This is a genomic window from Paraburkholderia tropica, assembly GCF_014171495.1.
Lineage (GTDB): Bacteria > Pseudomonadota > Gammaproteobacteria > Burkholderiales > Burkholderiaceae > Paraburkholderia > Paraburkholderia tropica.
Map to the genome: position 1 here is coordinate 920,828 of NZ_CP049137.1, position 57,671 is coordinate 978,498.

General features: G+C 64.6%; 43 protein-coding genes and 1 pseudogene (1 of these 44 cut by a window edge). 15 read left to right on the plus strand and 29 right to left on the minus strand.

The genetic code is table 11. The features are described 5' to 3' along the window. Window positions 1-21: 21 nt before the first annotated feature. Window positions 22-1,194: pseudogene (locus G5S35_RS40365) on the minus strand (diguanylate cyclase domain-containing protein); the annotation flags it as partial. Between the two features lie 639 nt (window positions 1,195-1,833). Here G5S35_RS40365 and G5S35_RS34555 point away from each other — a divergent pair. The 4 genes from G5S35_RS34555 (at window position 1,834) to G5S35_RS34570 (ending at window position 6,904) form a co-directional block, all read left to right on the plus strand. Then, window positions 1,834-3,714: a sensor domain-containing diguanylate cyclase gene (locus tag G5S35_RS34555; RefSeq protein WP_065063955.1), complete on the plus strand. Its 1,881-nt coding sequence runs from the start codon at window positions 1,834-1,836 to the stop codon at window positions 3,712-3,714. 332 nt (window positions 3,715-4,046) lie between these two features. Next, the gene (locus tag G5S35_RS34560; protein ID WP_237181805.1) at window positions 4,047-4,745 is read left to right on the plus strand and encodes a biliverdin-producing heme oxygenase; all 699 of its coding nucleotides are present in this window, start codon (window positions 4,047-4,049) and stop codon (window positions 4,743-4,745) included. An 83-nt stretch (window positions 4,746-4,828) separates the two neighbouring features. Next, window positions 4,829-6,478 carry a sensor histidine kinase gene (locus G5S35_RS34565; RefSeq protein WP_176081398.1) on the plus strand — a complete coding sequence of 550 codons (1,650 nt, stop codon included), beginning with the start codon at window positions 4,829-4,831 and terminating at the stop codon, window positions 6,476-6,478. 57 nt (window positions 6,479-6,535) lie between these two features. Then, entirely contained in the window at window positions 6,536-6,904 is a 369-nt protein-coding gene (locus G5S35_RS34570; protein WP_065063959.1) for a nucleotide pyrophosphohydrolase, read from the plus strand. A 51-nt stretch (window positions 6,905-6,955) separates the two neighbouring features. Here the strand turns inward: G5S35_RS34570 and G5S35_RS34575 are convergent, their stop codons facing one another. The 20 genes from G5S35_RS34575 to G5S35_RS40125 all read right to left on the minus strand — a co-directional run bounded on the left by G5S35_RS34575 (window position 6,956) and on the right by G5S35_RS40125 (window position 32,869). Next, entirely contained in the window at window positions 6,956-7,393 is a 438-nt protein-coding gene (locus G5S35_RS34575) for a response regulator (RefSeq protein WP_065063961.1), read from the minus strand. 74 nt (window positions 7,394-7,467) lie between these two features. Continuing rightward, window positions 7,468-9,924: an ATP-binding protein gene (locus tag G5S35_RS34580; RefSeq protein ID WP_183040100.1), complete on the minus strand. Its 2,457-nt coding sequence runs from the start codon at window positions 9,922-9,924 to the stop codon at window positions 7,468-7,470. Beyond that, a complete protein-coding gene (gene glgX, locus G5S35_RS34585) occupies window positions 9,921-12,101 on the minus strand; it encodes a glycogen debranching protein GlgX (protein WP_074983194.1) in 2,181 nt (726 codons plus the stop codon). The genes G5S35_RS34580 and glgX overlap by 4 nt, the downstream gene beginning before the upstream one ends. A gap of 299 nt (window positions 12,102-12,400) precedes the next feature. Continuing rightward, window positions 12,401-12,721, minus strand: coding sequence for a heme-degrading protein HmuQ (gene hmuQ, locus G5S35_RS34590; RefSeq protein ID WP_124262355.1), 321 nt, complete (start codon window positions 12,719-12,721; stop codon window positions 12,401-12,403). A gap of 342 nt (window positions 12,722-13,063) precedes the next feature. After that, window positions 13,064-13,351 carry a c-type cytochrome gene (locus tag G5S35_RS40210; RefSeq protein WP_183040101.1) on the minus strand — a complete coding sequence of 96 codons (288 nt, stop codon included), beginning with the start codon at window positions 13,349-13,351 and terminating at the stop codon, window positions 13,064-13,066. 18 nt (window positions 13,352-13,369) lie between these two features. Continuing rightward, window positions 13,370-13,627, minus strand: coding sequence for a PAAR domain-containing protein (locus G5S35_RS34600; RefSeq protein WP_110327075.1), 258 nt, complete (start codon window positions 13,625-13,627; stop codon window positions 13,370-13,372). Window positions 13,628-13,688: 61 nt separating this feature from the next. Further along, on the minus strand, window positions 13,689-14,669 hold the full coding sequence (locus G5S35_RS34605) for a DUF6708 domain-containing protein (RefSeq protein WP_176081402.1): 981 nt from the start codon (window positions 14,667-14,669) through the stop codon (window positions 13,689-13,691). A gap of 264 nt (window positions 14,670-14,933) precedes the next feature. Further along, a protein-coding gene (locus tag G5S35_RS34610) for an IS3 family transposase (protein ID WP_183040102.1) occupies window positions 14,934-16,090 on the minus strand; the annotation gives its coding sequence in 2 pieces (ribosomal slippage) (window positions 14,934-15,823 and window positions 15,823-16,090; 1,158 coding nt in all). 15 nt (window positions 16,091-16,105) lie between these two features. Continuing rightward, entirely contained in the window at window positions 16,106-17,140 is a 1,035-nt protein-coding gene (locus G5S35_RS34615; protein WP_183040103.1) for a DUF6708 domain-containing protein, read from the minus strand. After that, window positions 17,140-17,550 carry a hypothetical protein gene (locus G5S35_RS34620; protein WP_183040104.1) on the minus strand — a complete coding sequence of 137 codons (411 nt, stop codon included), beginning with the start codon at window positions 17,548-17,550 and terminating at the stop codon, window positions 17,140-17,142. Before G5S35_RS34620 ends, G5S35_RS34615 begins: the two co-directional genes overlap by 1 nt. Further along, the gene (locus tag G5S35_RS34625) at window positions 17,496-18,677 is read right to left on the minus strand and encodes a hypothetical protein (RefSeq protein ID WP_183040105.1); all 1,182 of its coding nucleotides are present in this window, start codon (window positions 18,675-18,677) and stop codon (window positions 17,496-17,498) included. Before G5S35_RS34625 ends, G5S35_RS34620 begins: the two co-directional genes overlap by 55 nt. Before the next feature lie 23 nt (window positions 18,678-18,700). Beyond that, a complete protein-coding gene (locus G5S35_RS34630) occupies window positions 18,701-19,696 on the minus strand; it encodes a DUF6708 domain-containing protein (protein WP_183040106.1) in 996 nt (331 codons plus the stop codon). Between the two features lie 229 nt (window positions 19,697-19,925). After that, a complete protein-coding gene (locus tag G5S35_RS34635; protein ID WP_183040107.1) occupies window positions 19,926-20,921 on the minus strand; it encodes a DUF6708 domain-containing protein in 996 nt (331 codons plus the stop codon). Next, window positions 20,921-23,485 (minus strand): T6SS effector BTH_I2691 family protein, encoded by a 2,565-nt coding sequence (locus G5S35_RS34640; protein ID WP_183040108.1) that lies wholly within the window; start codon window positions 23,483-23,485, stop codon window positions 20,921-20,923. Before G5S35_RS34640 ends, G5S35_RS34635 begins: the two co-directional genes overlap by 1 nt. Window positions 23,486-23,502: 17 nt before the next feature. Continuing rightward, window positions 23,503-24,384 (minus strand): DUF4123 domain-containing protein, encoded by an 882-nt coding sequence (locus G5S35_RS34645; protein WP_176081405.1) that lies wholly within the window; start codon window positions 24,382-24,384, stop codon window positions 23,503-23,505. A 4-nt stretch (window positions 24,385-24,388) separates the two neighbouring features. Beyond that, window positions 24,389-26,497 carry a type VI secretion system Vgr family protein gene (locus G5S35_RS34650; RefSeq protein ID WP_183040109.1) on the minus strand — a complete coding sequence of 703 codons (2,109 nt, stop codon included), beginning with the start codon at window positions 26,495-26,497 and terminating at the stop codon, window positions 24,389-24,391. 767 nt (window positions 26,498-27,264) lie between these two features. Next, on the minus strand, window positions 27,265-28,581 hold the full coding sequence (locus tag G5S35_RS34655) for a c-type cytochrome (protein ID WP_183040110.1): 1,317 nt from the start codon (window positions 28,579-28,581) through the stop codon (window positions 27,265-27,267). A gap of 13 nt (window positions 28,582-28,594) precedes the next feature. Then, window positions 28,595-30,373, minus strand: a complete 1,779-nt coding sequence (locus tag G5S35_RS34660) for a GMC family oxidoreductase (RefSeq protein WP_065063967.1) — start codon at window positions 30,371-30,373, stop codon at window positions 28,595-28,597. Window positions 30,374-30,379: 6 nt separating this feature from the next. Further along, window positions 30,380-31,111, minus strand: a complete 732-nt coding sequence (locus G5S35_RS34665) for a gluconate 2-dehydrogenase subunit 3 family protein (RefSeq protein WP_173816788.1) — start codon at window positions 31,109-31,111, stop codon at window positions 30,380-30,382. 222 nt (window positions 31,112-31,333) lie between these two features. Continuing rightward, window positions 31,334-32,869 (minus strand): methyl-accepting chemotaxis protein, encoded by a 1,536-nt coding sequence (locus tag G5S35_RS40125; protein WP_065063971.1) that lies wholly within the window; start codon window positions 32,867-32,869, stop codon window positions 31,334-31,336. A 383-nt stretch (window positions 32,870-33,252) separates the two neighbouring features. On the opposite strand from G5S35_RS40125, the gene G5S35_RS34675 reads away from it, so the two are divergent. From G5S35_RS34675 to G5S35_RS34695, 5 genes are all read left to right on the plus strand, one after another. After that, window positions 33,253-33,864 carry an ester cyclase gene (locus G5S35_RS34675; protein ID WP_183040111.1) on the plus strand — a complete coding sequence of 204 codons (612 nt, stop codon included), beginning with the start codon at window positions 33,253-33,255 and terminating at the stop codon, window positions 33,862-33,864. A gap of 509 nt (window positions 33,865-34,373) precedes the next feature. Further along, window positions 34,374-34,910 carry a Csu type fimbrial protein gene (locus tag G5S35_RS34680; RefSeq protein WP_080180255.1) on the plus strand — a complete coding sequence of 179 codons (537 nt, stop codon included), beginning with the start codon at window positions 34,374-34,376 and terminating at the stop codon, window positions 34,908-34,910. Continuing rightward, window positions 34,907-35,698: a fimbrial biogenesis chaperone gene (locus G5S35_RS34685; RefSeq protein WP_080180256.1), complete on the plus strand. Its 792-nt coding sequence runs from the start codon at window positions 34,907-34,909 to the stop codon at window positions 35,696-35,698. The genes G5S35_RS34680 and G5S35_RS34685 overlap by 4 nt, the downstream gene beginning before the upstream one ends. 130 nt (window positions 35,699-35,828) lie before the next feature. Beyond that, window positions 35,829-38,198 (plus strand): fimbria/pilus outer membrane usher protein, encoded by a 2,370-nt coding sequence (locus G5S35_RS34690; RefSeq protein WP_237181807.1) that lies wholly within the window; start codon window positions 35,829-35,831, stop codon window positions 38,196-38,198. After that, window positions 38,195-39,154 (plus strand): Csu type fimbrial protein, encoded by a 960-nt coding sequence (locus G5S35_RS34695; protein ID WP_237181810.1) that lies wholly within the window; start codon window positions 38,195-38,197, stop codon window positions 39,152-39,154. The genes G5S35_RS34690 and G5S35_RS34695 overlap by 4 nt, the downstream gene beginning before the upstream one ends. A 57-nt stretch (window positions 39,155-39,211) precedes the next feature. Here G5S35_RS34695 and G5S35_RS34700 read toward each other — a convergent pair whose 3' ends face one another. After that, window positions 39,212-39,517, minus strand: coding sequence for a hypothetical protein (locus tag G5S35_RS34700; protein WP_183040112.1), 306 nt, complete (start codon window positions 39,515-39,517; stop codon window positions 39,212-39,214). A 197-nt stretch (window positions 39,518-39,714) separates the two neighbouring features. Next, complete coding sequence (locus tag G5S35_RS34705) at window positions 39,715-40,125, minus strand: DUF6632 domain-containing protein (RefSeq protein ID WP_065063981.1); 411 nt, start codon at window positions 40,123-40,125, stop codon at window positions 39,715-39,717. 597 nt (window positions 40,126-40,722) lie between these two features. Here G5S35_RS34705 and G5S35_RS34710 point away from each other — a divergent pair. After that, window positions 40,723-42,732: a TonB-dependent receptor gene (locus G5S35_RS34710; RefSeq protein WP_408583120.1), complete on the plus strand. Its 2,010-nt coding sequence runs from the start codon at window positions 40,723-40,725 to the stop codon at window positions 42,730-42,732. A gap of 40 nt (window positions 42,733-42,772) precedes the next feature. On the opposite strand, the gene G5S35_RS34715 is transcribed toward G5S35_RS34710, so the two are convergent. From G5S35_RS34715 to G5S35_RS34735, 5 genes are all read right to left on the minus strand, one after another. Continuing rightward, window positions 42,773-44,134, minus strand: a complete 1,362-nt coding sequence (locus G5S35_RS34715) for a sensor histidine kinase (RefSeq protein WP_183040113.1) — start codon at window positions 44,132-44,134, stop codon at window positions 42,773-42,775. Then, a complete protein-coding gene (locus G5S35_RS34720; protein ID WP_065063985.1) occupies window positions 44,131-44,793 on the minus strand; it encodes a response regulator in 663 nt (220 codons plus the stop codon). The genes G5S35_RS34715 and G5S35_RS34720 overlap by 4 nt, the downstream gene beginning before the upstream one ends. Before the next feature lie 106 nt (window positions 44,794-44,899). Then, the gene (locus tag G5S35_RS34725; RefSeq protein WP_183040114.1) at window positions 44,900-48,001 is read right to left on the minus strand and encodes an efflux RND transporter permease subunit; all 3,102 of its coding nucleotides are present in this window, start codon (window positions 47,999-48,001) and stop codon (window positions 44,900-44,902) included. Then, complete coding sequence (locus tag G5S35_RS34730) at window positions 47,998-49,140, minus strand: efflux RND transporter periplasmic adaptor subunit (protein WP_183040115.1); 1,143 nt, start codon at window positions 49,138-49,140, stop codon at window positions 47,998-48,000. Before G5S35_RS34730 ends, G5S35_RS34725 begins: the two co-directional genes overlap by 4 nt. A 5-nt stretch (window positions 49,141-49,145) precedes the next feature. Further along, window positions 49,146-50,612, minus strand: a complete 1,467-nt coding sequence (locus tag G5S35_RS34735; RefSeq protein WP_237181811.1) for a TolC family protein — start codon at window positions 50,610-50,612, stop codon at window positions 49,146-49,148. A 318-nt stretch (window positions 50,613-50,930) separates the two neighbouring features. On the opposite strand from G5S35_RS34735, the gene eat reads away from it, so the two are divergent. The 4 genes from eat (at window position 50,931) to G5S35_RS34755 (ending at window position 56,029) form a co-directional block, all read left to right on the plus strand. Then, complete coding sequence (gene eat / locus G5S35_RS34740) at window positions 50,931-52,352, plus strand: ethanolamine permease (RefSeq protein WP_065063991.1); 1,422 nt, start codon at window positions 50,931-50,933, stop codon at window positions 52,350-52,352. A 19-nt stretch (window positions 52,353-52,371) separates the two neighbouring features. Further along, entirely contained in the window at window positions 52,372-53,781 is a 1,410-nt protein-coding gene (locus G5S35_RS34745) for an ethanolamine ammonia-lyase subunit EutB (RefSeq protein WP_065063993.1), read from the plus strand. After that, window positions 53,778-54,590 (plus strand): ethanolamine ammonia-lyase subunit EutC, encoded by an 813-nt coding sequence (eutC, locus tag G5S35_RS34750; protein WP_065063995.1) that lies wholly within the window; start codon window positions 53,778-53,780, stop codon window positions 54,588-54,590. Before G5S35_RS34745 ends, eutC begins: the two co-directional genes overlap by 4 nt. A 296-nt stretch (window positions 54,591-54,886) precedes the next feature. After that, a complete protein-coding gene (locus G5S35_RS34755; protein WP_183040116.1) occupies window positions 54,887-56,029 on the plus strand; it encodes a helix-turn-helix domain-containing protein in 1,143 nt (380 codons plus the stop codon). Between the two features lie 55 nt (window positions 56,030-56,084). Here the strand turns inward: G5S35_RS34755 and G5S35_RS34760 are convergent, their stop codons facing one another. Further along, on the minus strand, window positions 56,085-57,008 hold the full coding sequence (locus tag G5S35_RS34760; protein ID WP_183040117.1) for a LysR substrate-binding domain-containing protein: 924 nt from the start codon (window positions 57,006-57,008) through the stop codon (window positions 56,085-56,087). A 104-nt stretch (window positions 57,009-57,112) separates the two neighbouring features. Between G5S35_RS34760 and G5S35_RS34765 the strand changes: the two genes are divergently transcribed. Continuing rightward, window positions 57,113-57,671: the start of an MFS transporter gene (locus G5S35_RS34765; RefSeq protein ID WP_183040118.1), read on the plus strand. Its footprint extends 686 nt past the window's final position; the window shows 559 of its 1,245 coding nt (coding positions 1-559); its start codon is at window positions 57,113-57,115; the stop codon falls past the right edge of the window.

The window sequence follows — 57,671 nt, forward strand, 5'->3', positions numbered from 1 at the left end:
GATGTCGGCGGCGCGCAGCAGGTCGTCGGCATCTTCGCCGTCGCGCGGGCAGCACGCGATGCCGATGCTCGCGTCCACGTTCAGACGCACGCCGTCCACGTCGATGGGCGCGCGCACGGCGGCCAGCAGACGTTGCGCGAGTTCGCGCGCGACATCGGCCTGTTCGTCGTGCGGGGCGAGCGCGAGCACGGCGAATTCGTCGCCGCCAAGACGCGCGACGGTATCGCGCTCGCGCACGTTGCGGCGCAGCCGCGCGGCGATTTCGCAGAGCACGGCGTCGCCGGCCGCGTGGCCATACAGGTCGTTCACGGGCTTGAAGCGGTCGAGGTCGATCACGATCACGAGATAGCCGCTGCCGCGACGGCGCGCCTGTTCGAACGCGGCGCCCATCTCCGCCGCGAGCAGGCGACGGTTGGGCAAGCCGGTGAGCGGATCGTGGCGCGCGAGCGCCTGGGCGTGCGCCTCGGCGGCGCGCGTGGCTTCGTGTGCGTCTTTCAGTTCGCGCGACCTCGCGCAGAGCGCGTCGAAAGCCTTGGCCATCGCGCCGATTTCGTCGGTGCGTTCGAGGTCGGGCAGCGTGTGAATCTCTTCGCCGCGAGCGAGCCGCACGAGCGAATCGGTGATCGTGAGCAAGGGCTGCAGCATCGTGCGCTCGACATGGCGGAACAGCGCGACGCCGAGCAGCAGCGTGAGACAGGCGATCGCGAGCGCGGCTTCGAGCGTGCGCTTGACGAGCTGGCGCGCGTGGCGAGCCGCATCGTGAACGCCGAGCGCACGTTCGTCGCCGGTCGTTTGCAGGCTGTCGTCGCGCAGGTTGCGCAAGTCCGTTTCGCGCAGGCCCTGGCGGTCGATCAGCACGAGGCGCGCGGGCACGGCCTGCACGTTGTCGAGCGCGTGCGCGGGGCGTTCGTTGCGTTCGCCGAGTTCATCGCCGTTGCGATCCGCGTAACGATCCTGGAACGCGTGTGCGGCCGGTTCCGGTTCTGTGGGTTCGGCATGTTCGAGCGCATGGTTCACGGCGAGCAACTGACTCGTGAGCAACAGCGTTTGCGCGGTGAACAGCACGATGAAAATGCCGATGTGCAGCTTCGTGCGCGTGCGGATCGAGCGGCGCAATGCAGCGCTCGCGCTACGCAGCGGCCAGGCATCGCGCGCCTGAGGCGCTCGGGACGCGGGCTTCATGGTGTGATCCATAGGCGTTCGTCTCGATGATCCTCAAGCGCGGCAGGTGCGCTGGCGCGCAAGCAGTCGACGCGTGGCGAAATTGGTGGCGGCGCCGGTGCCATGACCGCGCCATGCAGCGGCACGGCGTGCGCGCGGCGAGGCGCTCGCACGGGCCGCCGATGTGCGGCTGCCCGCGAGGCGCGCGGCGCTGGCCCACGAAGGTGGCGAAGTCAATTTTGCAGCCTGAGTCAGTGATCTCATGATGATTGCGCGAACATGAAGCTTGGCCATTTTTACGGCGGCGCCGCACGTTGCTGAAGTCGTCTTACGATATTTTTTTCGGGGGTGCGATCATCGTGAATCAGGTAATTAATCAGGTATCCGTATCAATGGAAATAAATTGCCGAGCGCCGCGAAGCGCAGCCATGTCGCGCGCCGCGCTTGATGCGGATATACCCGCATGCGCGCGGCATGGCGGCATGGCGTCGTGCTATCCGGGCGCACGGGCGTGCGCTTTTTATTCAGTATTTACCGGGGAAAATAGCGGAAAGCGAGACGTCGCACGCCGCCGCGCGCCGGGGTCAGGTTTGGCGCGCGCTTGCCGTTAACGTGTATCGAGAACCGACCGAGGCGTCGCGCGTGCCGCGCTCGCCACTGCGAGACACCGACATGATTACTGCTCCGCTTCCGCTCGACGAGGACGTCCGCCTGCGCGCGCTGCAACGGCTCGATATCCTCGACTCCGAACCGGAGGAGGCGTTCGACCGCATCGCGCGCCTCGCCGCGCGGGCGTTTCGCGTGCCGATCGTGCTGGTCTCGCTCGTCGACGAAGACCGTCAGTGGTTCAAGTCGCATTACGGCATCGCCGCCTGCGAAACGCCGCGCAGCATGTCGTTCTGCGCGCACGCGGTGTTGAGCAAGCGCCCGCTCGTGGTCGAGGACGCGCTCGACGACGAACGCTTTCTCGACAATCCGCTCGTGCTGGGCGCGCCGCATATCCGTTTCTATGCGGGCGCGCCGCTGCGTCTCGCCGACGGTCAGGTGGTCGGCACGCTCTGTCTGATCGATACCGCGCCGCGCGCGTTCGAGATCGCGGACGTGGAAACGCTCGCCGACTACGCGCAACTCGTCGAGCGCGAACTCGAAGTGCGTCGCAAGCTGATCCGCTCGCGCACGGCGCACGAACGCGACCGCCGCTCGCTCGCGATCAGCGAGGCGCGCTTCACGACCGTGTTCCGGGAAACGCCGATCGGCAACGCGCTGGTCGCGCTCGACGGCCGCTTTCTCGACGTCAACCAGACCTTTTCGGAGATCACGGGCTACGACGAGGCATCGCTGCGCAAGCTCACCTTCGCCGACGTCACGCATCCCGCCGACGTGGCCGCCGACGTGGCGCTCGCGTCCGAATTGCTCGCGGGCAAGCAGTCGACCTATACGACCGAAAAGCGTTACGTGCGTCCCGACGGCACGGCGATCTGGGTGAATCTCGCCGTCACGCTGCTGCGCGACGCGGCGGGCGTGCCCGCGCATTTCATCGCCGCCGTGCAGGACATCGACAGCCGCAAGCGCAGCGAGGAAGCGCTGCGCAACTATCACGCGGAACTCGAGGAACGCGTGCGCGAACGCACCGCCGAACTGCGCCGCAGCCGCGACGCGCTGCAGACCATCACCGACAATCTGCCCGTGCTGATCGCCGTGGTGGACCGCGAACTGCGTTATCGCTTCTACAACGAGACGTTCAAGCGCGTGCTCGGGCCGCGCGCGCCGGGCGAGGTGGGGGCGAACGTGGCGCAAACGCTGCGGCCCGACGTGCTCGCGCAGTTGCAGCCATACTTCTCGCGTGCGCTCGCGGGCGAACGCGTGACCTGCAGCGAGGTGCGGTATCGCGAGGACGAGGAACGCGTCTGGTGCACGACCTATATTCCGGCGAAGCGCGACGGCGTGGTGACGGGTTTTTACGTGATGTCGCACGACGTGACGGAGCAGCGCCGCACCGAGCAGCATCTGCGCGAGCGCGCGCTGGTCGATGCGCTCACGGGGCTCGCGAACCGTCGCGCGCTCGATGAGGAACTGGCGGCCACGCACGCGGGAACGTGCTGCTTCGCGGTGTTTTTCGTCGATCTCGACGGCCTGAAGGGCATCAACGATCGTCACGGCCACGATGCCGGCGACGCGCTGTTGCGCGAGGCCGCGCAGCGGCTGGGCGCGACTGTGCGCGCGGGCGATTTCGTGAGCCGTCTCGGCGGCGACGAATTCGTGGTGGTGAGCCGCGGCGTGGCCGACGCGCGCGACGCCGGGCGCATCGCGCAGGCGATCTGCGGCGCGCTCGCCCGGCCGTTCGTGACGGGCGGCATGCGGGTGGAGGCCAGCGCGAGCGTGGGTGTGGCGATCCACGATGCGAGCGTGGCGGCCGCCGATCTGCTCGCGATCGCCGATACGGCGATGTACGAGGCCAAGCGCGCCGGGCGCAATACCTGGCGGCTCGGCTGCGCGCCGGTGGCGGAAGCGGGCGGCGAAGCCGGACGCTCGCCGGTGGTGTCGCTTTCGTAGTTTCCGCTTTCGTCGTTTCGAGTCGCGTCGCGCGACGCTCTTCGCGCATGTTCCCCTGTCGCCTGTCTTTCACACGCCTTCACGCTGCGCCCGCCCGGGCACAAAACCTGCGCATCTCCCCACCGACGATCTGCTGACGCGCTTGCGTGCGTCCACGCACGATCGTGCCGGCAGCGCGATAATTGGGGCGCGCCAGACACGCAAGGCCGCGTCGCGCCGGTATGATGCAGACCCCAATGCAGACCGATGCCGCCGGCGATCATCGCCCGAATGTCATCATGCTTGGCCGTTGTTGTGCTTGTTTTGCTTGTCTCGCTTATCAGGACCCGACCGTGACCGCTATCCGATCCGCCGCCGAATCCTCGTTCGTCGATGTCCTCGGCGCTCTGCGCCTCGCAACCGCCGCGCGCCACGAGGCCGTCGAGCGGGCGATGCCGCTCGCCGTGGGCGCGCCCTCGCTCGCCCATTACCGTCTGCACCTCGAAGTGCTGCGCCACTGGCTCGCGCCGCTCGAAGCGTGGCTGCAGCGTTTCGCCGACGGCCCGCAGGACGCCGCGAGCCTGCCGCAAATCGCGCGTCTGACGCTGATCGAGCGCGACCTCGCACACCCGGCGCTGCGTCCGCAGGACACGACCGACGAACTCGCCGAAGCCCGCCTTCACGCGCAATCCGGCGTGCGCGCCGTGCCGCCCGTCGTATCGGCGGTATCCGCCGCGCTCGCCGCCGACGCCGCGTGGCGCTGGGGCGCGTGTTACGTGATCGAAGGCTCGCAACTGGGCGGCGCGGTGCTGCTGCGCAAGCACGCGCCGGCCTTCGCGCCGCATCCGCTCGACTATCTGAGCGGCGACGGCAACGCGCCCGGTCCGCGCTGGCACGCCTTCGTGGCGGCCATGCGGCGCGAAGTGCATACGCCCGTCGCGGTCGACCGCGCCTGCGCGGGTGCGCGGGCCGCTTTCGACCGGCTCATCGCGCTGCTGCCGCCATCGTCGCTGGACACCGTCGCGCCCGCCGCGCGCGTGGTCGCGGCCTGAGCGCTGCCGGGCGTCGACGCATCATGCGCGAGTCCGCTGCGGGGCCGATGGCCGGGTCGATGGCTGATTCAGTGGCCGATTCAATGACAGCGTCCGCCGCGCCGGAGACCGGCGCGCTGCTCGACGTCGCCGACATCTTCGAGGCGCTGCCCGACGCCTGGCTGATCCTCGACGCCGAGGCCACCGTCGTCGCGGCCAACCGCGCCTATCTGGCGCTCGTCGCGTGCGAGCGCGAAGCTATCGTCGGCCGCTCGATCTACACGATCAACCAGGCGGGGTCCACGGCACAGCGCGAGGCGCGCCGCCAGTGGCTCGAGAGCCTGCTCGCCGACGGCGCGCCAGGCGAAAGCCGTCTTGCCCCGCCGATCCGCTACGACCTCGCGCTCGGCGGCAACGGCGCGCTCGTGCCGCGCTACTGGCAGGTGCGCGCGACGCTCATGCGCACCGCGCGCGGCGAGGCGCTCTACGGGCTTTGCGTGCACGACATCACCGAACGCATGGAAGAGGAGGCGCGCGAGCAGCGCGAGCGCGCCAAGCTGCGCTCGCAGGCGCGCCTGCGACAGGTGCTGGTGGACGAAGCCAACGAGCAGTTGCGCATGCAGCAGGAACAGCTTCAGCACGCGCTGGCATTCGCGAGCGTGGGCGCGTGGGAACTGCAGACGCGCACGGGCGTATTCACCTGCAACGAGCAGTTCAAGACGCTGCTGGGTCTGCCGGGTGTGGCAACCATCACCGAACGGCGGCTGTTCGAGGAATTGATCGACGAGGAACATCGCGAGCGCGTGCGCAGCGCGTTCGACGCCGCGCGCCATACCGATACGCCCGTGGAAGTCGATTTCCGCGTGACCTGGCCGAACCGGCAGCGACGCTGGATTCTGTTGCGCGCCACGCGTCCGCGCGGCAGCGAAACCATCGAGTACAGCGAGCAGGAGAACGCGCCGCCCGCGGCGGTGTCGATCATCGGGCTCGCGCTCGATATTTCGATGCGCAAGGAGTCCGAGCTTGAACATCAGGCCGCCGCCGTGACCGAGCGCGCCGCGCGCGAGCGCAGCGAAGAGGCCACGCGCGCGATGGATCATTTCGTGGCGGCCGTGAGCCACGAACTGCGCTCGCCGCTGGGCGCGATCCAGTCGTGGGCGACGCTGCTGCAACGCTCGGCCGACGTCACGCACATGGCGCGCGCGGGTACGGTCATCGAACGCAATGCGCGTCAGCTCGCGCTGATGGTCGACGATCTGCTCGACAGCGGCGCGATCGCCACCGGCAAGCTGTCGATCGAACTCGCGCCCGTCGATCTGGGTGCGCTCGCGGGCAATATCGCCGAGGACATGCGCATGCGCATCGAGGAAAAAGGCGTGCGCCTCGTCGCCGACGATCTCGATTCCTGCGTCGTGATGGCCGATGAAAAACGCGTGCGCCAGGTCATCTGGAATCTCGTGTCGAATGCGCTGAAGTTCACCGAGGCGGGCGAGATTACGGTGAGCGTGCGCGTGCACGGCGAGCACGCCGAGCTTTGCGTGCGCGACACGGGGCGCGGCATCGGCGCCGACGTGCTCGAACGCATTTTCGAACGCTTCTATCAGGCGGCCGGCAGCGGACGCGTGTCCGGACTCGGGCTCGGACTATGGCTCGCACGCAGCATCGTGCGCCTGCATGGCGGCTCGATTCGCGCGCATAGCGACGGTGTGGGCAAGGGCGCGACGTTCGTGGTGACGATGCCGCGGTATCGGTGAATGAGGTGAATGCAGCGGTAAAATCGCCGCACCGCATTGCTCCCTGACGCCACCGACATGAACGATTCCACTTCCACGCCGCTCGACGCGCTCATCAAGCAGGTGCTCGCGTTTCGCGAGGCGCGCGACTGGCAGCAGTTTCATACGCTGCGCAATCTGATCGTGTCGACCAGCATCGAAGCGGGCGAGTTGCTCGAAACCATCCAATGGAAAGACGATGCGCAGATCGCCGCCATGCTAGCCGATCCCGCCGCGCGCGCCCATCTCGAACAGGAATGCGCGGACGTCTTCATCTACTTGCTGCTGACCGCGCACACGGCGGGGTTCGATCTCGTGAAGGCGGCCGCCGACAAGGTGCGCGTGAACGAAACGCGCTATCCGGTCGAGAAAGCGAAGGGCAACGCGAAGAAGCATTCCGATCTGTGAGGACCGGCGCGCACGTCAATGCGCAATTCAACGCGACGATCAACGCGACGATCAGCGCGAATAAGGCGGCGGCTCGTTGAGCACGGCCCAGAAGACGCCGAGGTCGTTGATCGCATCCATGAAGTCGTCGAACTCCACGGGCTTCACCACGTAGGCGTTGACGCCCAGATCGTAGCTGCGCAGCAGATCTTTTTCTTCGCGCGACGAGGTCAGCATGACCACCGGAATGCGCCGCAGATGCGCGTTCTCGCGCACGACCTTCAGCACTTCATGGCCGTCGAGCTTCGGCAATTTCTTGTCGAGCAGAATGACGGCGGGGTTTTCGTCGAGGCGATCGGCCCACTGACCTTCGCGGCGCAGGTAGTCGAGCGCTTCCGCGCCATCGCGCAGCGCAACCACCGGGTTCGCAAGGCGCGCTTTTTCAAGCGCGATCAGGGTGAGCTCGATATCGTTCGGATTGTCTTCCACGAGCAGAATGGGTCTTAGCACGACGGTATCCTCTTTCTCCGGCGCCTCTAGGCGCGTTGGGTAGGGCAGGGTTGCAGGTTGATCGATGAGCGCGGCTAGTCCGGCTTGCGCACGTTGCGAAACGGTTGCGCGCCCGGCGTGACCGACGCGAGCCGCGCGACGGCCGCCGCCGCCGATTCTCCATTTTTCGCGGCGCTTTTCACACCCTCTTGCGCACCGCTTCGTGCGGATTGCGCGGAGTGCGTCGCCTGTGCGGATGGCGCGAGCGCCACGCGCGGGATCGCGAACGACACCGTGGTGCCCACGTTCAGTTCGCTCGTCGCCCACGCGCGGCCGCCGTGGCGTTCGACGATCCGTTTGACACTAGCAAGTCCGATGCCCGTGCCCTCGAATTCCTCGACGCGATGCAGGCGCTGGAACACGCCGAACAGCTTGTCGACGTAGCGCGCGTCGAAGCCCACGCCGTTGTCGCGCACGAACACGATGTCGTGATCGGCGAGATCGCCTTCGCCCGGCGCGCAGCCGATTTCGATCAGCGCGGGCGCGTCGTCTTCCGTGCGCGTGCTCGTGAACTTCACGGCGTTGTCGATCAGATTGCGCAGCACGACGTGCAGCAGCACGGGATCGGCCGTGAGCGTGCAGAGCGTGGCGACGCGCCAGTCGATTGCGCGCGCGGGATGTTCGCGCTGCTGATCGGCGATCAGTTCCTTGACGAGCCGGTTCAGATCGACGGCTTGCTTGTGCAGCGCGGCGCGCCCCATGTGCGAGAACGCGAGCAGATCGTCGACGAGCTTGCCGCCGAAACGCGCCGACGCCGCGATGCGCTCGACGAAATGGCGTCCGCGCGTGGAGAGCGCGTCGGCTTCGGTTTGCGCGAGCAGATCGGCGAATCCGGCGATATGGCGCAGCGGCGCGCGCAGATCGTGCGAGACCGTGTACGAGAAGCCTTCGAGTTCCTCGTTCGCGCGGCCCAGTTCGAGCGCGAGCTGCGCGAGTTCTTCGGCGCGGCGCAGCACGATGTCGAGCAGCGCGGCGCGGAATTCACGGGCGATTTCGATTTCGGCGGCGCGCCATGGCAGCGAGCGTTCGCGCACGATCTCGGTCCAGACGTCGAAGCTCGCGCGCGGCGAGAGCGCCTGCGCGGGCGTCGTTGCCGTGCCGGACGGCGCGAGCTTCGTGCGCGGATCGCCGGCCCACTTGAGCGCGCGCACGACCTCGGGACGGAACCAGATCACGTAATTGCGAAAGAGCCGCGAGATCGACACGGCGAGCATGCCCGCCGCGTCGTGATGAAACGCGGTGCCTGTCTCCTGCGCGAGTTGTTCGCTCGCGTAAACGTCGCCATGCTGATTGTCGAGCCAGTTGAGGATCTGCTCGATCTGTGTTTTGTCGGGCGTGACGCCCACCGTGACGATGCGTCCGTCGAACACGATGGCCGCGCCGCTCGCGCCCGTGAGCGCGAGCAGTTCGTGCGGCTCGGCCGCGAGCGCGCTCACGAAGTGCTCGCTGTTGGCCATGCTCGCGAGCAGGCGCGAGAGACGGCGGCGCAGCGCGAGACCGTACTCGGCCTGAGCGCCGTCCTCGCGCGCCTCGATCTGCAGCGAGAGCATCTGCGCGATGTGCTCGCAGGCGGCGCGCACTTCGAAGGCGGGCAGGCGCGCGCTGGCGTGATGGCAGGAAATCAGGCCCCAGAGTTTGCCGCGCACCACGATCGACATCGACATCGACGAACCGGTGCCCATGTTCTTCATGTACTGCACGTGCACGGGCGAAACGCTGCGCAGCGACGACCACGTGAGATCGGTCGGTCGGCCCGTGGCCGGATGCAGCGGCGGCACGAGCGGCACGCTCGCGTAGTCGGCGTCGGCGATCAGACGGATGCGGTTCTGCACATAGAGCGCGCGCGCCTGGGCCGGAATGTCGGCGGCCGGAAAGCGCTGATCGAGATACGAGGCGTAGCCGGGGTCCAGCGCTTCGGCGATCACGTGGCCGTTGCCCGCTTCGTCGAAACCGTATACCAGCGTGCGTCCGTAGCCGGTGATGCGCTTGACTTCGCCGGCGGCGAGGCGCGCGAGTTCCTCGACGCCCGGGCTCGCTTGCAGCGCGTGCAGGAAGGTGCGCACGAGCGGGTAGAGCGAGGAGAACACGTCGCCGGTGCCGAGCGCCGGTTCGAGTTCGACGATGGCGACGCCGTCGTAGCGATGCGCGACCACGGCGAGCGGCGCGCGTTCGCCGCCGCGTGGATCGTCGATGGTGCCGACGAGTTGCGGCGCGCCGTCCGAGCCCGGCGCGGCCAGCGCTTCGCGCGCGGCCTGCGCCGCTGGTTCGCCGACGAGCCGCGCGAGCGGCGCGCCGACCAGCGCGTCGGCCGTGGTGCCCGCGAGCGCGCCGCAATTGGCGCTGAGCTGCGCGATGCGGCCCGCGTCGTCGAGACTCGCCAGATAGCCGTGGGGCTGGATGCTGCCGGGCAGGTGGATCGGCTCGCGCGCGCAATCGGTGGGCGGATTGTCTGGCGGTTTGTTCGACGGATTGGTGGACGGATTCACGCTCATGCGGTCAGGTCCTCTTCGAGCCGCTCGAACACGCGTTTGGTCGCGCCGCGTGCATGCAGCGCGAACAGCAGCAGCGAGCGGCCCGTGACCTGATAGACGTCGCCGGCCTCGAATTCGGGCAATTCGTCGCGCACGGGCATGTTGGTGTCGATGAGGCAGCTCCACTGGTCGTTGCCGGGCACCGAGGGCAGCGTGAAATCGACCACGTCGTGATAGGCGTTGAGCACGATGAGGAGCGTGGCGTCGGAGGCGAGCCGCATGATGCCGCTGGTCTGCGAACGGCCGTCGATCAGCATGCCGAAGCAGCGCATCTGCGCATCGCCCCATTGCTCGTCCGTGAGCGGCACGCCCGCGGGCGAGAGCCATTCGACGTCGGTGACGCCGAGCGCCTCGTTGTGCTCGCCGCTGAGAAAGCGGTTGCGGCGCAGGACCGGCAGCGCGCGGCGCAGCGTGGTGAGCTTGCGCACGAAGTCGGTGAGCGCGCGGCCTTCGTCGCCGATGCCGTCCCAGTCGACCCAACTGATCGCGTTGTCCTGGCAGTAGGCGTTGTTGTTGCCCTGCTGCGTGCGCCCGAATTCGTCGCCGGCCAGCAGCATCGGCGTGCCTTGCGAGAGCAGCAGCGTGGCGAGGAAATTGCGTTTCTGGCGCTCGCGCAGCGCGCGGATCTCGGCGTCGTCGGTCGGGCCTTCGGCACCGCAATTCCACGAGAGATTGTCGCCGTGGCCGTCGCGGTTTTCTTCGCCGTTGGCCTCGTTGTGGCGATCGTTGTACGAGACGAGATCGTGCAGCGTGAAGCCGTCGTGCGCGGTCACGAAGTTGACGCTCGACCACGGACGGCGGCCGCGCCGGTTGAACTTGTCGGCGGAGGCGGCGAGGCGCGTGGCGAGGTCGGCGGCCTTGCCTTCGTCGCCTTTCCACCAGGCGCGCACGGTGTCGCGAAAGCGGTCGTTCCACTCGGCCCAGCCGGGCGGGAAGCCGCCCACCTGATAGCCGCCGGGACCGCAGTCCCACGGCTCTGCGATCAATTTGACGCTGGCGAGAATCGGGTCCTGGCGGCAACTGTCGAGAAAGCCGCCGCCTTCGTCGAAGCCTTCGGGTTCGCGTCCGAGGATGGTCGCGAGGTCGAAGCGGAAGCCGTCGACGCCCATTTCGAGCACCCAGTAACGCAGGCTGTCCGTGACCATCTGCAGGACGCGCGGATGCGAGAGATTGAGCGTGTTGCCAGTGCCCGTGTCGTTGATGTGATAGCGCGGATTGTCGGGCAGCAGACGATAGTACGAGGCGTTGTCGATGCCGCGAAACGACAGCGTGGGCCCGAGCTCGCTGCCTTCGGCAGTGTGGTTGTAGACCACGTCGAGCAGCACTTCGAGCCCCGACTGGTGAAGACGGTCCACCATGTTCTTGAACTCGTCGATCGAGCCTTGCGCGCCGACCGAATAGCGCGGATCGGGCGCGAAGAAGCCGATCGTGTTGTAGCCCCAGTAGTTCGTGAGGCCGCGTTCGAGCAGATGCGAGTCGTTCACGAAGGTCTGGATCGGCATCAGTTCGACCGACGTCACGCCGAGTTCGCGGATGTATTCGAGCACCTTCGGATGCGCGAGGCCCGCGAAGGTGCCGCGCTCGTCCTCGGGCACGTCGGGATGGCGCATCGTGTAGCCGCGCACGTGCGTTTCGTAGACGATCGCGCGTTCGCGCGGCACGCGCTCGCGCAGCGGGTGATGCCAGCTGAAGGTCTGATCGACGACGCGGCAGCGCGGCACGTAGCGGGCGCTGTCACGCGTGTCGAAGGACAGGTCGGCGTCGGGATGGTTGAGCGTGTAGCCGAACACGGATGGATCCCATTTGAGCGCGCCCACGTGCGCCTTCGCGTAGGGATCGAGCAGCAGCTTGTTCGGATTGAAGCGATGGCCGGCCTGCGGTTCGTAGGGACCGTGCACGCGGTAGCCGTAGATCGCGCCCGGTTGCAGGTCCGGGACGAAGACGTGCCAGACCTCGTCGGTGTATTCAGGCAGCACGATGCGCTCGATTTCGCGCAGGCCCGTCGCGTCGAAGAGGCAGAGTTCGACCTTGGTCGCGTGCGCCGAAAAGAGCGCGAAGTTGACGCCGCGTCCGGTCCAGGTCGCGCCGAGCGGAAACGGCTGGCCCTCGGCGATGGCAGTGGCGGTCTTCTTCTTCATGGGCTCTCGTGGAGGGGCGGCGCTGACGCTTGCCTGGTGGGCGGTGGGCGGAGGGCGGTCGATCGTTCAACCGAAGAGAAGAGGAAGCAAGGTCCGGGCCAAGGGGGATGAGGCTGGGGATGCGCGTGGGCGCGGGGATCTTGACTGGTCGGCGGGGTGGTGGTGCCCCGCTTTGTGTAAGTTTGGCCGGGTGGGTGTGAAGTTTTTAGCCGGTTTTTTTGGGGCGCGTGCGGCGTGTGTGCGGGCGCACGTGGTCCGGCGTGGTTGCGCGTGGTTGCGCATGGTTGTGTCGCGCGCGCTTATTTCACCGTCTGGACGACTTCGAAACCCTCGAATTCCGGGTGGCTCAGGTAGAGCGGCCGACTCTCGCTCGCGTTGCCCGCATTCCGGTGCGCTGCGCGGAAGGCGTCCGAACGTGTCCAGTCTTCAAACGCGCCATGGTTCGCCCAGATCGTGTGGCTCGCGTACAGCGTGTGGTCTTCGCGCGTTGGACCCTTCAGCAGGTGGAATTCTATGAAGCCCGGGACCGTCTTCAGGTGCGTGTCGCGGTTCTTCCAGACTTCTTCAAAGGCCGGTTCCGATCCCAGCGCGACTTTGAAGCGGTTCATGGCGATGTACATGGGTTTCCTCGGCTGTGGTTGGCGGTTGCTTTCTCGCTTTGATTATAGGGATCTTGGCTTGGGGTGGCGTTGAACTGGTTTTCTTGTCGGTCTGCAAGCGTCGCCCCTGTGCGGGGCGGCACCTACTTTTCTTTGCAGCGGCAAAGAAAAGTAGGCAAAAGAAAGCCGCTCACACCGCCAGTGTGACGCCGTCCGCAAACTGCCGTTTATGGGGAATGGTGTAGGAGCGTCCGGCTTCTCGCACCCTTGCACTGAGTGACAAAGCCGTCATCCATCCTGCGGCGCTGCGCGCGCCGTGAGGGACACCGGCAAACCCTCGGTTTGCCGGTGTTTACCGCTGTTTTACAGCTTCGCTTCCAGGCCCATTTGGGCGCGTACGCGCTTCACATCATCCGCGCTCACCGCGCTTGCATGGTTGCCCCACGCCGATCGGACGAAGGTCGCGAGTTGCGCGACTTCGTCGTCGTCGTAGCGCCAGGCGAACGGCGGCATTGCCAGCGGCGGGAACACGGGCCGCGCCTTCACCGTTCTGGCGGTGGCAGGCTCTATGGGATGTCGTTGCTCAAGCAGTCGACTAAGTGTGCTGACAGCACCGTGGTTCGCGCGACGCCATCGGTTGGCGGCGGCCACAGCCGCACTGCTGCTTGCCTATTCGACCATCCAGTTTTCGTCTCCTTCTTCGAGCACACCGCCGTGATCGGTGTGGTCGCCCCGACGCGCGACCGGGTGACCTTCGACCTCGCAGTTGGTCGCGCCCGTGATGATTGTCGCGCCGCAGCTGATGCGATCGGTGACGCGCGCGACGGCGCGGCCGTTGATGTTGGCCTCGGCAGCGCCGGTGGTGACAGTGCCCGGACCATGCAGCGGGCAAGAATGACGGTGGCCGACTAGAACGACGGGTTTCATCAGAACTCCTTCTGCAAAATAAAATCAGAGGCGAGGCATTGCGTTTCACTGACCAAAATCTTCACTTTCCCGCATTCTCAATCGAAGGTGGGAACTTCGGCTCGTAACAGAGCAGCAGGGAAATCCAGTGGCCGGTGGCGTGAATGAGTGTGACCGGTAAAAGCATCAGCTTGACCAGCACGAACATGGGCCACATGCCGCTTTCGCGCAGGCTGCGCAAGGGCAGGGTGTTCCAGGCGGCTTCGAATGAAAGCCACGGCCAGGGCGTTTTGCTGAGCAACTTCTTGGGTGGCGGTGCGGCTTCAGGACCAATCTCCATGTAGCGGCGGATGTATTCCCAGAAGGCGAGCAGTTCAGCACCGTTACGGGCGGTGCGTCCGACAAAGGTGCCGTCGAAATTGTCGGTGAGTTTGCCATCGGCATCATAGACCGCGCCCGTATCCCAGCTAAGAATCAGAAAGCCTCCGCCGGGTAACACCTCATGACGCATCGAAGGGTCCACTGCCGCCTGAGTCTTGTCCCAATCTAAAGCGACGATGCCGCCGATATTCTTCGGGCGCAGGAGATAGACCTTACGTGTGATCCGATTGAAGCGAACGATCAAACGGCGCGCGGTGAAAGCCTCAAGGCGCAGATAGCGAAAGAGATACTTAACGTAGACGAAAAAAGATCCCAGAGCAACGACTAAAGCCGTTAAACAAAAGAAATAAAAACCGAAATCGAAATCGCGCTCCCCATGTAAAAAGGCTCGAAAAGGTAAGAGTACTGCATAAAGACATACCCCAAGCCACGCCATTCCACCAATTCCGAGAAAAAGTGTGATCAATCCGCGCTTTTCGTCGGATGGCGTACGCACATCAATATATGTATCGTTGTATGCATATAGTGAATCATTTTCTGTGACAGTGCCAGAAAATCTTTCCTTGACGGTTGCCAGAGGAACGCTTTTTCGAGCCTTTTCATCAACCTCCGTGCTACGAGCAAGTTCACTGTCGTCGGCACTATCGCGCCCCTCGTAGACCAGCCATTCCCATAGGTACATTAGAGGGTGCTCTCCACTGCGCGCAGGAAAATCTCCACTTCTATCGCTTCCGAATCGGCGACGCCGTTACTTCGACTCTTGCGGAACGTGCAGTGATCCAGATAGGTTTCGAGGTCGTTAGGCAGCATGTATTCGATAGCTAGATAGGATAAAGATCACTTCGCTGATGCGGAATTACTAATGCAGCATGAATGCAGATATCTAAAGTTGGTTTTGCGTCGTAGTGGTCACTTTGGCCTTCCCCCGCTTTTCCGGACAGGTAAACTAGCCCGTCATGCGTTGCTCGAACTGAACCGGGCTAAGGAAGTTCAGTGTTGAATGTCGGCGATGCGGATTGTAGAAACGCTCGATGTAATCGAACACGTCGGCTCGCGCCGCGTCCCTCGTGCGATAGACGCTTCGGTTCACACGCTCTGTCTTCAGGGTGCTGAAGAAGCTTTCCATCGCGGCATTGTCCCAACAATCACCGCGACGACTCATGCTGCAGGTAATGCCTTGCTGCCTGAGTAGCGACTGGAAGTCCTCGCTGGTGTATTGGCTGCCCTGGTCGCTGTGATGTATCAATTCGGCTGGTCGCCCTCGACGCCAGAGCGCCATCAGCAACGCATCGGCCACCATCTTTGCGTGCATCGTATTGCTCATTGACCAGCCGACGATGCGGCGCGAGTACAGGTCCATCACGGCGGCAACGAACAACCAGCCTTCCGCAGTCCAGATATAGGTAAAGTCGGCGACCCATTTCTGGTTCGGCGAGTCGGCTTCAAACTGGCGTTGCAGGTAATTCGGCGCGATGCCGTGAGCCGCCGCAGCCCCTGAATTGCCCGGCATGCGCCGTCGCCGCTGTCGAGCCTGCAATCCAGCCTGCTGCATCAGTCGGGCAACACGATTCACTCCACAGCGTTCGCCCGCTGCACGCAGATCGTGCCAGATGCGTGGGCTACCGTAGGTCTTGTCGCTTAACTCGAAACTTTCCCGGACCAGCCGCGCGAGTCGAACATTCTCCTGCGAACGCTTGCCCGGTGCTCGACCGAGCCATTCGTAGAAACCGCTATGCGAGACCCCGAGCAACCGGCACATGGCCCGAGTCGGCCAGACGCCGCGCTGCCGTACTATCCAGGCGTACTTCACTGCGGGTCCTTCGCGAAGTAGCCGAGCGCTTTTTTTAGAATGTCGCGTTCCATCGTGACCCGCCTCAACTCGCGCTGCAGGCGCTGTACTTCGGAAAGTGCTTCGGCTCGCAGTGGCTTGCTGGCGTCCATCTCCAGCGCCCCATCTCGCGCCAACCTGACCCAACGGCGCAGCAGATTCTCGCCAATGCCAAGGTCGCGCGCTATCTGGGTTACGACAGCACCCGGCTCGTTGCATAGCCGGACCGCCTCGCGTTTGAATTCGTCGGTGAAGTGCCTTCTTGTTCTGCTCATTCCATCCTCTCAGGATTACGTCAGCTTAGCTGATGTGTCCGGGAGAACAGGGGAAGGCCACTTGTCCGCATTTTCAATCGAAGGTGGGAACTTCGGCTCGTAACAGAGCAGCAGGGAAATCCAGTGACCTGTGGCGTGAATGAGCGTGACCGGCAGGAGCATTACCTTCACCATCACGAACATGGGCCACATGCCGCTTTCGCGCAGCCCGCGCAAGGGCAGGATGTTCCAGGCGGCTTCGAACGAGAGCCACGGCCAGGGCGTTTTGCTGAGCAACTTCTTGGGTGGCGGTGCGGCTTCAGGACCAATCTCCATGTAGCGGCGGATGTATTCCCAGAAGGCGAGTAGTTCAGCACCGTTACGGGCGGTGCGTCCGACGAAGGTTCCGTCGAAATCGTCGGTGAGTTTGCCATCGGCATCATAGACCGCGCCCGTATCCCAGCTAAGAATCAGAAAGCCTCCGCCGGGTAACACCTCATGACGCATCGAAGGGTCCACTGCCGCCTGAGTCTTGTCCCAATCTAAAGCGACGATGCCGCCGATATTCTTCGGGCGCAGGAGATAGACCTTACGTGTGATCCGATTGAAGCGAACGATCAAACGGCGCGCGGTGAAGGCTTCGAGGCGGAGATACCGGAAGAGGTATTTGAAGTAGACGTAGAGGCTACAGAGTGGTACTAACACCGAAATGCCGAGCAATATGCAATCAAGCCCTGTCTCTACTTCCCCATTCACGGCGCGGCCAGTCACAACGGCGTGGCCGAAAAAGTATAGACAAAACGCCAACATGACTATGAACAAAACTAGGCCGAAACCTAAAGGGAGAGTGATAAGTCCTCGCTTCTCGTCATGTGGCGTGCGCACGTCTATGTAAGTGTCGTTATACGCATAGAGAGAGTTGTTGTCTGTGATCGTGCTTGACAGACTCCCCTTCACGGTCGCCATGGGAATGCCTTTTACGGCCCTTTCGACTTCCTCCGTGCTCTGTTCAGGTTTTTTGTCGTCGACACCAATACGACCTTCGAAAGCCAGCCATTCCCATAGGTACATTAGAGGGTGTTCTCCACGGCGCGCAGGAAAATATCCACTTCTTTTGCTTCGGAGTCAGCCAGACCGTTACTGCGGTTCTTGCGGAAAGTGCAGTGATCCAGATACGTTTCAAGCTCGTTAGGCAGCATGTATTCGATGGCGATGGATAGGACAAAGATCACGACATTGATGCGGATACACCAGCGGAGCATAAAGGCGGTCTTAAGAGCCAGCTTTGCGGCCTGATTTGCAGCCGCCCTCAAAAACTGATTCTGTGCATATTTCTCCGACATATATTTCAAGAACGGCGCGCCATAGGCCAGTCCGAGGCCGAAGCCGAAGGAAAGGAAACCCGTACCTACCTGAGCCGTCGCTCTTAAACCATACGCGAGTTCCAGTGAACTCTTATTTGACTGGAAAGCATCCGCCATATCCTTTGCATCGAATGCCGCCCCCACAAACGCCGCTCCCCCGCCACCACTCCGGCATTCAACCGCAACCCACTCCTGAACACCGTCGCCGCCTGACGCACCACCACATTGCCAGTGCGCTCCGCCAGTCCAACCGCCGCACCACCCAGTTCCAGCCCCGCCGCGCTCGTCGCCATCACCGCAGCGGTGAGTTCGAGATACTCGCGACTGCCCTTGTCCGACTTACCCGCCTTGATCTTGAGGTTCCACGCCTCCAGCAACGCAAGCACCGACGCCACCCGCAGTTCAGCCATCGGTCCCTTGACACCCGCCTTGAGCGCTTTCGCGAAACTCTCCGACGCCGCCGTGTTGATCGACCTCTTCACGCCATTGCTTAACGCGATCCCGCCGCGCGTCTCAAGATGCATCTGCTGCGCGAAGCGACCCAGCCGCGCCTTGAAGATCCACGCCAGCACGACATTGGTCGGCGTATCCAGCAGGCTGGCCGCCTTGCTTTCGAACAGGCGATTGCCCAGCACGTTGGCGAGCAGCACGCCGCCGAACATGCGCTTGTTGCCCGGTCCGGCATGCTCGATTGCAGCCTCGAAGTCTTCGACCACCGAATGGCTCCTGTCGTAGATCGCCGCCAGATTTTTGATCGTATCGTCGAGTTGACTCTCCGAGAGGCCGACCAGGTGGCCGCGCTGCGCCAGCAGCTTTTCGATTTCCTTTTCCGTCGCTTCCTGATTCTGTGCGAGTGTCCGCCACACGAGATTGGTCAGTGCGGTGGGGCCATTTGCCCAGCCTGCCAATAGCTCATCGCCATCCTTGCAGGCGTTCATGCCGACCATCGCCGCGGCGAGTTGGCTCTCGAAATACAGGCCCTGAGCGGCATCCCTGCGGTCGTATGCAAGCATCGCTTCCTGTAACCGCTGACTGGTCAGCCAGGTGAGGTGGTCCCTGGCACGTGCGTCCTTGATGGCATCGGCTTTCTCGACCATCGTCCGGTACTCCGTGAGGAAGTGCTGGCGACGGCGCTCGTCAACGTAATTTGCGTACTTGTCTTCCCAGGCGTCGCGGCGAAGCTGGTCGATCTTGGTACGCTGTTTTGCGGCCTGCACATTGCTCCCACCATAGACGGTATTCATATAAACAACGCCAATCGAAACCCTCACTTTCCCGCGTTCTCAATCGAAGGTGGGAATTTCGGCTCGTAACAAAGCAGCAGGGAAATCCAGTGGCCGGTGGCGTGAATGAGCGTGACCGGTAAAAGCATCAGCTTGACCAGCACGAACATGGGCCACATGCCGCTTTCGCGCAGGCTGCGCAAGGGCAGGGTGTTCCAGGCGGCTTCGAATGAAAGCCACGGCCAGGGCGTTTTGCTGAGCAACTTCTTGGGTGGCGGTGCGGCTTCAGGACCAATCTCCATGTAGCGGCGGATGTATTCCCAGAACGCGAGCAGTTCAGCACCGTTACGGGCGGTGCGTCCGACAAAGGTGATTTCATAGTCGTCTTTGAGATGCCCGTCTACATCGTAGACCGCACCTTTTTCCCAGCCGAGAATTAGAAAACCTCCACCGGGTAACACCTCACGACGCATGGAAGGATCGACAGCGGCTTCGGTCTTGTCCCAATCCAAGGCCACGATGCCGCCAATATTGTTCGGACGCAGAAGGTAGACTTTACGTGTGATCCGATTGAAGCGAACGATCAAACGTCGCGCGGTGAAGGCTTCGAGGCGCAGATAGCGGAGCAGGTACTTGAAGTAAGCGTAGAGGCTACAGAGTGGTACTAAGACTGAAATGCCAAGCAATATGTAATCAAGCCCAGTTTCAACTTCTCCGTTCGCGGCGCGGCCAGTCACAACTGCGTGGCCGAAAAAGTATAGACAAAACGCCAACATGGTTATGAACAAAACTAGGCCGAAACCTAATGGGAGAGTGATAAGTCCTCGCTTCTCGTCATGTGGCGTGCGTACGTCTATATAAGTGTCGTTATGCGTATAGATCGAATCGCTATCCGTGACCGTGTTGGATACGCTTTCCCTGACGTTGGGGCCACCGACTGGCTTGCCTGTTTCCCGTGCCCGCTTTTCGGCCCTGTCCTTCCAGCGCTCGTAATCGCCCGGCTTGCGAGTGTCGTAAAAAAGCCATTCCCAAAGGTACATTAGAGGGTATTCTCCACAGCGCGCTGAAATATCGCCACTTCCTTGGCTTCCGAGTCGGCCACGGCGTTACTTCGATTTTTGCGGAACGTGCAGTGATCCAGATAGATTTCGAAGTCGTTAGGCAGCATGTATTCGATGGCGATAGATAGGATAAAGATCACTTCGCTGATGCGGAATTACTAATGCTGCATGAATGCAGATATCTAAAGTTGGTTTTGCATCGTAGTGGTCACTTTCCTGCGTTTTCAATCGACGGGGGGAACTTCGGCTCGTAACAGAGCAGCAGGGAAATCCAGTGGCCGGTGGCGTGAATGAGTGTGACCGGTAAAAGCATCAGCTTGACCAGCACGAACATGGGCCACATGCCGCTTTCGTGCAGGCCGCGCAAGGGCAGGATGTTCCACGCCGCCTCGAATGAGAGCCACGGCCAGGGCGTCTTGCTGAGCAACTTCTTGGGTGGCGGTGCGGCTTCAGGACCGATCTCCATGTAGCGGCGGATGTATTCCCAAAACGCTAGCAGCTCAGCACCGTTACGGGCGGTGCGTCCGACAAAGGTGATTTCATAGTCGTCTTTGAGATGCCCGTCTACATCGTAGACCGCACCTTTTTCCCAGCCGAGAATTAGAAAACCTCCACCGGGTAACACCTCACGACGCATGGAAGGATCGACAGCGGCTTCGGTCTTGTTCCAATCCAAGGTCACGATGCCGCCAATATGCTTCGGGCGAAGGAGATAAACCTTGCGCGTCACGCGGTTGAAGCGAACGATAATGCGGCGAGCAGTGAATGCTTCAAGGCGAAGGTAGCGGAAAAGGTATTTCACGTATATGTAGATCCCGCATGCAATAGAGCAGACCGTAAGTGAGGCCATGAGGTAGTCCCCACGTTCCATGATCCCTCCGTTCCTGGCGTGACCAGTTAGAAGTGACTCGATAAACATGCAGAGGATCAAAGCAAAAAATCTGCTGAGCATTAGAAGTCCCCCACCTAAAAAAAGCGTGATCAACCCTCGCTTTTCGTCGTGCGGCGTGCGCATGTCTATATAAGTCTCGTTATAGGCATAGATCGAATCGCTATCCGTGACCGTGTTGGATACGCTTTCCGTGACGTTGGCGGCCCCAACGGGCTTGCCTGTTTCCCGTGCCCGCTTTTCGGCCTTGTCCTTCCAGCGCTCGTAATCGCCCGGCTCGCGATTGTCGTAAAAAAGCCATTCCCAAAGGTACATTAGAGGGTGTTCTCCACGGCGCGCTGAAATATCGCCACTTCCTTGGCTTCTGAGTCGGTCGCGGCGTCACTTCGATTTTTGCGGAACGTGCAGTGATCCAGATAGATTTCGAGGTCGTTGGGAAGCATGTACTCGATAACTAAGGAAAGCACGAAGATCGCGACGTTAATGCGTATGCACCAACGCAACATGAACGCTGTTTTCAGCGCAAGTTTGGCTGCAATGTCTGCGGTCGATTCGAGGAAGACCCATCGGCTTGCGTACTTCCGCGCCATGTACCGCAGGAAAGGCGCACCATAGGCCAACCCAAAACCAATAGACAAGACGCCGGAGCCGACCTGACTCATTGCGCGGAATGAATATACGAGGGCGAGGCTCATCCTCTGATTTCCAAATGCATCTTCAGCATCACAGAAATCATAGGCCGCCCCCACAAACGCCGCTCCCCCCGCCACCACCCCGGCATTCAACCGCAACCCACTCCTGAACACCGTCGCCGCCTGACGCACCACCACATTGCCAGTGCGCTCCGCCAGTCCAACCGCCGCACCACCCAGTTCCAGCCCCGCCGCGCTCGTCGCCATCACCGCAGCGGTGAGTTCGAGATACTCGCGACTGCCCTTGTCCGACTTACCCGCCTTGATCTTGAGGTTCCACGCCTCCAGCAACGCAAGCACCGACGCCACCCGCAGTTCAGCCATCGGTCCCTTGACACCCGCCTTGAGCGCTTTCGCGAAACTCTCCGACGCCGCCGTGTTGATCGACCTCTTCACGCCATTGCTTAACGCGATCCCGCCGCGCGTCTCAAGATGCATCTGCTGCGCGAAGCGACCCAGCCGCGCCTTGAAGATCCACGCCAGCACGACATTGGTCGGCGTATCCAGCAGGCTGGCCGCCTTGCTTTCGAACAGGCGATTGCCCAGCACGTTGGCGAGCAGCACGCCGCCGAACATGCGCTTGTTGCCCGGTCCGGCATGCTCGATTGCAGCCTCGAAGTCTTCGACCACCGAATGGCTCCTGTCGTAGATCGCCGCCAGATTTTTGATCGTATCGTCGAGTTGACTCTCCGAGAGGCCGACCAGGTGGCCGCGCTGCGCCAGCAGCTTTTCGATTTCCTTTTCCGTCGCTTCCTGATTCTGTGCGAGTGTCCGCCACACGAGATTGGTCAGTGCGGTGGGGCCATTTGCCCAGCCTGCCAATAGCTCATCGCCATCCTTGCAGGCGTTCATGCCGACCATCGCCGCGGCGAGTTGGCTCTCGAAATACAGGCCCTGAGCGGCATCCCTGCGGTCGTAAGCAAGCATCGCTTCCTGTAACCGCTGACTGGTCAGCCAGGTGAGGTGGTCCCTGGCACGTGCGTCCTTGATGGCATCGGCTTTCGCGACCATCGTCCGGTACTCCGTGAGGAAGTGCTGGCGACGGCGCTCGTCAACGTAATTTGCGTACTTGTCTTCCCAGGCGTCGCGGCGAAGCTGGTCGATCTTGGTACGCTGTTTTGCGGCCTGATCAGCGGGGTTGCGGTAGGTGCGATAGTTGCCGGTGGACATAATCGCCGCCTGCGCGTTGCCGGTGCTATAGCCTGGATCGGTATAGACGACACCGATGCTGCGCTCGCTGTCGAGATACTGCTGCTCGGCCTGCTCGGCGAGCGTCTTTTTCAGATTGTCGATCGCGAACGCAATGACGTACTTGCGGTGATTGTCCACGCCCTTGTCGTCGCCGGGGTCGCTTTTGCGCAGGTAGTCTTCAATGAACTGCACGCTCCGGTTGCGCCAGGCGTTGAGCGACTGAGTGATGCCCAGCCCGTCGTCCAGCACGAGCGCAACGCCACGGTCACCCGTTTGCCCAGCGGCCGGACCCATGCTCGCGCGCAGTGCGGCGAACGGCACCGTCGCCCGCGCGAAGGCCTGATCGGCCAGCAGCGTGGCCAACTCCGGTGTCTTCTCGGCGGCGAAGTCGGCCACCAGATCGAACTGATCGCGCGTCAGCACGCTGTCGGGCGCGTTGACGCAGGAATAGGCAAGCTGCCGGATATCGAAGCGCTGCATTGTGTTTCGATAGCTCGGCTGATTCTGATAGCGGTCCAGCATCTTTGCGGTAAGCGGATCCGGCGTGAACATCACACGCAGTTCGCCAATGCCGTCGATGTCATGCAGCGCAACCGACCACTTCAGATTGCTCAGATTCTGAAAATCGGGTTTCGCCTTGTCCCAAGGCTTGTCGGCAGAGAGGTAGGCCAGCGCGCCGTTCGCGTCAACGCTGAATTGTCCTTCCCACTGGTACGCGCCGCCGCGATTTGCCAGCACGTATAGAAAGCCCTCGCGCAGTGCGCATACTGCGTAGGCGCTTTGATTGAGTTTTCGGACATGCTGCGGGCGTTGTAGATTTGCCGGCAACGCAGGAAGCGCCTTGAGGGATTGAGGCTCGCCCGTGACGGCGGCATAGCGTAACGGCAGAAAACTGAAGGTGGGCCTGCAAGCAACGGCTGGGCCGTTGCCCAGCACGCGCTCCAGCACGGAACGGTTGCTATCGCATTGGTCGAATAGGTCTTTCCACGTGGCCATGATCGATGTTTTTAGAATTATGCTTTGAAGCGCAGGGCGCGATAGGCTTGAGCGAGTGATGGGCCGCCGCTTTTGGCTGCTTCGATGGCGGAGGTCCAGTGCGGATCGCTATCCAGCGCCGGAACGTGCCCTTGCTGCACCATGAACGTCACGTAGTCTCCAAGGTCGCCGGTGCGAGTCAGCCCGCGCTGGCGAGCCTCCGCCAGAGAGCGCTGAACCACGCCCAGGCGAATGCCGTAACAATTTGCTTCCGGTCGTTCGGCCTCAATGGTTTTTCCGAGTCGATCGGCCAGGACGTATGCCAGCGGATCGCCCGCCAGGGCGGTCCAGACGTGCTCATCCAGTGTGATGGGCGCGATTGCCGGGGCATGGAGCATCTTCTCGCCTCGCACTGCTTTCCAGGCCGCGCGGGAGGCGTGGGCGAGCGGATACCACCATGTTGTGACCGGCGCGAACAGCGCGCGCACGCCCGGTTGTTGCCGCTGCTCATGCAGCACCGGTAGCGCGACTTCGGTGTGATAGCGCAAGAGGTAACGCTCGCCATCTGGCGTGTAGGCAATGTTGGCTCCAGCGAGATGCAGCGCCAGTTGATCTGGCGGAAGCTCGCTGGTAATCCAGCCGCATATGGCGTCACCGGCTTGGCGGCTCAGGTTGCGATAGAACTGATGTTGACCGTCCAGCGATGTTCTCGTACCGGGTCCGAACGCCCAGGGGCCGATCATGCGCAAGTTCTCAAATTCAGGCTGCGACAGGAGCGGCCATGCATTGCCGTCATGCTGCAAAAGGAGTTTTTCCCGCTTTGCAGGGTCGAGACGCGACATTTCCACGAGACCCGTGACCGTGCAGGTGGACGACACGCGCAGGTCATCGAATAAAAGATCGGTGAAGCTCGTTGACATATGATTACTCCTGCATCCGAACGACGCTGCGGCCTTCGGTGATCGCCTTGAGCAGGCAACTTACGCAGATGGGGTCTCCAGTCACGGGGTCGCCGTTAATACTGAGCGCATTGCCAGCACCGCTCGACTGCGTCATCGCCCCTTTGAGTTTGATCGCGACGCCTTCGATGGTGATGCCGCTGTTGTCGATGGTGATGGTGCCACCGGGACCGCGAATCACTGCCCGGTCGCTGGCCTGCAATTCGAACTTCTGTGTTTGCTGCTCGATACTTTGCCCAGCCGAGAGCGTGTGATGCCCTTGCACGGTTGCTTCGACGTGGCCGCCCACATCGACGATGTGGTTCGCAGTGGTCTGGTCCTTGCGATGATTGCCGACTGTTTCGACTCGATCCTTACCGACGCCGATTGTGTGGTTGCGCTCGACTGAGAGGGTTGCGTCTTGCCCGACCCGGTGCGTACGGTTATGCCCCACGCTGACCTGCTCGTCATTGCCCACCGTCTCCGTGCGGTCGTGTCCGATGGCAACGCGCTCGTCGTGCTCGACGGTCTCGTCGCGGTCGTTCCCCACGAAGGTCGTCTCGTCGTGATTGACGTGAATGTTTTGATCCTTCTGCGCGTGAACGTAAATCTCTTCCTGATCCTTTTCGTCCTCGAAGCGCAGTTCGTTGAAACCGTCGCCTTTGTGGGTCTGGCTTTTAATGGTCATGCGCGTCTTGTGGCGCGGCAATTCATACGGCGGCAGGTTGGTCGCACGATAGGTGCGCCCGACGATGACCGGCTGGTCGCAATCGCCATCGAGGAAATCGACGATGACTTCCTGACCGATGCGCGGAATCGCCTGATGCCCCCAAGTCGAACCGGCCCAGTTCGTCGCCACACGAATCCAGCAGGAGCTATGGTCGTCGTTCTTGCCTTCGCGGTCCCACGGAAACTGCACGATCACCCGGCCATACTCGTCGCAGTGTATTTCCTCGCCCGCCGGCCCGGTGATGGTGGCGATCTGCGGGCCGTCGATGCGCGGTTTGGGAAGCAGCGGTGCCTTCCATTCGACGTCATCGGGCACGAGTTCAGCTTCGTAGCAGTACTGCGTACCTTGCTCGGCTTCAGCCGATTCCTCCTGCTGGCTGACGTGCTGTTTGCCGTGATGCACGATACGCACCGGTCGCCAGTTGCGATTCCATTCCTCGCGCGGATGGCCGTCGAGCGTGAAAGCCATGCCGGGAACGAGGCGCGCGTCGTCGCCCTTTACCACGACCATGCGCGCGTCCCGCCGCAGCGCGAGCAGCCGTGTTTGCGTGAACGGTTTGCCTGCTTCGTCACGCTTGTACCGCCCCGGATAGTCGTAGCGCTCGTAGTCCTTACCCTGATGGTCGAGACTGACACCGTCCTGCACCTGACGCTGGTTATAACGCGGATTCTTAAAGGAATAATCGAGTTGGACCTGACGGGCGGTCCTGACATGCTCGGTGTAACGGAAGCTGTGCAGGGCAGGTTCCGGTGCGTCGCCACCCGGATTCGGGTTATAGGAGACCGGGCCGCCCTCGATCGCGCCATGCACGATAAGCTTGTCGCCTTGAATCAGCCGATGGCCGGTCCTGGCAAACGTGAATGCGGTATAGATGCCTTCTTCGGCTGAAAGTCTGAAGATGTGCTCGAGCGTGGTTTCGCCGGGCTGCACGCAATACTCGCGCGGTAGATGCTCGAGGAACATCATCTGCTCGTAATCGGTGATGCCCTGTTCGCTCATGAGCGTCTGCAAAATCTGCGGAACGCTTTTTTGCTGGTGGATTCGCCAGTTGCTACGCAGGCTCGCGCGTGCGAGCGTTGGTTCAACAACTGCGTGATAGCGCGTGCGTCTGAAGCCGGTCTCACCCTGTTCAAACAAACTCACTAGCCCGTGGACATAGCGCGCCGGTGTGTTGCCACGCCAAAGCGTAAAGAGCGCCGGCTGATCGAGAATCTGGGCGAAATCGACGGCGGGGTTAATGCTGGATAGTTTCAGCCTGAGCGAGAAGGTTTCGGACAATGCTTCATTGAAATCAAACTCCAGCACATCAAACTGCAAGCCGCTTGCCGGCTCGAAGGTGAAACGAAGGTCGGACTGACGCGGCATGAAGGATTCCCCGGAGGCTCTTTGCGAGAGCGAAGTCATGGCTGAGTCTTGCGTGGCCCTGTTGGAGGTGGAAGCTTAAGCACCATGCCGCCCCATTGTCGCGATGCATAAATCGCCCTTGAATGGGAGTATTCTTAATTTGAATATGGATTGAATTAGTCTGCCTGCTCGTTTGGATTTGATTGATTAAAGGCAATCAAACGAACGACGAGACAGCGAACTCAAATTTCTTGAATCACTGGGACAGATTTGCCTGGCATTTGAAGAGAGCAGTGTGCTGCGGTCTGGCGATGACGCATCGAGTATCACTCGTATATCGCCCGATCCAACACCTGCCGTCAAGCCGCTTCGGGCTGCGTTTTACGGGGGCTGGCTGTGCCCGGACATGATGCGAAACTACTGGCCTATGTATCGACTAAATTGGTCGCATGGGCGAGCGCCGCACCAATGATCCTCATCACGCACATGCTGAAATACCGCGCGAATGCTGTGGCATCGTCGTGCTGTTGCGGCTGGGCAGTGCGCTACGTTGCGGATACAAACATCGGCCAGGAGACGGGGCGCTCCGTCACCGATTTAAAAGCCTGGAGCGGTCTGTGGAGACCGGGCGTGTTTTGGACTTGCAGGCAAAGGCGTGTAAGCCGACGCGTGATTCGCCATCGATCAGGCGGCCCTGTACCGCCAGTGTGACGCCGTCCGCTCGGCGGCGCTGCGCGCGCCGTGAAGGACACCGGCAAACCCTCGGTTTGCCGGTGTTTACCGCTGTTTTACCGCTTCGCTTCCAGGCCCATTTGGGCGCGTACGCGCTTCACATCATCCGCGCTCACTGCGCTTGCGTGATTGCCCCACGCCGATCGGACGAAGGTCGCGAGTTGCGCGACTTCGTCGTCGTCGTAGCGCCAGGCGAACGGCGGCATCGCCAGCGGCGCCGGCGCCGATGCCGTCGACGGCAGGCGCGAGCCCGCCAGAATCACCGCGATCAGCGAGTCCGGATGCTCGGCCAGCACCGACGGGTTGTTCGCCAGCGACGGAAACACGCGCGCCGCGCCTTCACCGTTCTGGCGGTGGCAGGCCGCGCAGCTGTCGATGTAGATGCGCGAGCCCACGTCGTTCGCGTGGCCCGTCATGATCGCCGTGAGCGTCGCGTCGTCGGCCTTGTAGGCGGGCGCGGCCGCGTCCGTCGAGGCCGGCGTCAGGCTCTTCAGGTACACCGCGATCGCGTGCAGGTCGGCATCGCTCAGATGCTGCGTGCTGTGCTCGACCACTTCGCCCATCGGGCCCGTCACGGCCGAGTGCGCGTTGCGGCCCGTCTTCAGCAGCGCCACGATGTCCTCTTCCTTCCAATCGCCGAGGCCCACGCCCTTGTCGCCGCGCAGATTGACCGGCGCGCTGCCGTCGATCTTCGCGCCGCTCAGGTAGCGCGCGCTCAGCCCGCTCAGGTCGACTTCCTGGAAGCCCACGCCGCGCGGCGTGTGGCAGGTGCCGCAGTGCGCGAGGCCTTGCACGAGGTACGCGCCGCGGTTCCATTCGACGCTGTGCGCGTCGTCGGACTTGAAGCGCGCGTCGTCGTGGAAGACGCGGTTCCAGTACGCCAGCGGCCAGCGCAGGTTCAGCGGCCACGGAATGTCCGCGGGCGTGTTCGGCTGCGGCGAGGCGGCGACCTGGTTCGTGAAGTACGCGTACAGGTCCTTCAGGTCGGCGTCGCTGACCTTCGCATACGACGTGTACGGCATCGCCGGATACAGATGGCGGCCCTTCGGCGTCACGCCTTCGCGCATCGCCAGCACGAAGTCGTCGAAGCTCCAGTCGCCGATGCCGTGCGCCTTGTCCGGCGTGATGTTGGTCGAATACACGGCGCCCAGCGGCGTCGCGAGCGGCACGCCGCCCGCGAACGGCGCGCCGCCCTTGGCGGTGTGGCAGGCCATGCAGTCGCCCGCGCGCGCGAGGTATTCGCCGCGTGCGGCGTTGCCCGGCGCGGCGAGCGCCTGCGGGTCGATGGTCACGGCGGGCTTCGAGCGGCTGCCGGCCCACAGGCCGCCCACCACCACCACGACCGCGACGAGTGCTACAGAAAGTTTGCGCATGTCGTGTGGCTCCTCAAACCTGGACCATCGGGCCGGGGTTCTTCAAATAACGTTCGCGGATATTCGCCGCGGCCCAGTACGCCAGACCGCCGACAAGGCCGGTCGGGTTGTAGCCGATGCCGTGCGCGAACACGCTCGCGCCCAGCACGAACACGTTCGAGACGTCCCAGCTTTGCAGGTACTTGTTGACCACCGAGGTCTTCGGATCGGCGCCCATCGACGTGCCGCCGTTCACGTGCGTGCTCTGGTACGCGCGCGTGTCCCAGTGCGCGCCCGGCTTCAGAATGCGGCCCGAGATGCTCTTCGGGTTCATCTGGCGGCCGATCTCCATCATCTTGCCGGCCACGTATTCCGAGGCGCGCAGATCGTTGTCCTGCCAGTCGAGCGTGATGCGCAGCAGCGGCTCGCCGTAGGCGTCCTTGTAGGTCGGATCGAGGTCGGCGAAGCAGCCGCGATACGCCATGTTGCTGATCTGCGATTCGATGCGGCCCGTGTGCAGGAAGTTGTCCGCCACGGCCTGCTTCCACTCGCCGCCCCACTTGGGCGTGCCCTTGGGCAGCGGAATGCCGCGCACCGGACCGTTACCGGTCTGACGACCCCAGATGATGCCGCCGCCGATGAAGCCGAGCTTGCTGTGATCGAAGTTGTCCGCGTTGAACTCTTCGATCGCCTGACCGCCGCCGCCCGCGCCCATGAACTGGTTGATGTAAACGTCCTTGTCCCAGAACATGTTGACGCTGTTGAGCACCTGGTAGCAGAAGTTGCGGCCCACGGTGCCTTCGCCGGTATCGACGTTGTACGGCGTGCCGATCTTCGACGACAGCATCAGACGGATGTTGTGCAGCTGGAACGCGCCCAGCACGACCATGTTGGCGGGCTGGAAGACTTCGTTGCCCTGAGCGTCGATATAGGTGACGCCGATGGCCTGCTTGCCGTCCTTGTCGAGTTCGACGCGCAGCACGTGCGAATTCACGCGCAGTTCGAAATTGGGCTTGCGCAGCAGCGCCGGAATGATGGCGGTTTGCGGCGAGGCTTTCGAGTAGTTCAGGCAGCCGTAGTCGCTGCAGAAGCCGCAGAAGTTGCACGGGCCGAGCTGGCAGCCGTACTCGTTCGTGTAGGCGCCCGAGGCGTTGCCTGCGGGCAGCGCGAACGGCTTGTAGCCGAGTTCGCGCGCGGCCTTCGCGAACAGACGTCCGGTCGGGTGATCGGGCAGCGGCGGCAGCGGGAATTCACGCGAGCGATACGCTTCGAACGGATTGCCGCCTTCCTGCGGTTTTCCCTTGATGTTGCCCGCGCGACCCGAGGTGCCGCACACATATTCCCAGCGGTCGAAATGCGGTTCGAGTTCGTCGTAGGTCACGCCCCAGTCTTGCAGCTGCATGCCTTCGGGGATGAACTTCTCGCCGTAGCGTTCCTTCACGCGGCTGTAGAGACGCAGTTCTTCCGGCGTCACGCGCGACTGTACGCCCGACCAGTGCGTGCCCGCGCCGCCGACGCCTTCGCCCGGTTTGAACGAGCCGATCTGACGATAGGGCAGGGCCGTGTCGTTCTTCGTGTGACGCGTGGTGACGGTCGTCTTCGAGAGATTCTGCAGCAGCGCGTTGCGCGCGGAATACTTGATCTCGTCGACGATCTGCGGATACGCGAAATTCGGAATCGTGTCGCGGCCGTCGCCGCGTTCGAGCGCGACCACATCGAGGCCTGCGCTGCACAACTCCATCGCCATGATCGAGCCGGTCCAGCCGAAGCCGACGATCACGGCATCCACGGCCTTCTTTTTCACTGTTGCCATATGTTTTTAACCTCGCTTTCCGTACTGGCTGACCGGGCCATACGGATAGGGTTTCGATTCGCTGACCCACTCGACGTAATCCGCGCGCGCGCCCGGATAGCCGATCATCTTCCACGCGCCCATGTCCTTGTTGCCGCCGTACATCGGGTCGCCGAAGAAGCCTTCCATGGTGTTCTTGAGCAGGAAGCCGCTGAAGAACGACTTGACGTTGAAGTCGTCCTGGATCTTGCCGCCTTCGACATCCTTCAGGAATGCGATCTGTTTTTCCTTGTCGAGCTGCGCGAAGGTCTTGCCGCCGAAATGCGCCTTGCAATAAGCATCGATCGCGCGAATGCCGAGGCGATACTGTTCCTTCGGCGTGAGCTTCGACTGATAGCCGAACTCGGGCGCGCCCTTCTGGAAGGGGCCTTGCATATACCAGCGCGAAGCGTCGCCGTAACCGGTTTGCAGTTGACGGTCGATGTATTGCGGCACGCCCAGTTCGACGGCGCCGGGGCCGATGTGATCCTTCGGGATCAGGCAGTCGCACGCGGCGTTCACGAAAGCCCATTCGTCGGGCGTGAAATAGCCGGGCTGATAGTTTTCCTGGGCGGGGGTGTCGGGCGGCGGCGCGGAGCGCTTGATGTCGTCCGCGGTGGGACGCAGCACGGCGGAGGCCGTGCCGACGGCGGCGACGGGTACGATCGCAATCGATCCTTTGAGGAACGAGCGGCGGCCCGCCTTGTCAGGCGATGTCATGATAGGGGGACTCCAGCGAGTGGCGTGGGGTGCGTGCAGTCGGCGGCGTGGCGGTGCAGCGCTGCGCAGGCCGCGATGACGCGCGTGTGTTGCTAGTGGGTGCTGCCTGGATGTTGCCTGGATGTTGCCTGGTTAAAACGAAGCTGATGCGTGGCGTTCAATACAGCCGATCCGGCGTGGCGCGTTTCCCGGACTGCCGGAAACGCGCCACGCCAGTCCGCATCAAGCGACGCGGAAAACCTGCACGGTGCTGCTGAGCTTGCTCGACTGCGTGTCGAGCGCCTGCGCGGCGGCCGTCACCTGTTCGACGAGCGCGGCGTTCTGCTGCGTGACTTCGTCCATCTGCGTGACGGCGGTGTCGACCTGCTCGATGCCGCTTTGCTGCTGCTCCGACGCCGAAGCGATCTCGTTCATGATCGCGGTGACGCGCTCGACCGCCGTATGCAGTTCGGACATCGTCGCGCCCGCCGACGACACGAGATTCGTGCCGTGCGAAACGGTCTCGACCGAGTTGGCGATCAGATCCTTGATCTCCTTCGCCGCCGCTGCCGAACGTTGCGCGAGCGAGCGCACTTCGCTCGCGACCACGGCGAAGCCGCGGCCCTGCTCGCCGGCGCGCGCCGCTTCCACAGCCGCGTTGAGCGCGAGAATATTGGTCTGGAACGCGATGCCTTCGATCATCGCCGTGATGTCGGAGATCTTGCGCGAGCTGCCTTCGATCTCGTCCATCGTGTTCACGACTTGCTGCACGACTTCGGTGCCGCGCGCCGCGACGCTGGCGGCGGTCTGCGCGAGGTCGCTGCCGGTGCGCGCGTTGTCGGTGTTCTGCTTCACCGCCGAGGTCAGCTCGTTCATGCTGGCGGCCGTTTCCTGCAGCGACGCGGCCTGTTCCTCCGTGCGCGCGGACAGATCGATCATGCCCGCCGCGATCTGGCGCGTGGCCACCGACACGGACTCGCTGCCCGAGCGCACCGCGCCCGTCACGCCGCCGAGTTCCTTGCGGGTCTTTTCGATGCTTTCCAGCAGCGTGCCCATTTCGTCGTTGCGGTTGGCGCGCACGGTCTGGCTCAGATTGCCGCCCGAAATCTGCTGGAGGCTGTCGAGCGCATAGTTCAGCGGCGTCATGATCGCGCGGCTCAGCATGATCCAGCCGAGACCGGCGGCCACGAGACCGAGCACCACCATCACGGCGCTGATCGTCGAGAACATGTAGAAGTTCGATTCAGCCTGCTCGTAGCGCGTCTTCGCGTTCTCGTAGAGATGCTTCTTGACCTCGTTGTTCGCGGCGCTCATCGCGCTGTAGAGATCGGAGAGCTGCGTCATCGCGATGTTGTCGGCCGTTGTCTTGTCGCCCGATTGCAGCGCCTTCGTGAAGGCCGACACCGCGTCGCGCATATTGGTGCGGCGCTCGGTGGTCTTCTCGATCAGCGGCAGTTCGTCCGGCTCGTGCGGCATCTGCTGGAACTTGCTCCACCACTCGTCGGAGTTCTTGAAGAAGCCCGCTGCGCGCTGCAGCTGGTCGGGGACCGTGGGCGCTTCCGGATGCAGCGCCACGCGGTCGAGCACGAGACGCGTGCGCGCGATGTAGATTTCCGCGTTGTCGATCGCCGTGGATTCGGCGAGCTTGTTGCGATAGGTATCGCGGTTCGCGCTGTTCGCCTTTTCCGTGCTGATGAAGCCCAGTACGCCGGAAACGGTGAGCAGGGCGGCGAGAAGTGCGAAGGTGAGCGCAATCCGCGCTCTGATCGTAAGTGTCATGCGTCTGTACCGATTTGACCAGGGAGGACGTGGCGCGGCGAACAGCATCTACGGCGGCTGATCTGACGCGGGCGTCTCCTCCTTATCGACATTCGTCTGACCATATTTAGGGCAAAGCTAAAATATTTTTAAGGAACTACTGAAATTCCTTTGAAATCAGGCTGTAAGAAAAGCGCTCGAAAGCGCCGAGGCACGCCAGGCAAGGCTTCCCGAGAACGCAAACGTTGTCGAACGGTCGTGCGGAACTTGCCGAGTCTTTCGCTATCTTTCTGAAGTTTTTGAAAATCCTTCCATCGACGGACTCATTATCAAAGGCCGCGGCGGTGCGCAGAATGACGTCACTGCACCGCGAGACGCACCTCGCCCACGACCTGGAGCCCATCATGAAGACGCCTATCCGCTCGTTTGCCCGCTTGTCTACCGCTGCCGTCGCAGCCGTTTTCGCCGCTTCGCTCGGCGTCGCCGCGCCCGCGAGTGCCGCGAGTGCCGCGAGTGCCGCGAGTGCCGCGAGTGCCGCGAGTGCCGCGGGCGGCGAACTTGCGCAGCCGCGCGAACTGATCGTCGACGGCAGCCTGCCCCCGCAGCAGCGCGACCAGCAGATTCATGCCGCGCGTCTCTACGACACGTTCTGGAGCACGGGCGACGAAGCTCAGGCGCGCGCCGCGCTCGCGCCGGATTTCACGGATCGCACGTTGCCCGCGGGACGTCCGCAAGGCGTGGCGGGTCCGCTCGCGGCGTCGAAGGTGTTTCATACAGCAGTGCCCGACGTGCACGCCGACATCGAGCAGATGGTCGTGGCCGGGGACCGCGTGGTGACGCATCTGCATTTCACGGGGCACTTCACCGGCACGTTCAACGGCGTGCAGGGCAAGGGACAACCGGTGGATTTCATCGCGACGGACATCTACCGCATTCGCGACGGCAAGATCACCGATAACTGGCATATCGAAGACAATCTCACCTTTCTGCAACAAGTGGGTGCAGTGGCAAAGTGATGGCGCGCAAAGCGACAGGGTAAAGCGATGCTGAATGAGTGCTGAAACGGCGCAAATGTAACTACTCACTGCGGCACGAAAACCGGGTTTATCTAATACGCGATGCGATTTAAATCGCATCGCGTTTTTTATGATCGAATGCGCTGGTTTGGTCTTTAAAGAAATCCGCCGAGTAAGCGTTTTAAGCGCGCAATATGCGTTCCCGACAATATCCGTAATAGCCCTTGCTGCAAGGAATATCATGAAAGCGCCGTGGCGTCGTGCGCGCCTCGATAACGCATCGGTTGCGCATAATGTCGCGCGTAAGTTCTACTGATATCGATTAAGCACGCATTAAGTGAGGCAGGTCTTACTGAGCTTATCTGCATCGCATGCGCAAACTGTAACAAAATGTAATTCCGTTAAAGGTAAAGTGACGTTCTTCGTATAAATTCCTTACCGAATCCGTTTTTCTTCCCCGTTTTCCGATGTGATTCGCTCACGCGGATTGGCATGCAGGAGCAAGGTCGATGAAACGCAAAAATCTCCGTTCCGCCGCGCTCGGCTTGGCGCTTGCAGGCTTGCCCGTGGTGCCTTTCGTGCCGCTGGCCGACGCCGCCGTGTATTCCAACGGCACCGCCACGGCCACCTTCAACGTCACGCTCACGCTGCAGGCGAACTGCGCGATCGCCGCCAATCCGCTGGCCTTCGGCACGAACGGCGTGCTGTCCACGGCCATCAACCAGCAGACCACGCTGAGCGTCACCTGCACGAACACGACGCCCTATAACGTCGGCCTCGACGGCGGCAACGTCACCGGGTCCACGGTCGCGAGCCGCTTGATGGCGGGCACGGCCACCGGCAACACCACGACCACCGTCGGCTTTCAGCTCTATCAGGATGCGGGCCGCACGACGATCTGGGGCAACACGCAGGGCACCAACACGGTGGCCGGCACGGGCACCGGCTCGGCGCAAACGCTCACGGTGTACGGCCAGGTGCCGGCGCAAACCACGCCGAAACCGGACACCTACCAGACCACGGTCACCGCGACGGTCTACTTTTGAGCGCGCGCCGGGCGGGTTGTGCCGCGTTCGCGGCGGCGTGGCTGTGGGCGTTCGCAGGCGGCGCATTCGCGGCCACGTTGCAGATCTCGCCGGTGACGATCGAGTTCTCCGCGAGCGAGAACGCCACCGGACTCACGCTGCGAAATCCCGGCGATACGCCGCTTTACGGCCAGGTGCGCGTGTTCCACTGGACCCAGGCGGACGGCGACGACGTGCTCACGCCCACCGCCGACGTCATCGCCAGTCCGCCGCTCATCGAGATCGCGCCGCATGGCGATCAACTCGTGCGGCTCGTGCGCGTGAATCCGGCAGGCGCCGCGAATGTGGCGAACGCAGCGAGCGGCGCGAGCGCGCCCGCAACGGCGGAGAACGCGAACGCCGAACTGAGCTACCGCCTGCTGATCGACGAATTGCCCGCGCCGGGCACGGCGAACGCGGACGGCGTGACGATCCGCCTGCGCTATTCGGTGCCGGTGTTCGTCGAACCGCGCGGCGGCATGGCGCCGCCTGCGTTGACGTGGCGGCTCGTGCACGGCGCGCACGGTTATGCGCTGCGCGCCGACAACGCAGGCCAGCGGCGCGCGCAGATTTCGGCGGTGCAGCTTTTCGACGACTCGGGCCATAGCTGGGACGTCACGCACGGGCTGCTCGGCTACGCGCTCGGGCATCAGGGCCGGCAGTGGAACGTGCCGGTGCCGCCCGACGCGAAGATCGGCCGCATGAAGGTGCGCGCCACGGTCAACACGCAGCCGGTGGAAGGCGCGGTGGCGATCGAGCAGGGTGGATGAGCGCGTTTCGCGCGATCAGGGCAGGGAACGGCTGCGTGCCGCTCGGGAGGCGCGCGCGGGTCGCAGTGAAGGAGGAGGCCGTATGTCGCCGCAAGGCGCGGGCCGGAAGACATGAAACGAACGACGCAGAATGAAACGAATTCGAGGCGCGTCCCGTCATCGCCGGGCGAGGCGCATGGCGGTCGTGGCGGCCGCCGTGGCGTTCGCATTCCTCAGCGCCGCTGCGCATGCGCAGGGGCAGTTGATCAACGCGGGCGCGCAGGACACGCGTGACCTCTATCTCGAAGTCGATGTGAACGGCCAGCGTACGACCCAGATCGTTCATTTCCGGCAACTGGGCGGGCATCTGTTCGCGAGCGGCCAGGACCTCGACGCCGTGGGCGTGGACACGGCGCAACTGCGCATCGCCCCCGATGCGAGCGTCGATCTCGACTCGCTGCCGGGCCTGCGTTATCGCTACGATCCCACGCGCCAGAGCCTCGATCTGCAGATTCCCAACGCCATCCGCAAGCCCTTCCAGTTCGACACGCGCGATGTCGCGGCCACGCCGAACGCCACGTCCGCGCGCGGCCTCGTGTTCAACTACGACGCGTTCGCGCAGACCGGCTCGGCGAACGAATTCGCGCTCTGGAGCGAGGAGCGCTACTTCGATCCGCACGGCGTGTTCAGCAACACGGGCGTGGCGTACTTCTATCGCGACCGCGACGAGTACGTGCGCTACGACACCTCGTGGAGCATGTCGAATCCCGCGAATTTGAGCACCACGCAGTTCGGCGACACGATCACGTCCTCGCTTGCGTGGACGCGCGCGATCCGCATCGCCGGCTTCCAGTGGCGCAGCAACTTCGCGCTGCGCCCCGACCTCGTGACGTTTCCCGTGCCCGGGCTGCCGGGCAGCGCCGTGGTGCCGACTTCGGTCGATCTGTACATCAACAGCGTGCGGCAGTATTCGGGCACGGTGCCGAGCGGGCCGTTCATCATCAACGATGTGCCGGGCATCACGGGCGCGGGCCAGGCCACGGTCATCACGCACGATGCGCTCGGCCGCACGATTTCGGCCTCGGTGCCGCTCTACGTGGATACGCGGCTGATGGCGACGGGCTTGTCGAGCTATTCGTTCGAAGCGGGCTTTTTGCGCCGCAATTACGGGCTCGATTCGTTCGATTACGATTCGCGGCCCGCCGTGAGCGCGTCGTGGCGTCATGGCGTGAACGATCACCTCACGCTCGAAGCGCACGGCGAAACCACGCCGGGTCTCTTCAACGCGGGCGGCGGCGCGTTGTTCGGACTCGGCACGGCGGGCGTGCTCAACGGGTCGGTGTCGGGCAGCATGGGCAAGCTCTCGGGCACGCAGTTGAGCATCGGCTATCAGTTCGTGTCGCCGCGTTTTTCGATCGACGCGCAATCGATTCGCGCGTTCGGCAATTACGGCGATCTCGCCGCGCGCGACGGCACGCCCATTCCGACCACGACCGACCGCGTGACGCTCGCGATTCCCTTCCTGCGCAACCAGACGTTTTCGGTGAGCTATATCGGCTACAAGATTCCCTCGGCGCCGGTTTCGCAGATCGGCTCGGTGTCGTGGACCTTCAACTTCGGCAATCTGGTGTCGCTGAACCTGAGCGCGTACCAGGACTTTCGTCAGCGCGATTCGCGCGGCGTGCTGCTCTCGGCGAGCATCGGACTCGGCCACAACACGTCGATCAACGCGACCGTCGGCCGCCAGGACGGCGCGTCCACGTGGAACGTCAACGCGCTGCAGCCGCCCGATTACAGCGGCGGCTGGGGCTGGGGCGTGCAGAACGGCGGCACGGGCTCGACGCAGTTCCGCCAGGGCCAGCTGCAATATCTCGGCCGCTACGGCGAAGCGACGGCCGCCGTGCAGCAGGTGGGCAACCAGACGATCGGCTCGCTCGACCTGACCGGCTCGCTCGTGCTGATGGACGGCACGGTCGAACCCGCGCGCCGTATCGACGACGGTTTCGCGCTCGTGTCGACCGATGGCGTCGCGGGCATTCCCGTGCTGCACGAGAATCGCGTGATCGGCTTGACGGACGGCGGCGGCCATCTGCTGATTCCCGATCTCAACGCGTATCAGCACAACGAGCTCGCCATCGACACGATGAATCTGCCGGCCGACGCGCGCATCGCCGACACGTCGAAGGACATCGTGCCGCAAGCGCAATCGGGCGTGCTCGCGCATTTCACGGTGACGCGTTATCGCGCGGCGTCGATCATCGTTCACGACGCCGACGGCAAGCCCTTGCCCGCGGGCGCGCGCGTGCATCACGTGGAAAGCGGCCACGACACCATCGTGGGTTACGACGGCATCACCTTCGTCGACGGACTGTCATCGGACAACCATCTGCAGATTCAAAGCGGTGACAGGCATTGCGAAGTCGCGTTTGCGTGGCAGGCCGGCAAGGGCGAGACGCTGCAAACCATCGGGCCGCTGGTGTGTCCGCTGTCGGGCGCCGGTGGCGCGGGAATGCCGCCATGAGACGCCTGTTGATGATGCTCGCGCTGTGCCTGACGCTTGGCTTCGCGGCGCGCGGCGCACACGCCGAGGCGTGCACGGCGACGGCCACGCCGGTGTCGTTCGGCTACGTGAGCCCGATCGCGGGCACGACGTTCACCACCACGAGCACGATCAGCGTGACCTGCACGTGGTCCGCCATCACGCTCACGCCCGATGTGCTCGTGTGCCTCAACCTCGGCGGAACGAGTCCGCGCGCGCTCACGAACGGCACGAATTCGATGAACTACGACCTCTATCGCGATGCCGGTCACACGCAGATCTGGGGATCGATTTATTCGAACGGCACGCCGATCTCGCTCACGATGAGCAAGCCGAGCGGGACCTCGTTGAGTACGACCGTCACCGTCTATGGACAGATCGCGTCGGCGCAACCGACGGTGCCGACCGTGAACAATGCGAGCACGGTCTATACGCAGAGCTTCGGCGGCAATACGACGTCGATCAATTACGGTTTCTACACGCTGATCGCACCGACCTGCGCCACGCTGACCGCGACGCAAGGCACGTTTGCGTTTTCGTCGACGGCCACGGTCATCAACAACTGCAACATCAGCGCGACGAATGTGGCGTTCGGTTCAGCGGGCGTGCTGAGTTCGGCGTTGCGCGCGAATGGCTCGATCACGGCGCAATGCACGAACGGCGATGCGTTCAAGATCGCGCTCAACAGCGGCTCGAGCGGCAATGTCGCGGCGCGCACGATGGCGCGCTCCGGAGGCGGCGGATCGGTGAGTTATCAGCTCTATCTGGATTCGGGCTATAGCAGCGCGTGGGGCGACGGCACGGGGAGCACCGCGACGGCGGCCGGAACGGGAAGCGGGACGCAGCAGGTGTTCACGGTGTACGGGCGCGTGCCGTCACAGACCACGCCCGCGCCGGGAAGCTACAGCGACACGATTACGGCGACGATCTATTTTTGAGCGGATGGGGCCGGATAAGACGCGGATCGCGACACGCGCGGCGGCGTCTGCGGACCGTTAAAACGTCACCGTCCAGAATGCCCGCGACGACCGCAGCGAATCGAACTGCACCGCCGACGCCAACTGCATGGCCGGCGCTTCGGATTGCGAGACCAGATACGGCTCGCCGTGCAGACAACTGACCGCGGGCGCAGTCGCGCTCACACCCTCGCTCGCGCTGATCAGACAACTCTGCTGCACGACGAGGCTTACAACCATGGAGGAGGCCGGCACGGGTTCGGCGCCGCCGGTTTGGGCGAGCAGCGCGAAGCCGAGCGCCAGGCCGAAGGCCAGCGCGGACCGGAGGTAGGGAAGGCGGGACATGTTCGGAAGCAATCGGGTAAATCGGACGAGCCGGGCGAATCGGACGATGCGCGCCCCGGCGTCTCGATACGCGGCGGCGCGAGATGTCGCGCGCCGCCGCGCGGTGCTGGTACGGCATCTATCTGTTTGTCGGCATGGCGGCCCGAAAGTTGAGCACTGCGGCAATTCGCTGCGCTGCCCGCGCGCGGCGGGGCGCTTCAGACCGGCTCCCCGGCCACGGCGCGCGCGCGGGACGGCGCGGCGCGCGGCGTCAGCCAGGCCAGAACGGCGGCGATCGCGAACAGCGCGGGAACATCGCCGAGCAGATGGCCGCGATGTTCCGGCGCCATCAGCGACTGCACGGCCATGATCGCGCCATGCACGACGCTCGACCAGATCGTGAACCAGATCAGGCTCAAATTCGCCAGCGGATCGCGCGCGGCGCGCACGAGAAAAACGCCGAGCGTCGCGTAAATGCCGACGATCATCGCCTGATAGTCGGAGTGCCCGGTGTGCCAGGCCCAGCCGGCGGGCCAGACGATCATCAGCGGGTAGAGCGCGAATATTGCGATCGCACCCGTGACGAGCAGCACGCCGCGCAGATAGCGCAGGCGGTTGCGTGGATCCATGGCGGTCTCCTCGGGGCATGACGGCGGCCCGATGGCGCCACTATGCCTCTCCGTACACGCGCTTGCAAGCTTGCGGCGCAGCGGTAAACCCCAGGATCGTCGCGCATCGTGGCGGTATTTGTTCGCATTTGTTCTTCAATGCTGCGTCGGCAGGAAAGCAGGGAGCGCGTCTGTCTTTCGCCTGGCTGTCGAAATAATTCTTCACAATCGGCAATGTTATAACGTAACATTCGCATCGGCTTTCACAGCACTTTCGATTTTCTTCGCTGCGCGGCGGTCGCCGACCACGGGGTTTCGCGACCGCGTTGCGCCTCACGGGCGCTTCATCGCGCGTCTTATTTCAACGATCCGACAACGACGCAAACAAGAATCATCGTGGCCACCTTCTTCCAGTCCGACGCGTCCTCGAAGCCGCGTTCCGCGCGCCTGCGCGCCCAGCTTCGCGGCGCTTTCGCCTGCCCTTCGCGCGTGGAATCGCTTGCGGAGCGTCTTTCGCAGATCGCGCGTCTGCGCCGCTTCACGCCTTTCGCCCCGTTCGCGCAGCTTTCGCACCTCACCCGCCTCACGCCGCTTTCACTGGCGCTCGTGAGCGCGCTGGTGCATGCGCAGACGTCGAACGCCAACAGCGACGCCTCGACGACAACCGGCAGCACGCTCGCGCCGGTGTTCGTCACCGCCAATCCGCTTGGCGACAGCGACCTGATCTCGCCCGCTACCTCGGTCGGCGGCGACGATCTCACGCTGCGCGCGGCCAATTCGCTCGGCGAAACGCTCAACGGACTACCCGGCGTCTCGACGACCACCTACGGACCGATGGTCGGTCGCCCGATCATCCGCGGCATGGACGGCGACCGCATCCGTCTGCTGCAAAACGGCGTGGCCGCCTACGACGCTTCGTCGCTCTCGTACGACCACGCCGTGCCGCAGGATCCGTTGTCGATCGAGCGCGTGGAAATCGTGCGCGGCCCGGCGGCGCTGCTGTACGGCGGCAACGCGATCGGCGGCGTGGTCAACACCATCGACAACCGCATTCCGCGCGAGCCGATCCAGGGCGTGACGGGCGCCATCGACGCGAGCTACGGCGGCGCCAACGACGCGCGCGCGGGCGCGGCGCAAGTCGAGGCGGGCAACGGCCAGTTCGCCTTCCACGTCGATGCCTTCGATCGCGACACCAGCAATCAGCGCATTCCCGGTTACGCGCATTCCGCCGCGCAGCGTGCTGCCGATGGCGGCGCCGACGAGCCCTACGGCAGCATCCCGAACAGCGACGGCCGCTGGCACGGCGGCGCGGTCGGCACCTCCTACACGTGGGCCGACGGCTACGCGGGCATTTCGTACAACGGCTTCCAGAGCGACTACGGCTCGGTCGCCGAAGACGACGTGCGTCTGCGCATGCATCAGGATCACGTCGCCGTGGCGTCGGAAATCCGCAATCTGAGCGGGCCGTTCAGCCAGCTCAAGTTCGATTTCGGCTACACCGATTACGAGCATCGCGAAATCGACAACGGCGAAGTGGGCACGACGTTCCGCAATCACGGCTACGAAGCGCGGCTCGAAGCGCGCCACAAGAAGATCGGGCCGCTCGAAGGCGCGATCGGCGTGCAGGTGAGTCAGAACACGTTCTCGGCGCTCGGCGACGAAGCGCTCGTGCCGACCACGCAAAACACCAACATCGCGCTGTTCGGTCTCGAAGAATGGCAGGTGACGCAGCGCCTGAAGCTCAGCGCGGGCGCGCGTCTCGAACACGTGAAGCTCGATCCCACGCCCAACGGCAACGAGCGCTTCGCCAACGCGCAGGGCCGCGACTTCAACGCGGGCAGCGTCTCGGCGGGCGCGCTCTATCAGCTCGCACCGGCGTGGTCGCTGGCGGGCAATATCGCGTACACGGAGCGCGCGCCCACGTTCTACGAGCTTTACGCGAACGGGCCGCACGACGCGACCGGCCAGTATCTGATCGGCAATCCGGATGCGCAGAAAGAGAAGGCGGTCTCGACGGATCTGTCGCTGCGCTTCGAGCGCGGCCCGAACAAGGCGAGCGCGGGCGTGTTCTACAGCCGCTTCCGCAATTATCTGACCGAGTACAACACGGGCCGTCTCGTCGACGATGACGACGAAGTCGTGCCCGCCGGCACCGACGACGCGCTCAACGAAGCCGTCTATCGCGGCGTGCGCGCGGAGTTTTACGGCGTGGAGCTGGACGGCAAGTGGCGCGTGTTCGCGAAGGGCGCGCATCGCGTGGACGTGGCGTTCACGGCGGACTACACGCACGCGCGCAATGTCGATACCGGCGCAGCGCTGCCGCGCATCGCGCCGCTGCGGGCGACGCTGGCGGCCGATTACGGCTACGGTCCGTTCGGCGCGCGCGCGGAACTCGTGCATGCGTGGGCACAGCATCGCGTTCCCGAGGACGATCTGCCGACCGGCGGTTACACGACGCTCGGTCTGATTCTCACGTACAAGTTCCGCGTCGGTCCGACGAACTGGCTCGCCTATGTGCGCGGCGACAATCTGACGAACCAGGACGTGCGCTACGCGAGTTCGGTCGTGCGCGACATCGCGCCGGAAGGCGGGCGCAGCGTGATGGTGGGATTGCGCTCGACGTTCTGACGCGCTGGGCCTGGCCGCGCGCGCGACGTCGAACGCAACGTCAGGCGCGCACAGCGGCCAGGCTTTCCTGCGCGCGCAAGCCGTCGACGGCGGCGGTCAGGCCCTGGCCGCCGGAGTTGTTGCGCAGCACGAGCGTGAGATCGTGACGCTGCGCGATGCGCATCGCGATCGACAGCCCGAGGCCGCTGCCGGTGCCGGGCACGTGATTGCCGCGATAGAAGCGGTCGAGCACGCGGCCCAGGTGTTCTTCGGGAATGCCCGGCCCGTTGTCGACGACCTCGAAACCCAGGCGCTCGCCCGTGCGCGTGAGCACGAGGTCGATGCGCCCGCCGGGCGGCGTGTAGCGGATCGCGTTGTCGATCAGATTGTTCAGCAGCGTGGCGAGACCGTGCGGATCGGCGGCTACGTTGCAGGCGTCGTCCTCGGTCACGGGCGGGCGCACTTCCAGCCCGAGATCGATGCGCTTGTCTTCGGCGAGCAGCGAGAAGTCGCCGATCGCCTGCTCGCTCAGGCGGCGCAGACTCACGGCCGCCACCGGCAGTTCCGGCTGCGCGTCCTCGCGCGCGAGCGTCAGCAATTGCTGCACGAGGCGGATCAGGCGGTTCAGGCGCGTGGCGATGCGCTCGGTCGTTTGCGGCTCGCCCGTGAGCGTGCCGTCGCGCAGCGCGGCCTGGAGTTGCAGCTTGAGCGCCGCGAGCGGCGAGCGCAATTCGTGCGCGGCGTCGGCGATGAAAGTGCGCTGCGCCTGCGACGCCGTATTCAGACGCGCGAGCAGGTCGTTGAGCGCTTCCACGAGCGGGCGCAATTCGATCGGCACCGAGCCGTCGAGCTTGAGCGGTCCGAGCATGGTCGACGAACGCGCGGCGAGCAGCGCGGACAGCGCGCCGACCGGCGCGAGGCCGCGCGCCACCACCAGCAGCACGAGCACGATGGCGACCGGCACCAGCAGCGCGAGCGGCCAGAGCGTATGCAGCGCCAGTTGCAGCGCGAGCTGATCGCGCACGGAGATCGGTTGTGCGACCTGCACGAAGCGGTCGGCCTGCTGCACGCCGAAGGTGCGCCAATGCGTTTCGGCGCGCTCGATCACGTGAAAACCCACGGGATTGCGCGGCAGCGGCGGGTCTTGCGTCGAGTGATAAATGGGCGCGCCGTCGCGGTCCCAGATGTCGATGAGAATGCGATCGTCGGCGATGCCCTGCATGTCGGGCTGTTGATCCTGCGCCGCGCCGTGGCCCGTGCGCAGGTTCAGCGGCAGCGACAGCGCCACCGCGCGCAATTCATAGTCGAACAGTTCGCTCGCCTCGTTGCGCGCCGTGTGAAAGATCGCGAGTCCCGCGATTGCCGAGGCCGCGGCGAATCCGCAGATCAGCCAGCCGAGCAGCCGCCGCCGGATCGAATTCATTCGGCCCTCTTGAGGCGATAACCGACGCCGCGCACCGTGACGATCTGTTCCGCGCCGATCTTGCGGCGCAAGCTGTGCACGTGCACTTCGATGGTGTTGCTGCCCACTTCCTCGCCCCAGCCGTAGATGCGTTCTTCGAGTTCGGCCTTGGTGAACACGCGCGCGGGTTCTTCGATCAGCACGTGCAGCAGCGCGAATTCGCGCGGTACGAGCGCGACCGGCGCGCCCGCCTGGGTGACTTCGTGCGCGGCGGGGTCGAGCGCGAGGTCGCCGTGCGTGTAGACCGGCTGCTTGCGGCCGGTGCGCCGGCGCAGCAGCGCGCGTACCCGGGCGGCGAGTTCGTCGAGATCGAAGGGCTTGACGAGGTAATCGTCGGCGCCCGCGTCGAGCCCGGCTACGCGGTCGGTCACGCTGTCGCGCGCGGTGAGGATCAGCACGGGCGCTTCGCCGCCGCGCTTGCGGTAGGCGGCGAGCACGGTCACGCCGTCTTTCTTCGGCAAGCCGAGGTCGAGCAGCACGAGGTCGTAGACGTCGTTGGCGAGCGACAGCTCGGCCTCGCGGCCGTCCTTGGCCCAGTCGACCGCATGGCCTTCGCGGCGCAGCGTGTCGAACACGGGTTCGCCGATCATTTCGTCGTCTTCGATCAGTAGCAGACGCATCGTGGGGCTCCAGTTCGCTTGAATGCGCAGTGGGTGGTGCGGCGTGGCGTGCAGCGCGATGAGCGATTGTCCCTCATTCGGTGCGCTTTCGTCGCGCTTTCGCCGCTCATTCGTGTTCCGGCTTCGTGACGGCGCGGGTGGGGCCGTCCGGCTTGCCGTCGGACTTGCCGCCGCCGAGCAGCAGGCGCAGCAGCGCGGGCAGCACCAGCAGCACGAGCGGCATCTGCACGATCAGCCCGGAAATGATCGCGACGGCCAGCGGTTGCTGCATCGCGGAACCCTGTCCGAGCGCGAAGGCGAGCGGCAGCAGCGCGAGAATCGCGGCGATCGTCGTCATCGCGATCGGGCGCAGGCGATTGCGTCCGGCGGCCTGCAACGCCTCGTCGAGCGGCAGGCCGTCGTCGCGCACGAGGCCCTGGAATTCGGAGACATAGAAGATCGCCACTTCGGTCACGATGCCGATGATCATCGTCATGCCCATCATCGCCGAGATATTGAGCTCGATGCCCGTGATCCAGAGGCCGACGAACACCGCGCCGGTCGCGAGCAACGGCATGGCCATCACGGCCAGCGCCACGCGAAAGCGTTCGTAGAGGAACAGCAGCAGCCCGAACACCAGCGCGACCGCCGCGCCGAACACGGCCATCAGCCCCTTGAACGCGATCTGCTGCTGCTGATACAGGCCGCCGAGTTCGTAATAGACGCCTTGCGGCAGCAGCGCGGGATCGGCCAGCGCGTGCTGCACGTCGGCGATGGTCGAGCCGAGATCGCGGCCGTCGATGCGCGCCGTCACGGCCACCATGCGCTTGAGATTGTCGCGGCTGATTTCGGGCTGGCCGCTCACGTGCACGGGCGCGGCGACGCGCGAGAGCGCGAACATATGGCCGTCGGGCGCACGCAGCGGCAGGCGCGCGAGTTCGGTGTCGGTCATCTGCAGCGCGCCTTGCGCACGCACGCGCACGCCGATGCTCTTCGGCCCGCTCTGGTACTGCGTGGCCACGTTGCCGTCGAGCAGATCGGCGACCTGCTGCGCGATCGCCTGCGGGTCCATGCCCTGCGCGGCGGCCGCGTCGGGGCGAATGCGCAGGTCGATGGCGTCGCCGGCGGGATTGATGCCGTCGTTCACGTCGACGATGCCGTTGATCTTGCCGATGCGCGCGGCCACTTTCTGCGCCGTGGCGTCGAGCACGGTCTGGTCGTCGGAATAGATCTTGATCTGCACGGGCTGCGGCACGGCCGTGAGGTCGCCGATCAGGTCTTCCATGAGCTGCGCGAGTTCGACGCTTACGCCCGGCACCTGGGTGTCGACCTTCGAGCGGATTTCCTCCATCACCGTGTCGATCGGCTCGCGGTTGCCCGATTTCAGGCGCACGAAGAAGTCGCCCTTGTTCGGCTCGTTGAGGTCGCCGCCGAGGCCCGCGCCGGTGCGACGCGAATAGGTCGCCACGTTCGGATTCGCGCGGATGATCGCCTCGATCTGTTGCATCAGGCGGTCGGTTTCCGTGATCGAGGTGCCGGGGCGCGTGTGGTAATCGAGCACGAAACCGCCTTCGTCCATCGACGGCATGAAACCGCTGCCGACGCGCGTGAAGGCGAGCGCCGACAGAGCCGCGAGCGGCACGATCAGCGCGAGCACCCAGACCGGACGCAGGCTCACGTGCGCGACGAGGCGCGCATAGCCGCGGTTGAGCCACGCGGCGAAACGCGTCTCGCGATGTTCTTCGGCGTCTTTCGCGGTGAGCCAGCGGTCGCACAGAATCGGAATCGCGAGCCACGTGACGAGGAAGGAGATGAAGAGGGCGCTGGCCATCGTCACCGAAAGCGCCTTGAAAAAGGCCCCCGTCACGCCCGAGAGAAACGCGAGCGGCACGAAGATGATGAGCGTGGCCGCCGACGAACCCGCGAGCGGGCGCGTGAATTCGAGCGCCGCGCTCATCACGCGGCCATGAAACGCGTGCGCGCCCGCTTCGCGCATGCGCCGCGCGATGTGCTCGATCATCACGATGGCGTCGTCGATCACGAGACCGACGGCCGCCGCCATGCCGCCGAGCGTCATGATGTTGAAGCCCATGCCGAACACGTCGAGCAGCAGGATGGTCGCGGCCATCACGATCGGCACGAGCGCGACGGCGATCAGCGTGATCTTCACGTTGCGCAGGAACACGAACAGCGTGAGCGCGGCGAGCACCACGCCGATCATGATTGCATCGCGCACGCTGGTGGCCGAGGCGACCACGAGTTCGCTCTGGTCGTACCAGTTCGCGAGCTTCACGCCGGGCGGCATCTGCGTGTCGAACGCGGCGAGCCGGTCGCGGATCGCCTGCGCCATCGCCACGCTGTTCGCGCCGGGCTGCTGGTACACGTTGACCAGTACGGCATCCTGACCGTCGGCGGTCACGCGGATCCACTGCGGCACGGTGCCTTGCGTGACCGTGGCGATGTCGCCGAGGCGGATCTGATTGCCGGCGTTCGTCGACACCACGACGTTCTTCAGCGCGTCGAGTCCGCCGAGCGCCGCATTGGCGACGACGAGATAGAGCTTGTCGTGATCCTCGATGCGGCCCGTGGCCATCAGCACATTGCCCGCGCCCACGGCGCGCGAGACGTCGGCGACCGAGAGCTTGTACGCCGCGAGGCGCTGCGGATCGACGGCCACTTCGAGCTCGTCGCGCGCGCCGCCCGTCACGTCCACGCGCGCGACGCCCGCCACCGACGACAGCAGCGGCCGCAACTGGAACTGCGCGAGATCGTAGAGTTGCGCGAGCGACTGCTTGTGCGAGGTGAGGCTGTACGCGAGCACCGGAAACACGGTCGGATCCATGCGGCGCACCTGCATGGAAGTACCGGGCGGCAGCGTCGCGAGGATCTCGGCGATGGCCGACTGCGCCTGCAGCGTGGCCTGCGCCATGTCGGTGCCCCAGTCGAAATTCAGCGAGATTTCGGCCGCGCCGCGACTCGTGCGCGATTCGACGTCGCGCACGTTCGGCACGCGGCGCAGCGCTTCTTCGACGGGCATCGTCACGAGCGTCGCCATCTGCTCGGCGGGACGGTCGCCCGCATCGAGCGAAATCACGGCGCGCGGAAACGACACGTTCGGGAACAGCGAGATCGGCAAACGCAGCGCGGTCAGCGCACCGGCGACGGCGGCGAGCGCGATCACGAACAGCAGCGAGCGGCGATGCCGCTGCATCCATTGGCTGAACGTCATTGCGCGTCGCCTTGCTTCGTCTGGGCGAGGCGCACGGCCATGCCGTCTTCGAGTTCGTCGTTGCCGCTGACGACGAGCGCGCGCGCGGCGTCGAGCGGACCGTCCACGCCGTAAGCGTTGCCGTGCTCGACCTTGACCGTGACGTTGACGCGCTGCGCCTTGTTGCCGGGCGCGATCTGATAGACGTAGTGGCCGCGATCGTCCTGCAGCACGGCCGCGCGCGGCACGTTCCACCAGACGCCGGTTTGCGTGTCGATATCGGCGCGCACGCGCGTGCCGGGCAGGAAGGCCGTGCCCGCGAGCGGCACGTTGGCGCCGACGTTGACGAGCTGGCTCTGCGCATCGATGGCCGCGCCGACCAGCACGATGCGTCCTTGCGCTTGCAGACCGTCGAGCGCGGGCGCGAGCGGACGCAGCACGACGCGGTCGCCCGCATGCAGCGTGAGCGCTTCGGCGGGTTCGACGCCGAGCGAGACGTTCGCCGCGTGGGCGTTGGCCGGGTTGTCGGCGACGAGTTGCGCGAGCGCGGCGCCCGCCTGCACCTGGTCGCCAGGCGCGGCCGTGAGTTGCGCGATCACGCCGGCGACCGGCGCCGTCACCGTATTCTCGCCCGCGGCAATGCCGGTGGCGTGCTGCGCGGCGAGTGCCTGCTGCGCGTCGTCGAGCGCCTTTTGCGTGGCGGCCAGTTGCGATTGCGTGGCGAGGCCGTCGCGATAGAGCGACTGCGTGCGCGCGAGTTCGCCGCGCGCGAGCGTGGCCGAGCTTTGCGCCTGCGTCCAGGCGATCACGGCGTTCGGATCGGCCTGCACGACGAACAGCGGCGCACCGCGCGCGACGGTCTGGCCCGGCTGCACGAGCACGCGCGTCACGCGCGCGAGATACGGCAGGCTGACCGTGGTGGCGTTCGCGGCGGCCGCGGCGACGGTGCCGTAGGCGACGAGCGTCTGCGAGACCGCGCCGCGCGTCACGCGCACGGTCTGCACGGCGGCGGAGGGCGCGGGCGTGTCGGCGGCGGCGGGGGTGTTATCGGCGTGGGCGGCGGTGAGCAGCGTCGCGCCGATGGCGAACGCGGCCACGGCGCAACACGCGCAGGCGGTGGCACGCAGCGGCGTGCGGGAGAAAAATCGACGGTCGGCCATGAGGATCAACGGGCAACGGTGAGAGTGGTGGGGGCGCTGCCGGTTTGCTGCGCGGGTGCGTGCGTCGGCGCGGATGAGCCGGATGGATCGGGAATCGCACTGCCGAGCAGTGCCTGAAGACCGATCCGCTGTTCGGCGAGCGCCTCGCGCGCGGTGGCGGCGTCGAGACGCCGCGTGAGCGCCGCGCTCTGCGCATCGACGTACTGGCCGAGCGCGATGTCGTGACGCGCGTAGGCGTCCTGTGCGTGCGCGGCGGCGCGGTCGAGTTCGGGCAGCGCGGCTTCGTCCTGCGCGAGCTGCTGCGCGGCGATCGCATCGTCGGCACGCAGATGCGCGATATCGGCGGCGGCGGTGTTCAGACGCGTCTGGTATTCGTCGGCGAGCCGCTGGCGCGTGGCCTGTTCGATGGCGATATTGCCGCGATTGCGATTGAACACGGGCAGCGTGAGATTGATCGCGAAGCCGCTCGTGTAGATCTCCGACGTATCGCGCTGACGCGTGAAGCCCACGGAAAGGCTCGGAAACTGATTGAGGATCGCCGCGCGAAATTTCTGCTCCTGCGCTTCGTAACCGGCCTGCAGCGCGATGAGATCGGGGCGACGCTGCGGCAGCGCGGCGACGGCGGCGTCGAGCGTGGCATCGGCGAGCGGGGCGGCGTCGCGGTCTTGCGCCGTGTCGGCGAGCGGCAGCGTGACATCGGGGGCGAGGCCGAGCAGCGCGTTCAGATCGTGATGCGTCTGCTCGCGCGCGCGCAGCAGATCGGCGTATTGCTTGCGCGCGTCTTCGCTGGCGGTGAGCGCGGCGCTCGCGCTATCGGCGGTCACGTTGTGCTCGCTCGCGGCGTGCGCGATGCGTTCGTAACGCGTCTGCGTGAGGTCAGCCTGCTTCGCGAGCAGCGGCAGCGCGTCGTTCTGGAAGCGCGTTTTCACGTAAAGCTGCTTCGCCTGCGCGATCACCTGCCACTCCTGCCAGAGCAGACCGAGGTCGGTCTTGCGCACGGTGGCGTCGGCGGATTGCTTGTTGGCGCCGCGCGTGACGATCGCCATGACGTCCATGCTCAGACCGTAACTGAACGCGCGCGACAGACCGAGCGCGCCCGGATAGTCGCTCGACACCGCGATTTGCGGATCGGGCAGCAGACCCGCGGAAAAAGCCTGCGCCTGCGCGATGCCGAGATCGTCGCGCGCGAGCTTCAGATCGGGATTGTTCGCGACGGCGAGCATCGCGACTTCTTCGATGTCGAAGCCGTCGGACGGATCGAAACGATGCGCGGCCAGTTCGGGCAGCGGCATTTTCGCCGGGTCGATCTGGAGGCGGCCGAGGGTGTCCTGCGTCGTCATCGACGCGGCGGCGGGCAGCGGCTGCGCGCGATAGAGCGTGCAACCGCTCAGCGCGCCCGCGCATAACGCGGCGACGGCGAGCAGGCAATGCATGCGCAGCGAGCTGGCGCGGAACGGCGGGCGAGACGGCATGGGGTTCTCGATGAAACTGCGCAGTCGCATCGGTGAGACGAACGGGCTGCGCGGGTGGATTGCGTGTGTCGCGATGCGGCGCGCCTTGTGGCGGTGGCGCGGCAGGTTGGTGGGGATTCTGGCGGGGAAACCCTTAGCGCCGCCTTAAGGGGCGGAGCACCCCCATGGAAAGTAGGCTTTTTGTAATAATTGCAGATTGCCGAATTTCGATAACACGTCGATTTATGACTCTCTAGCATGGCTCGAATCAGGTCGCACGGGCGGCCTGCTTCGCCGGTCGCGGGCGCGCCCGCCCGGCCTTCACGAGGAGAGAACACCATGCAGGCAGAGTCGAAAAGCAGTGCGGGCGCGCCCGCGCTCAAGCAGACGCTCGGCACCTGGCAGCTTTGGGGGATCGCGGTCGGACTGGTGATCTCCGGCGAATATTTCGGCTGGAGCTATGGCTGGGCGAGCGCCGGGACGCTCGGCTTCGTCGTCACCGCGCTGTTCGTCGCGGCGATGTACACCACCTTCATTTTCAGCTTCACCGAACTCACCACCTCGATTCCGCACGCGGGCGGCCCGTTCGCCTACGCGCGCCGCGCCTTCGGTCCGGCCGGCGGTTTTCTCGCGGGCGCGGCCACGCTGGTCGAGTTCGTGTTCGCGCCGCCGGCCATCGCGCTCGCTATCGGCGCGTATCTGCACGTGCAGTTTCCGGGGCTCGAACCGAAGCACGCGGCCATGGGCGCGTATCTCGTCTTCATGGCGCTCAATATCGTCGGCGTGCAGATCGCGGCGACCTTCGAACTCGTCGTCACGCTGCTCGCGATCTTCGAACTGCTCGTGTTCATGGGCGTGGTGTCGCCGGGCTTTTCGTGGGATCACTTCCTGAAGGGCGGCTGGTCGGGCGCCGATCATTTCTCGATGGGGTCCTTCCACGGCATGTTCGCGGCGATTCCGTTCGCGATCTGGTTCTTCCTCGCGATCGAAGGCGTGGCGATGGCCGCCGAAGAAGCGAAAAACCCCAAGCGTTCGATTCCGATCGCCTACGTGGCGGGCATTCTCACGCTCGTCGCGCTGGCGGTCGGCGTGATGGTGTTCGCGGGCGGCGCGGGCGACTGGACCAAGCTCGCCAACATCAACGACCCGCTGCCGCAAGCGATGAAATACATCGTCGGCGAACATAGCGGCTGGATGCACATGCTCGTGTGGCTCGGCCTGTTCGGCCTCGTCGCGTCGTTTCACGGCATCATCCTCGGCTATTCGCGGCAGATTTTCGCGCTCGCCCGCGAAGGCTATCTGCCCGCGTGGCTCGCCAAGGTGCATCCGCGCTTCAAGACGCCGTATCGCGCGATCATCGCGGGCGGCGTGATCGGCATCGCCGCGATTTACAGCGACGAGCTGATCCAGTTCGCCGGCCAGACGCTCACGGCCAATATCGTCACGATGTCGGTGTTCGGCGCGATCGTCATGTATATCGTCAGCATGGCCGCGCTGTTCAAGCTGCGCCGTCAGCAGCCGCGCATGGCGCGTCCGTTCCGTGCGCCGCTGTATCCGTTCTTCCCGGCGTTCGCGCTGCTGGCCGCGCTCGTCTGTCTCGGCGCGATGGTCTGGTACAACCAGCTCGTGGCGCTCGTGTTCGTGGTGTTCCTCGCGCTGGGCTATGCTTATTTCCTGGCGACCGGCGCACAGCGCGCGGCGGCCTCGGAAGCGGGCCCGGCGCTGGAAGCCGAAACCTCGGGCGCGCTGCTCGAAGAGTGACAGCGGAGGAATCAGGCAGATGTCGTACACGGAGACGATCGGTCCGCGCACGTATCGGTTCGCGGACCTCAAGACCCTGCTCGCCAAGGCGAGTCCGCTGCGCAGCGGCGACCAGCTCGCGGGCGTGGCGGCGGCGAGCGAGGAGGAGCGCGTGGCCGCGAAGATGGCGCTCGCGAACGTGCCGCTCAAGACCTTCCTGAACGAAGCGCCGATTCCGTACGAAAGCGACGAGGTCACGCGTCTGATCGTCGACACGCACGACGCGCAGGCGTTCGCGCCCATCGCGCATCTGAGCGTCGGCGACTTCCGCAACTGGCTGCTGTCGCCGCAAGCCGACAGCGCCATGCTCGAACGCATCGGCCCCGGCCTCACGCCCGAGATGGTCGCGGCGGTGTCGAAGCTGATGCGCAATCAGGATCTGATCGCGGTGGCGAAGAAGCGTCCCGTGATCACGCGCTTTCGCAACACGGTGGGGCTGCCGGGGCGCATGTCGGTGCGTCTGCAGCCCAATCATCCGACCGACGATGTGAAAGGCATCGCCGCGTCGATGCTCGACGGCCTGATGTACGGCTGCGGCGACGCGATGATCGGCATCAATCCCGCCACCGACAGCCTCGCGGCCATCGTCAAGCTGCTCACGATGATCGACGGTTTCCGCGAGCGTTATCGCGTGCCGACGCAATCGTGCGTGCTCACGCACGTCACCAACACGATCGCGGCAATCGAAAAAGGCGCGCCCGTCGATCTGGTGTTCCAGTCGATCGCGGGCACCGAAAAGGCCAACGCGAGTTTCGGCATTTCGCTCGCGCTGCTCGCCGAGGCGCGTGAGGCGGCGCTTTCGCTCAAGCGCGGCACGGTCGGCAACAACCTGATGTACTTCGAAACGGGGCAGGGCAGCGCGCTGTCGGCGAACGCGCATTTCGGCGTCGATCAACAGACCTGCGAGGTGCGCGCCTACGCGGTGGCGCGCCGCTTCGATCCGTTCCTCGTGAATACGGTGGTGGGTTTCATCGGCCCCGAATATCTCTACGACGGCAAGCAGATCATTCGCGCGGGTCTCGAAGATCATTTCTGCGGCAAGCTGCTCGGCGTGCCGATGGGCTGCGATATCTGCTACACGAATCACGCGGAAGCCGATCAGGACGACATGGACGCGCTGCTTACGCTGCTGGGCGCGGCGGGCATCAATTTCATCATGGGCATTCCGGGCGCCGACGACGTGATGCTCAACTATCAGAGCACCTCGTTTCACGATGCGCTGTACGTGCGCGATCTGCTCGGTCTGCGCCGCGCGCCCGAGTTCGAGGAATGGCTCGAAACGATGGAAATCGCCGATGCGAAAGGCGCGTTGCTGCCCGCCTCGGCGCGCGTGCCGCTGCTGGCGGGGGCGCACGAATGGATCGGCGCGGGCACGGAGCTGGGCGCATGAGCGATGCCGTCGAAAAGAATCCGTGGGGCGGGCTGAAGGCGTTCACGAACGCGCGCATCGCGCTCGGTCGCGCGGGCAATGCGCTGCCCACGGCGCCGCTGCTCGCGTTCAATCTCTCGCATGCGCAGGCGCGCGACGCGGTGCATCAGCCGCTCGACGCCGACGCGCTGCGCCGCGAACTCGAAAGCGCGGGTTTCGCGACGCTCGGTGCGTCGAGTGCCGCGCCCGATCGTCAGCATTATTTGCGGCGTCCCGATCTCGGTCGGCGGCTGTCGGACGAAAGCCGCGCGGCGCTCGCGCAAGCGGGCGGCGACGGTGAAAAACCCGACGTGGTGTTCGTGATCGGCGACGGACTTTCGGCGTTTGCGGCGGCGAAGCAGGCGCTGCCCTTGCTCAACGCCATGCGTACGCGACTCGACGCGGATGCCGACGCCGATACCTCACGCGGCTGGCGCATCGGTCCCGTGGTGGTGGCGAGCCAGGCGCGTGTTGCGCTCGGCGACGAGATCGGCGAATTGCTCGGCGCAAAGCTCGTGGCGATGCTGATCGGCGAGCGGCCGGGCCTCAGCTCGCCGGACAGCCTCGGCGTGTACCTCACGTGGGCGCCGAAAGTGGGCTGCCACGACGCGCTGCGCAACTGCATCTCCAACGTGCGGCCCGAAGGTCTGCCGCACGAGGCCGCCGCGCACAAACTCCACTATCTGATGACGCATGCGCGCCGCCTGCAACTCACGGGCGTCGGCCTCAAGGACGATAGCGACGCGTTGCTGCCTGATGTTGCCGATGCCGCGCGGATCGGTTCGGTGTGACCCATCGAATCGCTGCGTTCGGCCTTGCAGGTTTGCATGATGCGCGCGTCCTGTTCGTCGACAAGGACTCGCCAGAATCGTGCGTGTCCTCATGGTTGCACCGGATTGGTGCGCGTGGTGCGCCGTGCGAAAAATGAACATCCACTGAACAGACGCGCGCGCACACTGCGCCGCCGAGGCGCACGCGCAGGCATCCCGCGCGGCCTGGCCGCGTGAAACCGGGTCCCGACGATCTGGCGCGGGTTTTGCATCATCACCCGATCGTTTTGACAGAAAGTGCGCGCAAGGAGGCACCCATGAACCACGCGGCCACGCTCAGCAAGCGGCCCGATGCTTGCCGGCTCGCGTCCCAGGCGGTCCCTGCGGCAGAAATCATCGCGGATAACCTCGCGGACAACACCGCCGAAAACACGCGCTGTTCCGCGCAAGGCGCCGACGCGCCGGCGGGGCGCGCGGTCGTGAGCGTCGCGCACGACGCCGACGAGCAGGCGCGCAACCTCGTCGGCTGGCGGCAGACCTACGACCAGCTCGCGGCGGGCCGCTTCGTCGGTACGCTCACCGAAATCCCGCTCGACACCATGAAGGTCTTCTGCGAGACCACGAGCCACACGCTGCGCCAGGCGTGCGAAGTGCGCGGCGACGCGTACTGGTTCGGCATTCCGGCCACGCGCGGACAGCAGGCGCGCGTCGATGCGCAGCCCTTCGGCGCGGAAGCCTTCGCCATGCGGCCGGGCAACGTCGAATTCGAACTCCTCACGCCCGCGCAGTTTTCGATCTACGGCGTGGTGGTGCGCGGCGAGGTGCTGCGCCATTACGCGCAGGCCGTGGAGGGCGTCGCGCTCGACGCGCGTCTGCCGCACACGCCCATCGTGCAGGCGGGCGCGGCGCGCCTCGCGCATCTGTGCGCGGTGCTCGAACAGCGTCTCGACGATCACGATGATGACGCTCGCCACGACGCCGATGGCGACCGCGCGCGCAGCGCTTGCACGCCGCTGTCCGACGCCGAACGCAACGACGTGCAGGCCGAATTGCTCGCCGCGCTGTTCGACGCCTGCGCGCGGCACGGCAACGCGGATGACGCCGAAAGCGCCCGGCAAACGCCTGAGCAGGCATCGCGGCGTCGCTGGATCGTCGCGCAGGCGCGCGAGTACGTGCTTGCGCATCGTTCGCGTCCGGTTGGCGTGCCGGAGTTGTGCGAGCAGTTGCTCGTGAGCCGCCGCACGCTGCAATACTGTTTTCAGGACGTGCTGGGCATGGCGCCCGCGACCTATCTGCGCGCGCTGCGCCTGAACGGCGCGCGCCGCGATCTGTGCGGACGCGAGGCCGGATCGGTGCAGGACGTGGCCGCGGCGTGGGGCTTCTGGCATCTGAGCCAGTTCGCGACCGACTATCGGCGCATGTTCGGCATGCGGCCTTCGGAGGCGTTGCGCGCGTCGTGATCCGGATAAATAGTATGGATCGCGAAATGTAGTTATCGACTCGACAGCCCGGCGATCAACCCGTCGTTGCCGCCGCGCGCGCGAAGGCCGCAAAACGCAGCGCGCAACGCGAAGGATCGTGCGTGCGCCACGCGATGATCTGGTCGAGCAAGGGCGCGTTGATCAAGGGCACGTAGGCCACATCGGCCATTTTCAGCGACGCTGCGAACGCGGGCACGATGGCGACGCCCTGGCCCGCCGCCACCAGCGCGACGAGCGCGGCGACCTGGCTCGCGCGCGGACCGAGACGCGGCTCGACGCCCGCCTGCGCGCAAAGCCGGTGCAGCGCCGTGTTGAGCACCGAGCCCTGACCCGGCGGCCACGCGATAAAACTTTCATGCGCGAGCGCCTCGAATGCGACGGCCGCGCACGCGGCGTACTCGCTGTTCGCGGCCACGGCGGCGACCATCGGCTGGCGCGCGACGGTCAATTGCGCGACGGCGCCATCGGCGTGATCGGCGTGATCGGCATTGTCGGCATGATCGGACGCGGCCCAGCCGAACGCGATGTCGAGCACGCCCGACTCGATCTGCCGGGGCTGTGCCGTGCCGGCCACCTCGCGAAACGTGAGCGCTACGTCGGGCGCCTCGCGGCTGAACCCGCGCACGATGGCGCTGAACGCGGGCGACATCGGAATCGAACTCGTATAGCCGATCGCCAGCCGTCCCGCCGTGCCATGCGCGAGGCGCTGCGCGGACACTTCCGCCTGCTCCGCGGCCTCGATCACCTGACGCGCGTGTTCGAGGAATTGCGCGCCCTCCGGCGTGAGCGTGACCGCGCGCGTGGAGCGCTCGAACAGACGGATGCCCAGCTCGTTTTCGAGCGACGCGATGTGCCGCGTGAGCGGCGGCTGGGCGATATGGAGGCGCTCGGCGGCGCGTCCGAAATGCAGTTCGTCGGCGACGGTCACAAAGTAGCGCAGGCGGCGCAGGTCGAGCATGCTGATTTTTCCGGTATCAATCGCGACGGATTCGGTATTGGCGCGCGCGGCGCGGGATTGCGAGACTGATTGCTCTCTGAATCAGGCGGGAGCGATCGTCGTCCATGAATGGCCAGCATGACAAGTCTTTGCGCGCGGCGTTTTTTCTCTGTGGCTGCGCGGCGTTTCTCAATCTCTACGCGACCCAGGGCATTCTGCGCGAGCTCGCCGCCACCTTCGGCGTGAGCGCGGAGCGCGCCGGGCAGGGCGTGAGCGCCACCACGCTGGCCGTCGCCATTATCGCGCCTTTCGTCGGCACATTAGCCGGGCCGTTCGCGCGCCGGACGGTGATCGCGCTCGCGGCGTCGTTGTCGGTGCTGCCTGCCTTGTGGGTCGCGCATGCGGGCAGTTTCGCGTCGTTTCTGGCCGCGCGCTTCGCGGTGGGGATGCTGATGCCGTTCGTGTTCGCGATCTCGGTGGCGTTCATCGGCGAGCTGTTCACGCGCGAGCAGTCGGCGGAAGTGAGCGCGCTGTTCGTCGCCGGCACCACGCTCGGCGGCTTTGCGGGGCGCTTCATCACCAATGCGTGCGCGGCGGTGCTCGGCTGGCGTCACGCGCTCGACATCGTGGCGCTGTTGAGCCTGGGCGCGGGCGTGGCGATCTATCTGTGCTTGCCGCGCGCGG

Bases quoted from the DNA above. Each gene is read 5' to 3' on its own strand.
- G5S35_RS34555 (WP_065063955.1), top strand. From the start codon at position 1,834: ATGATTACTGCTCCGCTTCCGCTCGACGAGGACGTCCGCCTGCGCGCG.
- G5S35_RS34565 (WP_176081398.1), top strand. From the start codon at position 4,829: ATGACAGCGTCCGCCGCGCCGGAGACCGGCGCGCTGCTCGACGTCGCC.
- G5S35_RS34570 (WP_065063959.1), top strand. From the start codon at position 6,536: ATGAACGATTCCACTTCCACGCCGCTCGACGCGCTCATCAAGCAGGTG.
- G5S35_RS34580 (WP_183040100.1), bottom strand. From the start codon at position 9,924: ATGAGCGTGAATCCGTCCACCAATCCGTCGAACAAACCGCCAGACAAT.
- glgX (WP_074983194.1), bottom strand. From the start codon at position 12,101: ATGAAGAAGAAGACCGCCACTGCCATCGCCGAGGGCCAGCCGTTTCCG.
- hmuQ (WP_124262355.1), bottom strand. From the start codon at position 12,721: ATGTACATCGCCATGAACCGCTTCAAAGTCGCGCTGGGATCGGAACCG.
- G5S35_RS34600 (WP_110327075.1), bottom strand. From the start codon at position 13,627: ATGAAACCCGTCGTTCTAGTCGGCCACCGTCATTCTTGCCCGCTGCAT.
- G5S35_RS34605 (WP_176081402.1), bottom strand. From the start codon at position 14,669: ATGTACCTATGGGAATGGCTGGTCTACGAGGGGCGCGATAGTGCCGAC.
- G5S35_RS34615 (WP_183040103.1), bottom strand. From the start codon at position 17,140: ATGTACCTATGGGAATGGCTGGCTTTCGAAGGTCGTATTGGTGTCGAC.
- G5S35_RS34620 (WP_183040104.1), bottom strand. From the start codon at position 17,550: ATGGCGGATGCTTTCCAGTCAAATAAGAGTTCACTGGAACTCGCGTAT.
- G5S35_RS34625 (WP_183040105.1), bottom strand. From the start codon at position 18,677: ATGAATACCGTCTATGGTGGGAGCAATGTGCAGGCCGCAAAACAGCGT.
- G5S35_RS34630 (WP_183040106.1), bottom strand. From the start codon at position 19,696: ATGTACCTTTGGGAATGGCTTTTTTACGACACTCGCAAGCCGGGCGAT.
- G5S35_RS34635 (WP_183040107.1), bottom strand. From the start codon at position 20,921: ATGTACCTTTGGGAATGGCTTTTTTACGACAATCGCGAGCCGGGCGAT.
- G5S35_RS34640 (WP_183040108.1), bottom strand. From the start codon at position 23,485: ATGGCCACGTGGAAAGACCTATTCGACCAATGCGATAGCAACCGTTCC.
- G5S35_RS34645 (WP_176081405.1), bottom strand. From the start codon at position 24,384: ATGTCAACGAGCTTCACCGATCTTTTATTCGATGACCTGCGCGTGTCG.
- G5S35_RS34650 (WP_183040109.1), bottom strand. From the start codon at position 26,497: ATGCCGCGTCAGTCCGACCTTCGTTTCACCTTCGAGCCGGCAAGCGGC.
- G5S35_RS34655 (WP_183040110.1), bottom strand. From the start codon at position 28,581: ATGCGCAAACTTTCTGTAGCACTCGTCGCGGTCGTGGTGGTGGTGGGC.
- G5S35_RS34660 (WP_065063967.1), bottom strand. From the start codon at position 30,373: ATGGCAACAGTGAAAAAGAAGGCCGTGGATGCCGTGATCGTCGGCTTC.
- G5S35_RS34665 (WP_173816788.1), bottom strand. From the start codon at position 31,111: ATGACATCGCCTGACAAGGCGGGCCGCCGCTCGTTCCTCAAAGGATCG.
- G5S35_RS40125 (WP_065063971.1), bottom strand. From the start codon at position 32,869: ATGACACTTACGATCAGAGCGCGGATTGCGCTCACCTTCGCACTTCTC.
- G5S35_RS34675 (WP_183040111.1), top strand. From the start codon at position 33,253: ATGAAGACGCCTATCCGCTCGTTTGCCCGCTTGTCTACCGCTGCCGTC.
- G5S35_RS34680 (WP_080180255.1), top strand. From the start codon at position 34,374: ATGAAACGCAAAAATCTCCGTTCCGCCGCGCTCGGCTTGGCGCTTGCA.
- G5S35_RS34690 (WP_237181807.1), top strand. From the start codon at position 35,829: ATGAAACGAATTCGAGGCGCGTCCCGTCATCGCCGGGCGAGGCGCATG.
- G5S35_RS34695 (WP_237181810.1), top strand. From the start codon at position 38,195: ATGAGACGCCTGTTGATGATGCTCGCGCTGTGCCTGACGCTTGGCTTC.
- G5S35_RS34700 (WP_183040112.1), bottom strand. From the start codon at position 39,517: ATGTCCCGCCTTCCCTACCTCCGGTCCGCGCTGGCCTTCGGCCTGGCG.
- G5S35_RS34705 (WP_065063981.1), bottom strand. From the start codon at position 40,125: ATGGATCCACGCAACCGCCTGCGCTATCTGCGCGGCGTGCTGCTCGTC.
- G5S35_RS34715 (WP_183040113.1), bottom strand. From the start codon at position 44,134: ATGAATTCGATCCGGCGGCGGCTGCTCGGCTGGCTGATCTGCGGATTC.
- G5S35_RS34720 (WP_065063985.1), bottom strand. From the start codon at position 44,793: ATGCGTCTGCTACTGATCGAAGACGACGAAATGATCGGCGAACCCGTG.
- G5S35_RS34725 (WP_183040114.1), bottom strand. From the start codon at position 48,001: ATGACGTTCAGCCAATGGATGCAGCGGCATCGCCGCTCGCTGCTGTTC.
- G5S35_RS34730 (WP_183040115.1), bottom strand. From the start codon at position 49,140: ATGGCCGACCGTCGATTTTTCTCCCGCACGCCGCTGCGTGCCACCGCC.
- G5S35_RS34735 (WP_237181811.1), bottom strand. From the start codon at position 50,612: ATGCCGTCTCGCCCGCCGTTCCGCGCCAGCTCGCTGCGCATGCATTGC.
- eat (WP_065063991.1), top strand. From the start codon at position 50,931: ATGCAGGCAGAGTCGAAAAGCAGTGCGGGCGCGCCCGCGCTCAAGCAG.
- G5S35_RS34745 (WP_065063993.1), top strand. From the start codon at position 52,372: ATGTCGTACACGGAGACGATCGGTCCGCGCACGTATCGGTTCGCGGAC.
- eutC (WP_065063995.1), top strand. From the start codon at position 53,778: ATGAGCGATGCCGTCGAAAAGAATCCGTGGGGCGGGCTGAAGGCGTTC.
- G5S35_RS34755 (WP_183040116.1), top strand. From the start codon at position 54,887: ATGAACCACGCGGCCACGCTCAGCAAGCGGCCCGATGCTTGCCGGCTC.
- G5S35_RS34760 (WP_183040117.1), bottom strand. From the start codon at position 57,008: ATGCTCGACCTGCGCCGCCTGCGCTACTTTGTGACCGTCGCCGACGAA.